Raw genomic sequence first — 57671 nt, 5'->3', positions numbered from 1 at the left:
TCTGGCCTATTACTGGATATTCCACGCGATGGGCGGGCAGACTCCGGGAAAGTTCGCGCTAGGCATCCGGGTGTGCCGCGCGGACGGACGCCCGATCGGTTGGGGTGCAAGCCTACTCCGTTATATCGTCTACTGGCTGGGCAGCAAGGTGCTTTATCTTGGAAGCCTTTGGGGAATGTTCAGGCCGGACGTTGCGACGTGGCACGACCTCGCCGCGGGTACGCGCGTCTATCGAATCAAGACGCCGGAACCGGCGCAACATCCTCCGCAAACCGGGCGATGACGAACGAAGCGCGTATGAAAACGCCGCGGCGAAGTCCAATGGAAGCGTGGTATAATTCCGCGCTTTTAACACTCCCGGAGCATCGAATTGCACGATAATCTCGCCGTCGTTGTGCTTGCTGGCGGGCTATCCACCCGCTTCAAGTCCGATACGCCGAAACTGCTTCACAAACTCGCCGGAAAACCCATACTGGGATGGGTGCTGGATGCCGCGCGCGTACTCAATCCCTTGCAAATTATTGTCGTTTACGGCCCTCACAACGAATTCCTGAAGGAGCATTTTCAAGGGGTGGACTGGGCGCTGCAGGAGCACCCGAGAGGCACCGCGGATGCGCTGCTTTCCTCGAAATCCGTGCTTGACCCGCGGGTAAAGGAAATTTTGTTGATATCAGGCGATACGCCATTTATCAGGCCGGAGACGCTGCTCGATGCCGTTGAAATGTTCGAGGGCGTCGCCAAGGATGTCAAAGCGGTCGTGCTGGCTGCAATCATAGGCGATCCCACCGGATACGGCCGTATAGTGCGATCCGGAAACCGCGTCGACAGGATTATCGAGGAAAAGGACGCGAAACCGAGCGAGCGGGAGAACCGCGAGGTCAACAGCGGGATTTACGTACTGGCGCTCAACGGAATCTGGAGCGAGCTTTCGGGCGTCAGCACCGAGAACGCCAAGGGCGAAATGTATCTCACCGACGTTATTTCCACCCGCAAGGCGCTGATATGCCCGGTGCAGGATTCTTGGGAGATCGCGGGGATCAACACGCGCGCGGATCTGGCGGCGGCGGAAGCCGAAGCCCAACGCCGGATAATTTCCCGGCATTTGTTGGATGGAGTCAGCTTTATACGCCCCGAAACCTGCTATGTCGAGGCCGCGGTGACAATCGCACCCGACACCGTGATTATGCCGGGCACATGCCTGCTTGGAAACACGACCATCGGCGCGGGATGCAAAATCGGTCCAGACAGCTACATAGACCGCTCGTCCATCGGCGACGGGTGCGAAATTCTTAAGAGCACAGTCAACCGGGCAAGTGTTGGTAATAGAGTAAAAATCGGTCCATTCTGCAACGTACGGCCGGAAACAGTGCTTGAGGACGATGTCAAGCTGGGCGACTTTGTTGAAATCAAAAAGGCCCGTGTCGGCAGGGGCTCCAAGATTCCGCATCTTTCATACGTCGGCGACGCGGTAATCGGCGAAAGGGTGAATATTGGGGCTGGAACAATTACCTGCAATTACGACGGTGTGAACAAGCATCAGACGACTATCGAGGATGACGTATTCGTGGGCTCGAATTCCACCATCATCGCCCCTCGCATTATCCGAAAGGGCGGGTACGTTGCGGCTGGAAGCGTTATTACAGAGGACGTTCCGCCGGATGACCTCGCCGTCGGGCGCGGCCGCCAGGTGAATAAATCCGGTTACGCGAGACGGTTGCGTGAAAGCATGGCAAGGAGCAGGGAAAAGGCGGCCAAAGCCGGCGCAATCCCTGATTCCGGAGAAAAGGGGGAAGAAGCTGATGGTTCGTAAAAGCAAAGGACTTGACAACGGCCCCGTTTTTTCCGTTCGCGAGATGAAGATTATTGCCGGCAATTCAAACCTTCCGCTCGCCAGAAAGATAGCCAAGAAGCTTGGTGTTGAGCTGGGAAAGGTCAAGGTGGGACGCTTCTCCGACGGCGAAATCCAAGTGAAAATAGACGAAAGCATGCGAGGTCTGGACGTTTTCGTAATCCAGTCCACCTGCAACCCGGTCAACGACAATCTTATGGAGCTGCTGATTATTATGGACGCGTTGCGCAGAGCCAGCGCGCGTCGCGTCTACCCGGTTATTCCTTATTACGGCTACTCGCGCCAGGACAAAAAAGTCCAGCCGCGCGAGCCGATAACCGCGCGCCTTGTTGCAAACTTGATCGAATCCTGCGAAGCGAGCCGCGTTTTGTGCATGGATTTGCATTCGAACTCAATCCAGGGATTTTTCAATCTTCCGGTGGACAATCTGACCGCGATCAACAATTTGGTAGGCGCGATGCACCAGCATGGTTTGGTCCACAGCGACATGATCGTTGTATCTCCGGATGTCGGGGGCGTGCAGCGCGCGAACGAAGTTACAAACAAGATCGAACGCTTCTATGGATTGAAAGTGCCTCTGGCCATTATCGCCAAGCGCCGTCCCGAGCCGAACGTGAGCGAAGTTCTTGAGGTCATCGGAGACGTTAAGGGCAAAACGGCGGTCATCTTTGACGATATGATCGACACGGCGGGCAGCGTCACAAACGGGGCGGAGGAGTTGACCCGCCGCGGCGCAAAGGAAGTCCACGTTTACGCTACGCACGGGCTGATGAGCGGAAACGCGTATTCCAGGCTTGACGCCAGTCCGATAAAAAAAGTGGTCGTCACGGACACGATCCCGCTGCACCGCCGCTCGAACAAGGTGGAAGTGGTGTCAACCGCCGGCATATTCGCCAGAGCGATCAAGAACTGTTTCGAAGACCAGTCCATCAGCCAGATTTTTCATGAAAACCTGGTTGACTAGTTCGAATTTCGTTTCTTGCAATTGATACGCTTTAGCAAGCGATTGCGGTGCAGGAGTTCGCTTGCCGGAGAGCCGCCGTCTTGCTATAATCCGACGGCTTTCAGCCGAATAACGGAGCTTGCGTGCTTCTCGATTTCGTTCCAATCCTGATTTACTTCGTGATTATGGTCGGCCTTGCGCTGATCATAATCGGCCTTTCGCACCTTCTTTCCCCTCGCGGCCGCGGCAAGGCGGCGGTATTCGAGGAACCGTACGAGTGCGGCTTGCCAAGCGAAGGAGCGGGGCCGGAGCGGTACCCGATCAAGTTTTATCTCGTTTCAATCCTCTTCGTCCTGTTCGACGTCGAGGCGGTGTTCCTCTGGCCGTGGGCGATTTCGTTCCAAAGCTATCGTGCAAGCGGCTTCACCGCGTTCTGGTATATCGAGATGGTGGTTTTTCTGGCGATTTTGCTCGTCGGATACCTGTACTTGATCGGCAAGGGAGCATTCGACTGGAAGTAAACCGCGGATTCGTCATTGGCGCGCCGCGGAGGCAGCATGTCCGGGCGGCATGCGTCCGCCCGTGTAAAAAGTTTCACAAGCGCGGCGCCGCAAGGCGCAGTGCGGAGATACATAAATGGCACTGGAAGACATACTCGGAAGCAGCGTCGTCTTCACAACCGTGAAGAAGATGATGAACTGGGCGCGGGCCAATTCGCTGTGGCCGATGGGTTTCGGTCTCGCGTGCTGCGCGATCGAAATGATGAGCACAAGCGCGTCCAATTTCGACATTAGCCGGTTCGGAAGCGAAGTATTCCGCTCAAGTCCACGGCAGGCGGATTTGCTTATCGTGCCCGGCAGGCTTTCCTGGAAGATGGCGCCTATAATCCGGCACCTTTACGACCAGATGCCCGAGCCGAAATGGGTGATCTCGATGGGAGCGTGCGCATCCAGCGGCGGCGTTTTTCAGACGTACACGATCGTCCACGGTGTGGACAACATAATTCCCGTGGATATTTACGTGCCGGGCTGCCCGCCGCGTCCGGAGATGCTTCTTGACGGGTTGATGAAACTTCAAAAGAAAATCGTCAACCCGGACTATGAAATCAAGATCAAGAACCGCGGCGTGCCCGATCCCGAAATGGTTGCGCTCAGGGAGGGCAAAGAATAGTGTCCGGCAATCGCAGCGGAATGAAGCCGAGTGAACAGGTCAAATGGGGCAGGCCCAACCGCCGCGGCGAGCTTGGCGCGGAGGTCGTCGTCAGGAATTACGAGGACGAGTCCAAAGCCGCGGCGGAAAATACGCTCGCGAGGCTGAAGGCGGCGCACGGCTCCGCGATAAAAGATGTTCGCCAATTTAGAAACGAAATCCGCGTGGAGGTTGCACCGGAAGCGCTGCGTGAAGTGCTTTTGTTTTTGCGCGACGAGCAAGAACTTGAGTTTAAATACCTGTCGCAGATTGCCGGCGCGGAGTGGCACAAAAACGAGCAGACGCACGAGCGGTTCTTTTACGTCAGCTACGATCTTTACTCTTTCCGGCTAAAAACGCGGTTTTACGTTTACCTCGTGCTGCCGGAAGACGATCCCTCCGCGCCGAGTGTTGCGGATTTGTTTTCGACTGCGGAATGGCACGAGCGCGAGGTTTTCGACCTTTTCGGCGTAGATTTTTTGGGGCATCCGGATTTGCGTCGGATTCTCCTTCCGCCGCATTACGACGGCCATCCGCTACGCAAAAGTTATCCCGCCCACGGAAAGGACGTCTGGGAACTCGGCAGGCATGTGGTGCCTTCGAATTACGACGAAATCATCGGGACGATTCACTGACCCGAATCTTCAATGAACAATTTCGAAGCGAAAGTTGCGATGGAAGGCGGAGAAGCCCTGGGGCAGGGAGATGTCGCGCGCACCGAAAAGCGCGTGCGCCTCAACATGGGGCCGCAGCATCCATCCACGCATGGCGTGCTCCGGCTCGCGTTGGAACTCGACGGCGAGCAGATCGTCGCTTGCAAGCCGGACATAGGATTCCTTCATACGGGAATCGAGAAGATTTCGGAAACGCGCAACTGGACGCAGAACATCACGCACTATCCGCGTCTCGACTACTTGTCGCCGATGAACAACGAAATGTGTTACTGCATGGCGGTCGAAAAGCTGCTCCAAATACAAGTTCCCCGCCGCGCGCAGTACATCCGCGTCCTGATGAGCGAGCTGACCCGAATAATAAGCCATCTTGTTTGGCTGGGAACGCACGCGATCGACATAGGCGCGATGAGCGTATTTTTGTATTGCTTCATCGAGCGGGAAAAGATACTCAAGTTCTACGAGGCCGTCGGCGGTCAAAGGATGATGACGTCCTATATGCGCATCGGCGGCGTAGTGTACGACCTTCCCGATGGATTCGAGGACGAAGTCGGGAAGTTTCTCAATGAATTCCCCGCGAGAATCAAGCTGTACGAAAGCCTGCTCACCAAAAATCCGATTTGGATTCGCCGAACGAAGGGCGTCGCCGCGATGAGCGCGGAAGACAGCATTGCGCACGGACTATCCGGGCCGCTTCTGCGCGCCGCGGGAGTGGACTGGGATATCAGGCGGGACAATCCGTACCTGGTGTATCCGGAGCTCGATTTCGACATTCCCATCGGGGAAAACGGAGATATTTACGACCGTTATCTCGTCAGAATGGAAGAGATGAAGCAAAGCGTGCGGATATGCGAGCAATGCCTTCGTGAGCTGAAGAAGATGGGGAAAGGCGAAGGTGAGCTGGATCACATGGCGCGTCATCCCAAATACACGCCGCCCCCCAGGCACAAGGTTCAGGATTCGATCGAGGAGCTTATCCATCATTTCAAGTACTGGACCGAGGGCATTCATCCACCGATCGGCGAGGCATATGCGAACATCGAAGCATCCAAGGGAGAGCTTGGTTTCTGGGTGATTTCTGATGGAACCGCGCATCCCTGGCGCGTCAAGATCCGCCCGCCGTCGTTCGTCAATCTCTCCGCGATCGAGGATATGGTGCGCGGTCAACTTATCGCTGACGTCGTCGCCGCCATAGGCAGCTTGGACATCGTTTTGGGGGAGATTGACAGGTGATTTCGTTCTTGCTTTTACATCAGGAGCTTAGTTGATGGCTGTCGCCGTGACCAAAATTCCAGCGGAGCTCAAGTCGAAGTTCGACGAGCTGGAGTCGCGCGGGAAATACCCCAAGCGGCTTTCAATGCTCGTTCCGGCGCTTCACATAGCCCAAGAGCATTACGGCTGGATAAGCGGCGATGCGGTAGCCGCGGTCGCGGAATTTTTGGGCGTCCCGGAGAATTACGTAAAAGGCTGCGCCAGCTTTTACTCCATGTTTTTCATGGACAAGCCCGGAAAGTACGTTATTCAGGTCTGCCACAACGCTACTTGCCAACTGCTCGGCGCCGAGGACATCATTGCCCACCTGGAAGAAAAACTTGGTGTTGAAACAGGGAAGACGACGCCAGACGGGAAATTCACGGTGCTTGCGGTCGAATGTCTGGCGGCTTGCGGGCGCGGCCCGGTGATCCAGATCAACAACCGCGAATACCACGAGAACATGAATATCAGAAAAGTCGACGAGCTTTTGGAGACGCTGAAGTAGATATGGCCGAAGAAACCAGAGTCGTGATGCAGGACATAGACGTGCCGGGAATGGCGTCCCTGGATGTCTTTGTCAAGCGCGGCGGATACTTGGCGCTCAAGAAAGCGCTCAAGATGACGCCCGACGAGGTTATTGCGGAAGTCAAGAAATCGGGACTGCGCGGCAAGGGAGGCGCGGGATTTTCCGCAGGCCAGAAGTGGAGCTTTATTCCTAAAACGCCGGGCCCCAAGTATCTATGCGTGAACGCGGACGAAAGCGAGCCGGGCACATTTAAAGACCAAATGATTCTTGAGTTTGTGCCGCACAGGATGATCGAGGGCGCGGTCATCGCGGGCTACGCGTTCGGTGCGACGCACATTTTCATTTACATCCGCGGCGAGTTTTGGAAGGAAATCAACATTGTCCAAAAAGCGGTTGACGAGGCATACGCCGCCGGATATCTCGGCAAGGGAGTCTGCGGGAGCGATTATTCCGTCGAATGCACGGTGCATCCGGGCGCCGGAGCGTACATCTGCGGCGAGGAGACATCGCTTCTGGAATCGCTCGAAGGCAGACGCGGCGAGCCGAAGATGAAGCCGCCATTCCCCGCTATCAGAGGGTTGTACGACCGCCCGACGATAATCAACAACGTCGAAACCCTCGCGACGGTTCCGGCCATAATCGAGAGGGGCGCGGACTGGCATTTGTCGCTCGGCACGAAGGAAAGCCCCGGAATAAAGATGTTCTCGGTTTCCGGCCACGTCAACAAGCCGGGGGTGTACGAAATTGCATACGGAACGAACCAGCTCGATTTCATCGAGACGCTTTGCGGAGGAGTGAGCGGAGGGAAGCTCAAGGCGATTATCCCCGGCGGCTCCAGCGTTCCGGTCATGCCCGCGGCCAACTGCGACTGCCCGCTTTCGTACGAGGGGCTGCACGCCGCCGGTTCCATGCTCGGCAGCGCGGGGATGATCGTGATGAACGAGCACACCTGCATGGTGAAAATGCTCGAAGTCATTTCCAGGTTTTACGCTCATGAATCCTGCGGCAAGTGCACGGTTTGCCGCGAAGGGACGCACTGGATGACGATGATCCTCCGGCGCATCCTTCGAGGCGAAGGAAAGATGGAAGATTTGGACACGCTGAAGGAAGCCGCGGACGGAATCGAGATGAAATCGTTCTGCCCGCTGGGCGACGCGGCGGCGTGGCCGGTGCAGAGCTTCCTAAAGCATTTCCGACACGAGTTCGTGGATTACATCGAAGGCCGGAAAAAGATGCTGCCCAAGTACAAGCCGGTCGGCACCATCGGCCACGAGAAACTTCCTGCGAGGGCGTATTGAACAAATCCGCCGCGTTTGTTTAAAACGCGGCACAGATTGGATATGAGCGAAAACGGAAAAAAGATGGTGACGCTGAAGATAGACGGGAAGACGATTACCGTCCCCGAAGGCACGTTCATCACTAGCGCGGCCGCGGCGAACGGAATCGACATCCCCGTTTTCTGCGGCCATCCCAAGATGCACCCCTGGGCGGGATGCAGGATATGCCTTGTAGAAGTAGGCCTTCCGCGGACGATTGAGCGTGACGGCCAAAAGATAACGGAAATTGCCAAACTTCCGAAGCTTCAGGCGGCATGTGCGATGCCTGTATCGGAAGGGATGGAGGTTTACACGGACACTCCCGCCGCGGAGCGCAACCGCAGGCAGGTGCTTGAATTCCTGCTTCTGAATCACCCGCTGGAGTGCCCAGTCTGCGACAAGGGCGGCGAGTGCCCGCTTCAGGACATCACCTACAAATACGGCCTGTCCGAATCACGGATGGTGGAGCCGAAGCGCGTCCTGCCGGACGCGGACGTGAACGAGTTTGTCCGGCTCAACTACAAACGATGCATCCACTGCAAGCGGTGCGTGCGGTTCCACGAGGAAGTCGCGGGCGACCATTTGATGGAATTCGGAAGGCGCGGCTGGGAAACTTTCATTCAGCCCGCGCCCGGAATCAAAAGCAAGTTTTCAGGCAACCAAGTGGAGTTTTGCCCGGTAGGAGCGCTGCTGTCGAAGCCGTCGCGCTTCAAGGGCAGGCCTTGGGAGCTGGAGCACACGCCGTCGGTTTGCACAGGCTGCGCGGTGGGATGCAATATTGAAATCCACCATCGCTTTGGCGAAGTGCACAGGCTCTGGAGCAGGGACAATCCCGAGGTGGACTGGGGCTGGCTGTGCGACAAGGGCAGATTCGTATACGAGCAGCTTTACCATCCGGAGCGGATATCGCGTCCGCTGATAAAGAACGAAGCCGGCGAGTTCGTTCCAGCAAGCTGGGGCGAAGCGATGAAGCTGGTGGCCGAAAACTTGAAAAAAACAGTCGAGCTTTACGGCAAGGAAAGCATATCGGGAATCGCGGGTTCGCGGTTGACCAACGAGACGTATTCGATTTTCCGCAGGCTGCTCGCTTCGCACATCGGGACGCCGAATTACCACTTCGGGCCTTTTATACCCGGAGTCGCAAAGAGTCCAACAAAGTTCCTTGAGGAAGTCCTGTTCCGGTCGGAGCCGTGGGAAAAGGCGACCGCAAGCGACGTGATTCTTGCGTGGGGCGTGGATCTGCTGGAAGAAGCGCCCGTGCTTGGCTTGAAAGTCGAGCGCGACCTGCAGCTTGGAAAGTGCAGGTTGATCGCGGCAAACAGCCACGCGACCGAAGGCGAGCGTTTTGCGGAGGAAGTGTTTCATTTCCCAATCAGAAAGCAGTCCGACGCGCTGAAGCATTTGATTAACGGAATCGCGGACGCAAGCGCGGCGCCACCGGAGCTAAAGCGATTTGTCGAGATTCTTTGCGGAGCGAAGTCGGTTGCGATTCTGTTCGGAAATGAAGTGCTGGGCGCACCGAATGCGGCGGAGCTGATTTCGCTTATCGCGTCGCTTGGCCGCAATTTGGAAATCAAGCTTTTCGGCGAAACCGATCACGCCGACGAAGGCGCAATTACTCCCGCGGTTTCGATTACTCCCATTTTCCGGGACGGCAATTCCATCGGCGCGATTTTGTTCAACCATATGTCCGTCATCGCTATGGAACACGCGGGCGACGAGGCGGGCGCCGCGCCGGGGCTGGACGCGATTCTGTCGGGAATGTCCGCAGGAAAGTCGCATTTCTGCTATGTGATCGGAGCCGATCCGGTCAAGAATTTTCCGGATACCAAGCTGGCGAAAGCCGCGTTCGAGCGTTGCGGATTCGTTGTGGTTCAGGATCAGTTCTTGACCGAGACTGCCAAATGCGCAAACGTTGTTCTGCCCGCGTTGACGGCGCTGGAGCAGGAAGGAACGGTAATTTCGTCCGAAAAGCGGCTTCAGAAGTTGAACGCGCCGGATGTGCGGTTCAAGCTTGCGGACTCGGATTTCGGAATTTTGCGCAAGCTGTTCGGCGAGATGGGGATTCCGTTCCGCGCGGCCACGCCGGAGGAAGCTTTCAAGCTCATTTCGGAGCGTTTCGCATTTCTGGCGGGGATGGATTACGCTTCGATTCCCGCGACAGGCAGCCCGCTGGTTTTCGCCCACTCCGCCGACGGCTCGACTCCCGCGGGGAAAAACGAGTTCGCGAAATTCGGCGGCGTTGCACCGCTAGCTGAATCCGCGGGCGGAGACAATTTGCTCGTGCTTATTCCGAAAGTGTTTCATTTCAACGGCGAGAACCATTCGATGCATTCCGAGCATTTCCGAGTCGCAGTGGGCGAACCGTTCTGCGAGATAAATCCCGCCGATGCTGGGAGATTGGGAATTGCGGACGGAAGCCGCGCCGAGCTTGCAAGCAAGGCGGGCGGCATCGAGCTGTTCGTCAAGGTGACGCAGCGCGTTCCCGCGGGGCATGTCCTTGTATCCGACAGTCTGCCCGGAGTGCGCCTCGCCGATATCTTGACGCTCGGCGAACATACGGTTGTGAATCTTGTTCCGGTCGGCGAAGCGGTCGCCGCGGGGGGAGGGTAGCGGCGAGAAGCCTCGCGCAGCGGAGAAACCATGGAGCTGATGGATTTAGTCTGGGCGGTCGTGAGGATACTGGCGGTGCTGGTGGTTTTGCTCGGATGCATGGCATACCTGACGCTGTTCGAGCGTCGCGTCGTCGGCTTCTTCCAGCTTCGCCCCGGCCCGAACCGCGTCGGCTGGCAAGGTCTGCTCCAGCCGATCGCTGACGGCGTCAAGCTCCTTTTCAAACAGGAAATCGTGCCGCGCGCCGCGGACAGGTTCGTGTATTTCCTCGCGCCCGCGATTTCGTTGATTGCGGCGTTCATGCTTTTTGCTGTAGTCCCTATTCAGCAGAATTTCTTTATCGCGGATGTCAACGTCGCGCTGATATACGTGCTTGCGATGTCGTCGCTCGGCACATACGGAATAATCCTCGCGGGATGGTCGAGCGGCAGCAAATACAGCCTGCTGGGAGGGCTGCGCAGCTGCTCGCAGATGATCAGCTACGAGCTGGCGCTGGGGCTTTCGATCATTCCAGTCGTGCTTTATTCCGGCACGTTCAGTTTGAACGGGATCGTCGAGGCGCAGACAAAATTCTGGCCGAATGTTTTTTCGTCGCCGGTCAACGTTCTCGCGGTTATCTGCATGGTCGCGTCCGGACTCATATTCCTCATAAGCATATTCGCCGAAACGAACCGCGCGCCGTTTGATCTGCCGGAGGCCGAAAACGAGCTTGTCGCCGGCTACCACACCGAGTACAGCTCGATGAAATTCGCTATGTTCTTTCTGGGCGAGTATGTGAACATCATCGCGGCCGGAGCGATGACCGCCACGCTGTTCCTGGGCGGATGGGCGGGGCCGCAGTGGTTCGGGCCGGTCTCCGGACTGGTCTGGTTCTCGGTTAAGACGGTCGCGATTATTTTCTTCTTTGTATGGGTAAGGGCGACTTTGCCTCGGTTCCGGTACGACCAGCTTATGAAGTTCGGCTGGCTGATACTGCTCCCCATCGCGCTCGCGAATGTGATATTCGCCGGGACGCTTATGGTTTTCGGAATCGGGCTTCCGCCCCTGCCTCTTGGATAACGGTGATTTGAAATGAGCGAAAAGAAAGGAGTAGTGCTGAATCCGCTCGAGATCGTAAGGGGTCTCGGGTTGACTCTGCGCGAATTCGGCAAGGGCATCACCGGCGGGCTTGTCACGCTGCAGTATCCGGAAAAGCGGCCGGATTTGGCCCCGCGGTTCCGCGGGATGCATCGCCTGGAGCGCTACCATACCGGCCCCTACAAGGGGCTGGAGCGGTGCGTGGGATGCGCGCTTTGCGAGGCGGCGTGCCCGCCCAAGGCCATCACCGTGGTCGCGGAAGACAATCCTCCCGATCCGGCGGAGTGGAAATCGCCCGGCGAACGTTACGCTAAGGTTTACGATATCGATTACCTGCTTTGCATATTCTGCGGAATGTGCGTTGAAGCTTGTCCCTACGACGCGATTGTGATGAAGCATGAATTCGAACTCGCGGACGATTCGCGCGCGCCCGGAAACAACAAGTTCATCTACACTAAAGAAGACCTTCTGGACCGCGTTTTCGAGGGGCCGAAGGAACCGGAGTTCAAGGTTGGCAAGTTCGATATCTGATTTGTCCGGCGAGGCGGACAGGAGAAGGATTTGAGTTTCGAGCTGATCATTTGGGGCGTACTTGCCGGAGCGGCGGTGATATTGGCCGTTATGATGCTTTGGATGAAAAGCCCCGTTCACGCGGCGCTTTGCCTTATCGGCGTGATGGCGTGCCTCGCGGTGCTTTATTTGATGCTCGGCGCGTTCTTCCTGGGAATGGTGCAGGTGGTCGTTTATGCCGGCGCGGTGATGGTGCTGTTTTTATTCGTCATTATGTTCTTTTACCGCCCGAAGCAGCGCATCGAATACATGAAAGCGCCGCGAGCGACCCAAATCGGCGGCGCAGCTCTTGTCGCGTTTGTTTTCTTCTGTCTGTTAATGTTTGCCTTCGGAAACTTCAGCCTGACGGCATCGCCGTCCGTCTCGGAATGGAAAGGCGGGCTTTCTGCAATTGAATCAAGCCCGCAGTACAACATTCCGCCGGCGGAACTGGACAGGAACAATCCACATCTCATAGGCGAGTTGCTTTTTTCAAGATACCTTTTGCCTTTCGAGCTGACGTCGCTTTTGCTTTTGGCGGCGATGATAGGCGCCGTTGTGCTGGCCAAGCGCAGTCCGGGCGGCAATCCGAAAAATCGGGAGGGCGGCGAAAGTGGCTAACGTCCCGATGTTCTACTTCACCACGCTTGCGGCCGTTCTGTTTTCAATCGGCGCGGCCGGAGTTTTGATCAAGCGCAATCCGCTTGTTATTTTCATGAGCATCGAGTTGATGCTGAACGCGGTCAACCTTTCGTTCATAACTTACAGCCGCTATCTTCATTATTTGGACGGCCAGGTTTACGCGTTTTTGTTGATCACGATCGCGGCCGCGGAAGTCGCGGTCGGACTTGCAATCATCGTTGCGATGTACAGGCACAAAGCTGATGTGGACATCGACGCGGCGGGGAGGATGAAAGGATGATCGAAATGTCCTTTGCTCAAATCGCCGGCCGCGAGAAGGAGGTCCGATTTTAGAAAATGGAACTCCTCAACATAATCGGCCTTGCGGTTTTATTCCCGCTTCTCGGCGCGCTCATCAACGGCTTTTTCGGCCACAAGATGGCCAAGCCCGCAGTGTACGCAACAGCGTGCGGTTCCGTGCTTTTATCGTTCCTTGTCGGTCTTGCCTCGCTGTTCATATTCAACACCGCAAGCGGAATAGTGGACGATCGGTTCGTTTCTACGCTTTTCACGTGGGCCGCCGCGGGCGACCTGAAAATAGACTTCGCGTTTTTGGTGGATCCGCTTTCGCTGGTGATGGTGCTCATCGTCGCGGGTGTAAGCTTCCTCATCCACGTTTACAGCATCGGGTATATGGCGCATGACCGCGATTTCGCGCGGTTCTTCACCTACCTCAACCTGTTTGTGGGGATGATGCTGATCCTGGTGCTCGGCGCGAGCCTGCCGATTATGTTCATCGGATGGGAAGGCGTCGGGCTGTGCAGCTACCTGCTCATCGGATTCTGGTATCACAAGGCCAGCGCCAATATCGCCGGGATGAAAGCGTTCGTCGTCAACCGGATCGGTGATTTCGGCGTTCTCGTCGCGATGTTCCTTCTGTTCGCGAACGACCGGATCGCGACGCTGGATTTCGCGGCGCTATCGCGTGCAATTCAGATTTATGCACAAACCAACTTCAACGATATTTTCCTGATTGCTGTGGCTCTTTTCCTGTTCCTCGGAGTTACGGGAAAGAGCGCGCAGATTCCTTTGTACGTGTGGCTTCCCGATGCGATGGAAGGCCCCACACCGGTCAGCGCGCTGATCCACGCCGCGACGATGGTTACATCCGGCGTGTACCTGCTCGCTAGGATGAATGTGCTTTTCTTCAGCGCGCCTACCGCGATGCTTGTCGTAGCTATTGTCGGATGCCTCACCGCGTTTGTCGCGGCGACGATAGCATTCTCGCAGGTGGACATCAAACGCGTTCTCGCGTACTCGACGGTCAGCCAGTTGGGTTACATGGTTCTCGCTTGCGGCGTCGGCGCATTCTGGGTGGGCATCTTCCACCTGATGACGCATGCGTTCTTCAAGGCGCTTCTCTTCCTCGGCTCCGGTTCCGTCATACATGGAATGAGCGAAGAGCAGGACATACGCCAGATGGGCGGGCTCGCGAAGAAAATGCCGACAACGTATTGGACGTTCTTAATAGCCTCCATGGCGATCGCGGGCGTGCCGTTCCTTTCCGGCTTCTTCTCCAAAGATGAAATCCTTGCGATGACGTATTTCTCCGAAGGTCCGGTTCCCATCGGCAAGTGGCTTTTCGCTGTCGCGCTTCTAACCGCGTTCATGACCGCGTTCTATATGTTCCGCCTTGTAATCCGCACGTTCCTTGGTGAGCCGCAATCGGAAAAGGCGAAACATGCGCATGAATCGCCGCGCGTTATGACCGTGCCGCTGACGATTCTCGCTGTGCTGTCCGTAATAGGGGGATACATCGGGCTTCCTGCGATTATCGGCGAACCGCTTCACGTGCCCAACGTGCTCGAACATTTTCTTGCGCCCGCCGCGCAGACTTTCGAGTACTCGCCGGATGCGATAGGCGAGTCCGGAATTCATGCCGCCGCGGAAATCGTCGAGACGCATTCCGGTGCCGTCGAATCAAGAGGCGCGGCCGCGGGCGAATCGCATGCAACGGAGAATGAAGTTCACTCCGGCGGACACGATCCCGGCACAGCCTGGTTGCTGCTGTTTGCTTCGGTCGCCGCAGGGGGACTTGGCATCTGGTTTGCTTTTCTGTATTTCCGGGCGATCGATTGGTCGAAGCTGCCTGCATTGCGCCGCGGGTTCGAGCGTTTCGGATTCATCGCCTACGGCAGCATTCGCAAGTGGTTCGTGGACGAGATTTACCAATACGCGATCGTCGAACCGGGCAAGATTCTTGCCAACATCGCCTGGGTCTTCGACATGGTGGTCGTGGACGGCATCGTGAACGGCACGGCGGGATTCTTCGCCTTCTGCGGAGAGAGGATTCGCAGCCTGCAAACCGGGGTCGTCCGCGCCTACGCCGCGGCGCTGTTCATAGGCACCGTCGGGTTGCTTGCAATCATAATAATTTCCAGGTTGGTGCTTTAGCCGATGCTAGAACGCCTGGACATTTTGTCTTTAATCGTGTTCCTTCCCGCAATCGGGGCGGTTCTGCTTGCATTCATAAACAAGGACGACGAAAAGCTGCTCAAAGTCACGGCGCTGGTTGTTTCGCTGATCACGTTCGCGCTTTCGCTGGTCGTCTATTTCAATTTCAACCCGCAGACACAGGACAAGCTGGTTCCGGGATACGAGTTCGGCAACAACGTGGCCTGGATGCCCGCGCTCAACATAAGGTACGTCGTGGGCGTGGACGGCATTTCGCTTTACCTTTTGATCCTGACTGCGTTCATTCTTCCCGTATGCATCCTCGGAACCTGGAACCATATTAAATCGAACATCAAGCTGTATTTGCAGATGCTGCTTCTTACGACCACGGGCATCGCAGGCGTTTTCGTGGCGCTGGATTTGATGCTGTTTTTCTTCTTCTGGGAAGTGATGCTGATTCCAATGTACTTCCTCATCGGTATTTGGGGAAGCTCGAACCGGATTTACGCGACTTACAAGTTCGTTATTTACACGATGGCCGGCAGCGCGTTGATGCTGGCCGCGATGATTCTTCTTTATATCCAGTCCGGCCATTACGGCCAGCCCACATTCGTCCTGCCGGAATTGGTCGGGATTCTGCCGCACAATCTCGACGTGCATCTGCAGATGTGGCTGTTCGCGGCGTTCGCAGTTGCGTTCGCCATCAAGGTGCCGTTGTTTCCTTTCCACACCTGGCTGCCCGATGCGCATACGGAAGCGCCGACCGCAGGCAGTATCATCCTGGCCGGCGTCCTGCTCAAGATGGGAACGTACGGATTCATCCGCTTCTGCCTTCCGCTGTTTCCCGAAGCCAGCAAGCAGTTCGCCGAAACGATCGGCGTGCTTGCCGTGATCGGAATAATATACGGCGCGCTCGTCGCCGCGGTGCAGCCGGATTTGAAACGTTTGGTTGCCTACAGTTCCATCGCGCATCTCGGATTTGTGATGCTCGGGCTGTTTTCGTTCAATCACCAGGGGATAGACGGCGCGGTTCTCCAGATGGTCAATCACGGACTTTCCACCGGTGCGTTGTTCCTGTTGGTTGGAATTCTCTACGACAGGCGGCACACCAGGCTGATAAGCGACTTCGGCGGGCTGGCGCGTTCTATGCCGCTCTATTTCGTCGTGTTCCTGATAATAATGCTTTCGAGCGTGGGGCTTCCCGGACTTAACGGCTTTGTGGGTGAGTTTCTGATTCTCGTCGGAGCATTCAAAGCGAATCCGGTTCTCGGCGGCATCGCGACGACCGGCGTGATCTTTGCTGCGGTTTATCTGCTTTATATGTTTCGCCGGGTTTTTTACGGGGAAATAACGAAGCCGGAAAACGAAAGGGTAACCGACTTGAGGACGCCGGAGCTTTTCGCCCTGATCCCGATTGTGCTTTTCTGCTTCCTGATCGGTATTTATTCGACGCCTTTCTTGAAGGATATCGGTACCGGCACCGCTCCATTGATCGAGCGGTTTTCGCGGCCGACCTCGACTGTTCGAACCGGAATAGTCGAAACGCTTGAATTGCCGGCCGCCGCAGGGTACCTGGAAAAAACGCAGGTCGGAGGTGGCGAATGAGCGGCTTGGCTCCGCAGGGCGTCAATTTCGCCGCGTTTTCACCTGTGTCCATTATCACCGCGGGCATCATTTTGACGTTGTTACTACAGTTCGCGGTGAAGGGCAGGGCTAGGATAGTGCTGCCGCTTGCGACTCTGGCGGTGCTGGCGGCCGCGTTCGTCGCGAATTCGCTTATTTGGAATCGCGGGCTTTCAAGCTTTGACGGCTCCTATTCGGCGGACAACTTCACCCTCGCAGCGACGGGTATTTTCCTTGTCGCCACGATTTTGACGGTTCTGGCCATCGCCGCCCGCTATTGCCCGTTTTCGAAATCGCCGGGCAGCGAGGGGCTGTTCGGAAGTTCCGAAGTTTTTCCTCTGATTTTATCGGCGCTGGCGGGCGCGATCGTTATGGCGGCCAGCCGCAATTTGATCTTGACTTTCCTTGCGCTCGAAACGCTTTCGATTCCGCTGTATGTGTTGGCAGGAATAAATTTGGACAGCGCGCACAGCAAGGAAGCGGGTCTCAAGTATTTCCTGACCGGCGCCTTTGCATCCGGCTTTTTCGCGTACGGCATTTCGCTTTTTTACGGCGCGATTGGAGCGCTTGACTATTCCTCGATTTCGGAAAATTCCGCCGCTCTTTCGAACGATTACACGCTTTTTGCGGGGCTCGCACTGGTCGCTGTGGGATTCGGATTCAAGGTTGCGCTGGTGCCGTTCCATGCGTGGATGCCCGACGTTTACCAGGGAAGCCCGACGCTGGTTACCGGATTTATGGCCGGGCTGGTAAAAGCTGCCGGATTCGCAGCTGCAATCAGATTTTTCGCGGAGCCGGCCATAGGCCTGTTTGAAATCTGGGGAATCGCTTTGATGGTGCTGGCGGTCGCCACTATGACGGCCGGAAACCTCTTTGCCTTGAATCAATCGAGCTTAAAGCGGCTTCTTGCTTATTCAAGCGTCGCACATGCAGGATACCTGCTCGTCGCCGTGATTGCGCTTGGCTCGGAGTGGACAGGTGCGGCGCCGCTCGGCGGCGTTTCGGGCGGCGAGGTTGCGGCGCTTTTCTATCTCGCTGGATACGCGGCTTCAGTGATTGGTGCATTCACGACAATCTGGTGGCTAACCCCGCGTGAAAGCGAAGGCGCTTTGCTTGAAATAGAACATGTACGCGGCTTGGCTCGCAGGCACCCCATGTCGGCTTGGATGCTTGCGTTCTTTCTGCTGTCACTGGCGGGCTTCCCGCTGACCGCCGGTTTCTTGGGAAAGTTCTACGTATTTGCTTCTGCTCTTCACGAAGGATTGGTTTGGCTTGTAGTGGTCGGACTGCTTAACGCGGTAGTTTCGGCCTATTATTATTTGAAGGTAATAGTCGCGATGTTCATGCAGGATGCGCAAGGCGACGAATCAGGATTCGTCCCGATTCCAAACGGTTGGATCTATGCGGCCGTATGCATTGCAGCGATACTTGTTCTGTGGCTTGGCGTTGTTCCTCAAAAGGCTTTGGAATTGCTGGCGAACGCGGGGATTTGACGCGGCACAAGATTCGGAGCGATTCCGCCGTTTCGCGAATGCAACCTCGAACTTCCAAAAAAGCGCGGCACGCGCGCGGGGTTTTACCCTCAGCCGCCCGTTGCAATTCCGGTGCTCTCTTCCACGTTGCGCCCGGTCCGGTAATCCATGTAAGACTTGGATTTTTGCTCGCCAAGCAGCTGTTGGTCAATAACCAAGTCAACTCTTTGGCGGAAATTCGGCTTGACCGCAACAATTCTGGGCGTCATCGGATATTCCCCCACCCAGGTGAAGATTCTAACTTCGTATTTGCCTGAATGAACACCCCTGAATACGAATTCGCCGTTCTGGTTCACCATAACGCGCATAGCCGTGTCGTGTTTTTTGCAAGTGAGCTGCACATCGGCGTAAATGAAGGGCATGTTGTAGCTATCCACGACCCTGCCGTATATTTCGCCTTTTCCCCTGAACCAGTCCTTGGTATATCCGATGTATCCCAGAACCGCCAGAATCGCAACGACGAGGATTACCGGACCTAGAAGGCTCCCCGAACTGCCGCCTTTTTGAGGTTCGTAAAACGAGTCGTCTACATGTTTGAAGCTCATCGCGATTGCTTATACATCTGATTGTGAATTTGGTCAAGTTTTGGTAAGCAAATCCATTCCAAGGAGATTACGCAGTATAAGCGGGCGATTTTTTGGCTACCGGCAATGATTTGCAATCCAATCCGTTTTCCGCTATAGTATAGTTTCGCTATTATGGCTACCACAATCGAAAACATCGCTTTGATTGTTTACCTGCTCGTCTGCTGCGGGCTGATTTTTTTGACGCTCGTACAGAACCGGAAAAGCGAAGGCATCGGCGCGGCAATTACCGGCCAGTCCGATACTTCACGAGGCGCGATGGGGCGCGAAGAAAGGCTGTCGCACCTCATACGCCAGGTCAGTTGGGGTTTCCTGATAGGAAGCCTGCTTGTTTCGCTGATTTTGCGCAAGCTTTGGAGCTAGGCGAAATCGGAATCAAGCGCCGGCCAGTCTTGTGATTCAATCAGTCGGAAGGGTAATATGAACCGCGGCGCGCGTTCTATGCCGTGTTAGAATCCGTAAGCCCTACGCCGGCCTGGTGATCTGCGGTTTGATCGGCAAAGTTGACTCTTGTTTGCGTTCTGTCGGCAATCCGGACAATTCCGGAGCCTTCGACGCGTTTTCAATCCGCAAAGATTTTCCAATTTTAAACCGTACCGTTCGAGGGGGAAAGCCGCTTGTCTATCTGGACAGCGCCGCGAGAAGCCAGATGCCGCTGGAGGTCATCGAGGCCGTTCGCCAGTTCGAGCTCGAACACAGCGCCAATGTTCACCGGGGCATCCATCAACTCTCGGATGAAGCAACTGACGCATATGAGGAGGCCAGGTGCACCGCGGCGAAGTTTCTTGGCGTCACGGATCCGAATGAAATAGTTTTTACACGCAATGCCACCGAAGGCCTGAATCTTGTGGCTTATTCGTACGGACTTCACAACCTCTCCGAAGGAGATGAAATTGTCATTTCGGAGATGGAACATCACTCCAACCTCGTACCATGGCTGCAACTGGCCAAACACAAGAAGCTCCGGATCCGGTTCATCAAGCTAACCAAGTCCGGCGAATTGGATATGGATTCGGCCCGGTCGCTCATCGGACCGCGAACAAAAATCGTTTCCATCGTTCATCTGTCAAACGTTTTGGGTGTCACGAACGATGTTTTTACGCTGGCGAACTGGGCTCATGAATTTGGCGCGATTTTTGTCTGCGACGGAAGCCAATCGGCCGCGCATCTCCCCGTCCGCGTTCCGGAAATCGGAGCTGACTTTTTTGTTTTCTCGGGATACAAGGTGCTTGGCCCCACGGGCATCGGCGTGCTTTACGGCAGGATGCCGTTGCTCGAAAACATGGAGCCGTTCCAGACCGGGGGATCGATGATCAATGAAGTCACATTGCAAGGCGCTTCGTGGGCGCCGGTTCCTCAAAAGTTCGAGGCCGGCACGCCCAATATAAGCGGAGCTATCGGTCTAAGCGCGGCGTTGAAGTATTTCGAGCGGATCGGCCGGGAGCGGGCGCACCAATACGAAGAAGAGCTTATCCAATACTGCCTGGATTTATTAAGCGCGATTGATGGTGTCGAGATTTACGGTAGCCTGAAAAACCGCGCATCGGCTGTATCGTTCAATATCAGCGGAATACATCCGCATGACACCGCTTCAATATTGGATTCCGAGGGTATCGCGGTGCGTGCGGGCCACCATTGCGCCCAGCCGCTTCACGCCGCCCTGGGCATAGATTCAAGCGCGAGAGCCAGCTTCCTTTTCTACAACATCAAAGAAGATGTAGACAAACTTGCGGAAGCTGTGATGACGGCCAAGGAGATGTTTGCACTTTGACAGCGGAGCGGGGAGATTATGTCGCTTAGAAATCTTTACACCGAAGTAATACTGGATCACTACAAAAAGCCCCGCAACAAACGCGAGATCGCAAATCCGACACATCATGCCAAGGGGCACAATCCGCTTTGCGGGGATAAGTTGGATCTATACATCCGCGTTGACGGCGACACAATCTCCGACATCGGTTTCACGGGCGTGGGTTGCGCGATTCACACTGCCAGCACATCCATGCTCACGGAGAAGGTCAAAGGGAAGAAACTTTCCGAAGTGCGCGGGGTGATCGCCGCGTTTATTGAAATGCTGGTCGGAAACAAGGCTGCTGCTACCGAGCTGCTCGGTGAACTTGTCGTTCTTGAAGGTGTAAAGGATTTGCACGCCAGGGTCAAATGCGCGACTCTTTCGTGGCATACGCTTGACCTTGCGCTTTTCGGCGGAGAGGCCGGAGCTGCGGAGTCGTCCGAAGGCCTTGACATGGCGCAGTAGCTTGTTTAATCCCGACTTGCTTTTCAGAATTCTCCCCGGATTTTTTTCGCGGTTGCTTCCAGAATTTCCGAATCGCAATTTTGCGGTTCCCAGTTGATCGGCTCCTCTCCCTCGTAGCGCGGGATGAAGTGCAAATGAGCGTGCATCACAATCTGTCCGGCGCGCTTGCCTATGTTGGACGAAATGTTTAATGCGTCCGCCCCAGTGCCTTTTTTGACAAGAGCGCCGAATTTGACTGCAGTTTTACCGAGCGCGCAGGCGCAAGTATCCGATAGCTCTAGCAGGTTCGCGGCGTGTTCTTTGGGCAACAATAACGAATGGCCGACATCCATCGGGAAAATGTCCAGGAATCCGATGAAAAGCTCATCTTCGTAAATCTTGTGGCAAGGAATCTCGCCGGCGGCGATTTTGCAGAAAATGCAATCGGGATTGTAGCTCATGATTCACCTCCAAACGAAAGAATTTTATCACCGCAATCTTTTTTGCCCGATGGCAAAGTTCGTGATAGCATAAAAGTTCTTGGCCGGTGGAGTTTTATCGTTTTTTTCGGAGCGATACAGGCGTCTTATAAACGCCGAGCTTACGCGACTTACCGATGCGTGGTACGGCGTTTCCGCGCTTCAGGACGCCGTGCGCCATTCCTTATGGGGGGGAAAGCGTACACGTCCGCTATTGGCGCTTATGAGCGCGCACGCGGTAGATCCCGCTGCCGATTTGGATGCATTTGTGACTATGGCGTGTGCGGTCGAGCTTGTACACATTTTCACGCTTGTGCATGACGATTTGCCCGGAATGGACGATGCAAAGATGCGTCATGGCCACGACTGCACGCATGTGAAATACGGAAACGGCGTGGCGATACTTGCGGGCGACGCCCTGCTGAACCAGGCGCTCGCGTTGCCGCTCGCCGCGCCGCCTGCGTCGTTAACAGCGGAAAGGCGGCTCGCCATAATAGGGCATCTGACTCATGCGTGCGCGATAGTGGTTGAAGGTCAGGTAATTGATTTATCGCTGGAAGGTAAAGGTGTGGAGATAGACGAATTGGAACACCTGCACCTATCAAAAACCGGCGCGCTGTTGAGGGCTGCGTGCCTTTTGGGCGTTGAGCTTGCCGGCGGTGACAGCAGCGACAAGGAAAAGCTTGGCAATTACGCGCTCAATTTGGGTCTTGCCTATCAAATCAAAGACGATCTTCTGAGCGCGAACGGGAGCGAGGATGTAGTAGGCAAAACGCTTTCGACCGATGCTCAAGCGATGAAGGCAACGTATCCGAGGTTGCTTGGTGTCGAGGAATCGCGCCGCAAGCTGGAAAAACACACGGCGGATGCAATCGCATCCATATCCGATTACGGCGCCCGCTCATCGCTGTTGGTCGAGTTGGCGAATTGGGGACTTGAGCGTACAAACTGAGGAGATTGGATTGACATACCTTGAATCGGTAAACTCGCCCGCGGATTTGAAGCTGCTATCGATAAAAGAGCTTGAGGTTTACGCGGACGAAATGAGGTCGTTCATAATTCACAGTGTCAGCCGCTCGGGCGGACACTTGGCACCGTCTCTTGGTGCAGTCGAATTAATCACGGCTCTTCATTACGTTTTCGATTCGCCGCGCGACAGAATCGTCTACGACACAGGCCACCAGGCGTATGCACACAAGATCATCTGCGGGCGTAGGGACTCATTTCACACTCTCAGACAGTTCGGAGGAATAAGCGGATTCATCAATCCCGACGAAAGCGAGCATGACTTTTTCGAAGTCGGACACGCGTCGACTTCAATCGCGGCGGCGATGGGATTCGCCCGCGGTGATCTGCTTCAAGGCGACGACAGGCATACTGTCGCCGTTATAGGCGACGGAGCTTTGACCGGCGGGCTCGCTTTGACCGGCATGAACAACAGCGAAGCGGGAACCAAAAAGCTGCTTATCATTTTAAACGACAACGGAATGAGCATCGCGCCCAACGTCGGTAAGGTCAGCCGCACCCTTTCACTCTTGCGCCAGCGCACAGACGTCCGCTGGATCAACCAGCTTTTGCGCGATGTTTTCAAGAAAATGCCGATCGGCGGCGCGGATCTTGAAAACGCCTGGCTCCGTTTCAAACGCGCGCTTTTATATTTCGTCAGCCCGGCCGCCAGGCGGGCGGTGTTCGAAGCTTGGGGGATGAAATACTTCGGGCCGTACGACGGCCACGACTTACCCGCGCTCGTGCGCAACCTCCGCCAGCTCAAGCGCATCGAAGGCCCGGTGCTGATGCATGTCAGAACCGTGAAAGGCAAAGGTTACAATCCGGCAGAAGACGAGCCCACGGTTTGGCATGGCGTTAGCGAATTCAACAAGGTGAACGGCAAATTCACAAAGAAAAGCTCGGTCAAGGCGTATACCAGAATTTTCGCCGAAACGCTGTGCGATATTGCGGAGGACGACCAGAGGATTGTCGCTATTACCGCCGCGATGAGCCAAGGAACGGGACTTGATCTGTTTCAGAAGCGGTTTCCATCGCGGTTTTTCGATGTCGGGATTGCGGAGGATTTCGCGGTCACTTTCGCCGCGGGACTCGCCAAAAGCGGTATGCGGCCCGTTGCGGCCATTTACTCGACTTTCCTTCAAAGGGCGATGGACCAGCTGATTCACGATGTGGGTATACAAAGCGTTCCGGTCGTGTTCGCAATCGACAGGGCGGGATTGGTGGGCGCGGACGGCGCGACTCACCATGGGTATTTCGACCTTTCATATTTGTCTATGATCCCTAATTTCACCGTGATGGCGCCTGCGGACGAAGACGAATTGCGACATATGATTTTCACCGCGATAAAACATGAACGCGGGCCGATTGCTTTCAGGTATCCACGCGGCAACGCCCTGGGCGTTCCCCTTTCGGATAAGCTCCTTGAGCTTCCAATCGGCAGCTGGTGCGTCGCGCGCGAAGGCGACGCCGCGGCCGTGCTCGCGATAGGCTCGATGGTTGAGCGCGCGCTTGAAGCGGCCGAGCAGCTTGCCGCGCGCGGCATCGAGCTGGAGGTTGTGAACGCGAGGTTTCTGAAACCGCTGGATTTCGGATACCTTTCGCACCTATCAAGAGCGGGTATTCCGATTATAACCGCGGAAGAAAACGTTCTTAAGGGGGGACTCGGCGAATCTGTTTTGGGCTGGTTCGCCGACAATGCGGATACTGTTCCGCCGATGCTCAGAGTCGCGCTTCCGGACAGGTTCGTCGAACACGGCACCCAGGAGGAATTGCTCCGAAGTCTGGAAATGGACGCGGCGGGTTTGGAGAGCCGGATTGAAGTCTTTTTGCGTGCTCGCGCAAAGATTTCGGTGGCGGTGCCGGCCCAAATCTAGGCAGATTTTTTAATCGCGATTCCCGTATAAGGGTAGGATATCGCGGATGCCGAATCCAGTCGAAAACCGGGAAGGTGTTTCGAGCCGCAAGCTTGCGCGGCGGGCCTTGCTTGTGTGCATTTCGGAAAAGGGGGCGGGCGAACAAAGAAAAAAATGGTCCATGGACGAATTCGCCGAGCTTGCCAGGAGTGCGGGATTCGAAATCGCAGGCATAGTTACTCTCGGAGTCGGAAAGCCACACCCGGCTACATTTGTTGGATCGGGCCAACTGCAAATCGTAAGGGAAGCCTTGGATTCCGGCTGCTTTTTTATTGGGCAATCGGATGAGGAGAATGGAGCCGCGTCCGCAAATTCGCGCAAGGCGCAATTGAATCCGGAATCGGCTTGCGAATGTGAAGTGCAAAATCCGCCGGATGATGCGGCCAGGCCGGAGTTTATACTTGTAAACAAAAGGCTTTCGCCGGTTCACCAGCGCAACTGGCGTTCGGCGCTGAAATTGCCGGTACTCACACGCGCAGACGTGATTTTCGACATTTTCGAACGCAACGCGCAGACTGCCGAAGGAAAGCTGCAGGTGGAACTTGCCCGACTGAAGTACGATTTGCCGCGGATTATGCACATATTCGAGGAGCAATCAAGCGCCGGAGGAGGAATCGGTACGCGCGGCCCAGGCGAAAAACTTCACCTTAAAACAAAGCGCGAGATCGAGGCGCGGATTCGCGTGCTTGAAAAACGCTTAGGAAAGATATCGCGGGATCGCGCATTGCGTCGCGCGCGACGCGCGGAATCCGCGTATCCTGTGGTCAGCCTCGTCGGGTATACGAACGCGGGCAAATCCAGTCTGCTGAATGCGCTGACGGGCAGCTCCGCTGAAGTTGACGATCGGTATTTCGCCACTCTGAATCCGACAGTGCGGCGGCTGGAGCTTGCAAACGGAAGCATTGCCTTGCTTGCCGACACGGTTGGATTCATCGAGGATCTTCCCGGAGAGCTTTTGGCGGCGTTCGAATCCACCTTGGAGGAAATTTCGGCAAGCGACGTACTAATTCACGTAGTAGACTTATCTCGACTGGACGTCCTGGAAACCGTGAACCGAGTCAATGCAATACTTGCATCGCGTGGGCTTGCCGAAAAACCGCGCATTACGCTGCTGAACAAGGGGGATGCGCCTGCTGACAGCGATCTGATTTCGGGGCTGCTGCTTTCAAACGCGCCCGCGATTGTAGTAAGCGCGAAAACACGCCAAGGGCTGAAAGAGGCGTCCGGCCTTATCAGCGATGCTATAGACTGGTGGTTATCGCACCGGGGCGAACGTGAAAGCGCACCTGCAAAGGCAATTTATTAACCGACGGCATGTAATCTCTCTTGTCCGTCTTTTTTCTTGACAGCAACTGATAGTAAAACTACTATTTCATAGGTTCGCGCAAGTACATTCCGGGCGCGAAAGTATCGTTGGCTTCATTGGAGGCCGTATGCCTAAGCGATTGTTTGTGCCGTTGGCGATTGCCGTTCTTTTGCTGTTTGCCGCCCAGTTTGCCTGCAGGAGGGCGGATAACGATTTTACGCTCTACGGCGGACAGAGGATATCGATCACGGATCCCATTCTGCCATCCGCGACGACGATACGCGCGGGTAACGAAGTCACCTTTACACTTTCCGTCAACAATCCCGAATCGGTCGCGGTTACGTACACTTGGAGCGACGGTAACGCGGCAAGCGGCGAATTTTCCGGCCAAGAGGATTCCGCGGCAGGGTCAATCGTCAAATGGACAGCTTTGCAGCCTGGAACCTACGAGATTACCGCCACCGCCACTGATGCGTTCGGCAGGTCGGTACAGGCGACTTTGAGCGTGCAGGTTCGCGAAGTCGGAACGGTGGATGCGGACGTTGTTTCCAAATTGGTGGAAAGCGTGGATTCGTATTTCGATGCTTCTTCGGACTGGTCGTCGGTTGAAGGCGCGTCGTTTACTCCCACCGGCAATCCATCAACCGGAAGCCACGGCGCGATTGGCAACTCGATTGCACCGTTTGAGCTTAAAAGCGTTTACGACGACGATGAGCTTTTGATTTGGGCAAGCTGGCCGGACGAGACCGAAGACGCCGAGGGCGAGGCTTGGACTTACAGTGCGGGAAACTGGACTAAGTCGGGTAATGAGGACCGTTTCTTCATTCAGTTCCCGATAGTTGACGGGCCGGGGCGCGGCGGCAAGACATTCGCCGAGGCCGGTTGCACAACCACCTGCCACCGCACCACTCCCAATCCGGATTCACACGGGGGCGTGACGATTTCCGACACGGTCAGCCCGCTTTCATCCTGCACGATATGCCATGACAAGGCCGCCGGCAACCAGGACGACAATCCCGTTTTCGCCCATATGGTCTTGACGGCGCAAATGAAGTCGAATTGCGCGGTTTGTCATGGAACCGACTGGAAAGATGGAATCGGCACCTTCTACGGCGGTTCGGATATGGCCGCCGCCGAGGGTACAAGTTTCGACATTTGGCAGTGGGGAGCGGCCTCCAGCGCGCATCTTGCGCTAGCGGTCGACGACTATATTCCGGGAGGTCAGTCCCACCACCACGACGGCCAGGCACTGGTGAAGCCCAACGAGCCCGAGGGATTCGCCAGCCACAGCTCGCTGCGGCTTGCTTCCCAGGCCGCCGAGGCCGACCGTCCGTTGTATTTGATCCCGGCCGATGCACAAGGCGCGCCTTTATTCGAATCGGACATTGCGGAGTACCTGGCTTCCGGCACTTTGGCAACCTGGAATCCCGATTCAAATCAATACGAACGTCCGGACGGAAGCCCCTATTCGCCAACCGGCGGTGAAACTTCACCCGGATTTTTCCTGAATGACGCGGTTTCAGCGGAGGATCCGTCGGCTACGGTAAGCGTCACCTCTATGTACGCTGACGGCAGATGGACTGTCGTCTTCCGGCGCAAGCTCGTTTCGGGAGATTCCGGTGGCGCAAGTCCTACTGATCTGGATTTCGATGTATTTTCCGTTGTTCCATTATCCGCAGCATATACCGACAATTCGAGGGTTGAGCACCGTGGATTCGGACCGATCACCCTCGGCTTCGGAGAATAGCCGCCCGGCTTTTTGGCCGTGCGTTTTTGGACTGATTGCAGTTTTGAGCTAAGGAGCAACCAAGTGACTAGGACTCGGCTCTTGACGATGGCGCTTGCTGTGGCCGCGGTTTCCCTTGCGGCCGGACTGGCTGTTGCCAAGGATCCTCCGCCCGACCCGCGCATTCTTCTCGCGGAAGAAGGGGCGGAATATCTTGGCGCGACGCAATGCCTTATGTGCCATTCGGACTACAAGGTAGGTTACCTCGGTACGAAGCACGCGTTGACGCTGGGCAAACCGGATCTTCCCGCCAGCGTCAAAGGCTGCGAGATGTGCCATGGGCCGGGTTCCTTGCATATGGCGAATTTCACGAACGAGTCCGGCGAAAGGAAGATTGTCAATTTCCAGGGCGACACCGTTGAAACATTCTCTTCGGTCTGTCTGGACTGCCACAAGCAGGTCGCCACTCGCTCCGTTTGGGCGGGCAACAGGCATGCGAACCACGGCATCGGCTGTGCGAAGTGCCACGACCCCCATTCCCCTGCTTCGCACGAAAACCAGCTCCGCCAGCCCAAAAACGATCTTTGCGCGTCGTGCCATAAGCAGGTGATGAGCCAGTTCAAATCCGGCATTTCCGCTCATCCAGTCAAGCAGGGCGACTTTTTCTGCGTTGACTGCCACAATCCCCACGGCGACAACCCGTCGCTCTGGCGTGAAGAAACACCCGCGGAAACATGCGGACGCTGCCACGAGTTCGCACGCCAGCCCTACCAGTTCCAGCACGTTAGCGAATACGGCGACGCATCCGGAAGGCAGTGCCTTAACTGCCACAGCCCGCATGCATCCGGCACTTTCAACCTGCTCCGGCGTCCGGGCAGAAGCTTGTGCATCAGCTGTCATGCGGACAAGGTCAACCACAATCCCGGCCCGACCTGTTGGACCGCGGGCTGCCACAGCCAGGTTCACGGATCGAATTCAAGCGCTCTCTTCATCAAATAGGAGCCACCAATGAGCTTGAGATACTTGATTGCGTTGTTGCTTTTTGCTTACGGCGTTTCGTCGGTTGCCGTCGCGCAGGACTCGTCTGCGATGGATGAGGAAAACGCGGCTTTGTTCATGGAAGCTCTAGGTATCCAGGGGCTGCTCGCCCCGGAAATCGGTGCGCGGGATGTAAACGACGGCCAGGAGTTCGCCACGGAAAGAAATACTCGGATGCCTGACGCGCTATCCGGCGACTGGCACCTTTATGCGCCGGGCGGAACCGGTTTTTACTGGTCGTCGGACGGTAGGATTTCGACGGTGAACAACTACCGCGCGGGCGCCGCACTCGGCCTGGATGCCGGAAAAATCTGGGGTTTCATCCGACAGCACGGCCACGCATCGGTCGCGGACGTTTTTGCGGGTTACCAACTTGTAGAATCCGACCACATTTGGTATGGCGGGGGCATAAACGAAATCGCTTCCACGGGTCTTTCGGGCAGCTACTTCAAGCATGATGTCAACCGTGGTTTGTCCGTGCCGGCGCTTCCGGAATACGACGCGGAGCATTTCAAACTCAGCTATATGTCAGATTATTGCGACGGGATCGAATGGAGGGCGGATTACCACTTCGACACCTTCACGAGTGCTCCTCTGGGATTCGACGGCGCCTCCGCCAATGGATTCAAATTCCGGGCGGACTACAGGTTTGACGAGCAGTGGCGCGTCCGCGGCGACTATATGAAGCGATGGCAGGACGCGGCGTCGGGACTTGAAAACGACCTGACCGCGGATGAAGTCAAACTTGGCGTCAAGTACGGCGGCCCCGGCAATCCCTGGTTCGGCGGATTCGATTTGAGAAGCAGCAGATATACCGGCTCGCCCATTCTCAACACACATCTGGATGAAGGACGCAAGTACTCGGCATATTTCGGCTGGAAAAGCGATTCGGTTGTCCGCAAACTGCAAGTCGGCTATGAAGCCGCGGAGTGGGATTTGTCCAGACTGATGCTTGAAGATCCGGGATTCTCTCAAATCAAAACGAGACTTGACCTGACTGCTTCCGACCTTGCGCCGTTTATAAGGCCGGAGGAACCGAAAACCGACAAATGGTACGTTGACGCGGAATTCGGTCTGGGACAGGCCAAACTTACAGGCAAGTACTCAAGACAAACGACCGATGACACGGCGACTTCGGCTACCCCTACCGCGGGCGCGTTGCAGCCGATATTGCCCCAAACCCAGGATTCGTTCCGGGCTTCGCTTTGGGTTCCATTTTCTGACGTCATTGATTTAACGCTCGGCGAATGGTACCGGGAAAGCACTACGGCGGGCGGCGCAAGCGATGTCAGCGAAAACATCGTCACGGCGGATCTAAGCTGGGGAATTTTCCAGAATCATTCGATTTCCATCGGCGGCGAGTTCGCCGAATGGGATCAGGGCTTTGGCGGAACGCAAGGATCGTCAAGCGGCATTTCGCAGGACACATGGCGGTTCGGCTGGGCTGGCGACTTCGGCTCGTTCAAAGCCGATGTTGCGTACTCAAAGACCGAAGCGGACAGCGGAGCGGGCGCAATGTATAACGGCGACTGGAACACCATCTCGTCGAGGCTCAATTTCGACGTTGGCGGATTTCCTGTTACGCTGGGCGCGGAATTCTTCGACTCCAACTTGGATTTCGTTCCGAACTTCAACAGCGAGGGCTTCAGAATCTTTCTTAAAACCGTCTGGGAATTCTAGAGTCCGGTTATAATGGCCGCGGGCGTGCGAACCTATTGACCTGGTTGTGCGTCCGAATGTTCGGCCTATGGAAGATATCCGCGTTCCCACGGCGCTCACAATCGCCGGCAGCGATTCCGGCGGCGGAGCCGGCATCGAAGCCGACCTGCGGACGTTCGCCGCGCTGAAGGTGTTCGGCACGGCCGCACTGACGCTTATCACTGCGCAAAACACCCGCGATGTATTCCACGTGGAGATGCTTCCGCCGTGGCTCGTGGGGAAGCAGATAGACGCCGTGATGTCGGATTTCGCCGTCGGCGCGGCCAAAACGGGTGCACTGGGAACCGCCGAAATAGTGGCCGAGGTAGCCGGAAAGATCAAAGAGCATTCAATCGAAAACCTGGTTGTCGATCCGGTTATGATAAGCAAGCATGGCAGCAGGCTCATAGAGCAGACCGCGGCCGAGGCCTTGATGAAACTGCTTTGTCCGCTGGCGACGATTATTACCCCGAACGCCCACGAAGCGGCGGCCATGCTTGATACGAAAGTGGAAAACCTTGGCGATCCGGGAAAGGCCGCACTCGAATTATGCAGGTTCGGCTCAAAGTACGTGCTGCTCAAGGGCGGGCACTTGAACGGCTCCGACGCAGTGGACTACTTCAGCGACGGCAATAAAGTGCACGAAATACGCGCCCCGCGTGTCGATTCGCCGCACACACATGGAACTGGATGCACGCTTTCCAGCGCGATAGCGGCGTTTCTTGCACGCGGCTTTGAAGTCAAGCGCTCCGTTTGCGAGGCGAAACACTTTGTTTCAACGGCTCTCCGTTTCGCCGTTCCGGTGGGCGGAGGGATAAGCCCTGTGCATCACATGCATGAATATTACCAGTGGGGCGGGGAATAGCCCAAGTACCAAATCCTATGCCATCCGCTTTGCGCAATTCAACTTCGATAAACCAATCCGCCGCGCCTCCCGCCGTGGATATTGACGGCAGGAAGAAGGTGCTGCAAATCGAAGGACTGACGACGCACTTTTTCCTTGAAGAAGGGGTTCTTGAAGCGGTGCGCGGGGTGGACCTCACTTTGTACGAAGGCGAAATGATTGCGCTCGTAGGCGAAAGCGGCTGCGGGAAAAGCGTGACCGCACTCTCCATATTGGGGCTGACGAAGGAATCCCGCGCCAGTGTAGTGGCGGGTTGCGCATGGTATTTCGACGCGGACGGAGCCGCCTGCAACCTGGCATCCCTGGGCGACTCGGCACTTTCCCGGATTAGAGGCAAGGAGATTGCAATGATTTTCCAAGATCCTCTGACTAGCCTCAATCCGGTACTGTCGATAGGCGAGCAGATAACCGAAGTGATGCGCCGGCATATCCGCATATCCGGAAACGAGGCGCGTAATCGTGCGGTGGAGCTTTTAAGCGAAGTCGGCATCGCGGATCCTTCGGGCAAGCTCTCAAGCTATCCGCATGAATTCAGCGGGGGGATGCGGCAGCGCGTCATGATTGCGATGGCGCTTGCGCTCAATCCGAGGCTTTTGATTGCGGACGAACCTACTACCGCACTGGACGTGACCATTCAAGCGCAGATTTTGGAGCTGTTATCCAGGTTGAGGGAGAAATTCAAGACAAGCATCTTGCTCATAACCCACGATTTGGGGGTTGTGGCACAGACCTGCAGCAGGGTGAATGTGATGTACGCCGGGAAAATTGTGGAATCATGTTCCACCGAGGCGTTTTTTTCAGATCCCAGGCATCCGTACAGTCGAGGCCTGCTTGCCAGCCTCCCGCGGCTGGACGAAGCGCGCAGGAGTCTTGAACCGATTAAGGGGCAGCCCCCTGACTTGATCGGAATCGCCGACGGGTGCCCTTTCGCTCCGAGGTGCGCGAAAGTTATGGATGTATGCCGGGTGAAATACCCGGTGCGGCATGAAGACGGCGAACATTCCACGGACTGCTGGCTGTACGATAAGCCGTCGAATCATCGCTGAATGCAGTAATAAATTTTTAAAAATCGTTAAAAGCTGCAAAAAATCCGGCCGGGAAGCCGGATTTCCCGCGCGGCAAAAAGAATAATGCCTATATGAAAGGTATGATATCCGCGGTTCATCCATCATTTCATCCGGAGGTTTGCAATGGACGGTTCAAAATCGCGAAGAAGGTTTTTGGCCTTTTCGCTTGGTGTTTTCGTTGACGCCGCGGCGCGGAAGTTCGGGCTTTATCCATATTGCGCGCCGCGCAAATACGAAGCGCTCGCGGCGGCTACAACCACACTGGACAACCTGAAAGCAGTTTACTCCAGGGAGGAAAACGCGCGTCAAAGGTATCTTGCATTTGCAAAGAAAGCGGACGAAGAGGGCATAGGCAAGCTGGCCAGCCTGTTCAGGGCGGCCGCGAAGTCCAAGGAGTTCCAAGTTCGCAACCACGCCGAGGCGATTGAAAAATGCGGCGGCACTCCGTCCGCAAGCGCGGCCGCGCCGGAAGTCAAATCCATCAGGGAGAACCTGGATGCGGCCATTAAGTTTGCAAAAGACGGGGCCGAAACCCTGTATCCCTCGCTTTTGGGCAAGGCGCGCGACGAAGGAAACAAGGACGCGATGAAAACCTTCAATTACGCGAAGAGCGGCGAGGAGCAGATCCTGAAATTCTTCCTCAAGGCGAAGGAAACGCTCGACCAATGGAAGGGTGGGGGGCGCGAGTTTTTTGTTTGCCCGACATGCAGTTACACGGTGGCCAAGATAGACTTCGCCAAATGTATCGTCTGCTTCACCCTGGGCGAGAAATACATAAAGGTCACCTAGGCAGGGCAAATCCTTTGTTCAGCTCAACACGCAATAGTATTCATGTATTGACTTGCCCGAGCACCTAATCCCGTAACGGAGTGAATAAATGTTTCAAATTCCGCCGATGCAGCCTTGGGATGCGATTCATCCCCTGCTTGTTCATTTGCCGATAGGCGCCCTTGCGGTCGTGCCGGTTTTGATTGTTATGTCGATCGCGTTTAGATCGAATTCCAAGGCGTTCGCGGGCGCCGCGCTGGCAGTGCTCGCTGTCGGAACCGTAGGATTGTACCTTGCGGTTTCAAGCGGCGAGGCCGGAGGAGAGCTTGTGGACCGGACGCCGCAAATCAATGCGGTGCTTGAACATCACGAGGAGCTTGGCGAAGCAACGCGGAATCTTTTCACCGGGCTGCTCGCGCTGTACGCTGTGATCACCGCGGCGTTCACTCTGCCCAGAAAAAAACCGGGACACGCCGCGTTCGTCATTACAAGCGTCGTTTTTCTTGCTCTCTATTCCGCCGGATTCCTTGGCCTTGCAAACACCGGCCACGAAGGGGCGGAACTTGTACACAAGCTTGGTGTTCGCGCGATGATCGTATCCGGGCACGACAAGACCTATGAAATCGACGCCGATGACGATTTGGGGCTTGGGTTGGATCAGCATTAAATATTCCGTGGGGCGTGACTTCGTAATCGGGTAATATACAAATCGTCTATGGGCGGCGTAGTACGAATCATCTCGCTTACCTGGATCGCCGGTGCTTTGGCGATTGCGACGCTTTTCATTTCAGACTATTACAGCTACGACATTGAGCGTTCCGAAGGAATCGCCGGAGTCCGGGAGCGCGCGGCCGCGCTTGACGCCTTGCTGGGCGATTTGCTCCTGATTTCCGCCTCAATCCCTACCGGCGAGGACACCGACGAGGCCGATATAGAGCGTTTCAGACAGCGCATGGTGGAATGGGGCGGACGGAAGTCGGATTACGAGGCAAGGTTGGGCGGAAAGCGGTTTAAGTTCTACTCCGATGCCGACCACGCCATATCCCAGGTGGAATTGTCGCTGGCTAAAGCGAATATGGACGCGAACTCGCTTTCGACGCTGTCCGAAACGATGTTAAGGAATTACGATCAGGCAAGGTACTACCGAAACCAAGCAAGACTCGCGCGCCGGGAAGCCGCCGATGTGTCAGGGCCGTTTTTTATGTTGTACATCGATCCTTTGCTAGAGGCCCAGGGATATGATTCGATGGCCATCGAGTACGAGCGGAACGCGAAGTCCGCAGCAATCGCGATCGGAGAGCGAACCTCGCGGCTTAGGTCGGAGGTGAACCGGCTGCGGAAACTCATCGCCGATGGATTGTCCACTGGAGAATCCCTTGCATCCCGCGGGTATCCCGGGTATCTATCCGACAAAATCGCGCGCTTCAATCTGTCCGCGGAGCTTGAAAAGCTAGTTGATCCGGCCGGTCACCGTCCCCCCTCAAAGCGTCGCAACTCAAACATTCGGCCGTCAGGCCGGTAGTACATGCTTGTCCGGCGCCCGCCGGTACTTCCACCGAAACAAATGGAGTGAGCATTGCAAGTAATCAGAGCGAAAAAAATGGGCTTCTGCCACGGTGTGCAGAAGGCATTTGATACGGTGAACGAGTTGTCCGCTGAGTTCGCATCCAAAACCGCGAACGGTAACGATGACGGGAACGGCCTCTTGATTTTGGGTGACCTTGTTCACAACAAGGAGGTTGTCACCGCGGTCGAGCGCGCGGGCTTGACGACCGTTTACGATACCGCGGGAGTAACCGGCCGGACGGTTGTCATTCGTACGCATGGCGAGCAAAAAGAACGTATCGAGGAGCTTGCCAGCGCCGGGAATGTGCTAGTTGATTGCACCTGCATTATAGTGAAAAAGGTGCGGGAAAAGGCGCTCGCCCTGGAGCAAAGACACCCCGCTGTAGTAATTTGCGGCAAACGCAAGCATCCGGAGATCGTTGGTCTGGTGAGCTGGCTGTCAAATCCGCATGTCGTACTTTCAGCGGAAGATATTGCCGCCCTTCCAAATTACAAAAGCGTCGGCATCGTCAGCCAAACGACGATCGCGTCAGAGCAGTACGAGGAGTGCATCAGGCTGCTTGAGGAAAAATACGGCAAATGGAATCCGGAAGCCGGCACGGGCGCGGAATGGCTGCAGACAATCTGCGCCCATACCAAGCGCAACCAGGAGGCGTCCGTCGAAACGGCTGGGATGGTGGATTTGATGATCGTCGTAGGGGCCAAGCACTCATCCAATTCCAACAAACTCTTCGAAAAGTGCAAGGCGGCCAATCCAAATACGATTTTTGTGCAAGGACTGGCAGATATAGACTTGAGCCGGCTCACGCCCGACTCTGTTGTCGGAATTTCGAGCGGCGCCTCCACGCCAGATTGGATCGTGGACGAAATCGTTCAAGCTCTTGAGTCGCTGCAGCCGGTATCCGCCTGAGAGATGCGGCCGTCCGGTGTTATAATTCCGGCCGTGATCCATCGTTTATACATTGCCATACTCGTTTCGGTATTCCTGGCGGCTTTTATTTGCACAGGTATTTTTGCTCAATCCGATTTTTCTTCTGCCGAGTTTTTTGTCGTAATCAGGAACACGGCGGGAGGGGAAATAACCGCGGTCAATCGGCTTGGCGGGGGCGAAGCCCTGCCGCTGGGAAAGGTGTTGGCGCCCTGCGCGACCATCAGCCAAAACGGATTCACCGCAAGCGGCTGGGGTAAAACGGGTTGCATTACGGGAACCGCTGTCAACGCGATCCATTGCAAGGTCGGGCAAAATCCGGAAACGGGTTTCGGTAAAATTTTTTCGATTTTGCCCGTCGAGTTCGCCAACTTTGATCCGACTAATTACTTGAGCTATTACAACAAAGAGGCGAGCATCTTCACCGACCTGCACGCCGGAGGCGATTTATTCGGAGGAGGATTCGCACCCAAAGTTGGCAGCCCGTTCTTGATTTCCCCCGCGGAAGAGCCGGACGCGAAATTTGCTGAAAAGGTCGTTGTTCCGGAATTTGTAGCCGGATTCGCGAACGCGTCGGGTTTTTTTGCCTGTCCCTTGGACTATACGCCCAAGGTGGGCGACGTGATTGCGATAAAGGTATCGCCATCGGAAGGAAGGAATATCGAGTGGATCGAATTCGAAAATAAATTCGGGGGATTTATCTCCGTCAAGTACGCGGGCGACGAGCCTGTGGTGCTCGGGCAAGTATACAAGCCGGTATTCGGGGTAGGTAGATTCGAAGGGACGGTTTACTGCGGACCGGGACGGATCCGCGCCAATCATCCGGGCGTGATTGACATTTCCACTTCTCCATTGGGCCAAATCGGGGGTATTCAGATTATTCCGCTTGAGCACGCGATGAGCCCCGAACTCAAATACGCTCGGGTTCTTACCCAGTGGATGGTGGTTGGGCCGATTGATCCGAGGCAAAGCCCTGTCTGGGAGGGGCTTTCGCCGTTGTTTTCCGGCGAGATTTATCCGAGTTACATTCCCGTGGAGGACAAGCGCTTCGGCGATTTGGACGTGTTTCTGGGCAGGTTTCAGATTGTTGTCCAAATGAAAGGCGGCGATGGCTGGCAGCTAATGCCGATTCACATCGGAAGGGACGATGAAGCCCTGCTGGGTCTGGAAAAGCTTAAAATCCTGTTCCCGCTATAGCAGGCTATTCCTGGTAATCTTCTTCCGCCGTCACGTTTCCGGTTTCGTCATAGTCGGTTCTGCACTTTACGCGTCTTCGCGAATCGAACTTGTATACGGAGCGCGAAACTACTTTCCCGCTTGAATCGAGCTTTTCGGTTTCCAGCAGGTCACCGTGCTCGTTGTACTTGTCTATCATTTCGAACTGTGGTTCGCCGTTGGCATCAAAGAAGTATGCATGCCTTACGCCTGACAATGGATATTCGTACTCGATTCGTTGAACCAGCTCAAGTCTTTCGCCGTGCTCGGTAACCTTTTGGTGCAGCTCCCACAATAGAAATCCACGCTCGTTTCGCTTCTCTTCAATCACTTCGACAGGCTTACCCGAAGCGTCGAACCTGTGCAGGCTTTTGCGGCCTCCGCCAAGGTCGTTTATGACGGTATGGCCTTTCCTGGCATCTTTGGCGTCGAAGTTGGCGATTCTGATGAGCGCGCCTTCGGGCGAATACTGAAGTTCCTCGCGCGTGGTCAGCGTCCCGTCGGCCCGCAGCCATAGCCTGCGAAGATGCCTTCCCTCGGGATCGACCAGCACCTTGACATAGGATCGCTTGGGCAGCTCGTGTTCCTCATATTCGTAACGCAGGCGGTGAAACCGGACAAAATACTTGGCGCGTTCTCCCGCCGCGTGCATTGATTTGGCTTCGCTGTTGGACATCACGTCCAGATTATAGCCAAAAAAAAAAATCGGTGCATTTTTGAGATTCGTTCACAAGCCGATGGAAGGCATAGGCGGCTTTCACTTTGCCCGCACTTTGGTCATCGTCGACAATAGTCATGGTAGCATTTCCGCAGCATTTCCGCGGCCGTCTTTGGCGGACGCGACCTATGGAGAATGAACATGAACGCAAAAGCCATCACCGAAGCTCTTGGACTGGCGCAAGTCGAATCCGGCGCGTTTTGCGGCGATTGGTTCGGGTCGGGCGACGTCCTTGATGTTTTTACGCCGATAGACGGAAGCAAAATTGGCGGCGTCCTGCAAGCGACGGAGTCGGAATACGAGAGCGTAGTTTCTTCGGCTCAAAGAGCTTTTCTGGACTGGCGAGAGGTTCCTGCGCCTAAGCGCGGCGAGGTCGTCCGGCGTATCGGCAACGCCCTCCGTGAAAAAAAGTCCGAACTAGGCGCGCTTGTCACTCTCGAAATGGGCAAAATCCGCGTCGAAGGCGAGGGCGAAGTTCAAGAGATGATTGACATCTGCGATTTCGCGGTTGGGCTTTCCCGCCAGCTTTACGGTCGTACGATGCACAGCGAGCGCCCCGGACACCGGATGTACGAACAGTGGCACCCGCTCGGAGTGGTCGGCATCGTCAGCGCGTTCAATTTTCCGGTCGCGGTTTGGAGCTGGAACGCGGCGCTTGCCTGGGTTTGCGGCGATGCGTGCTTGTGGAAGCCGAGCAGCAAAACTCCGCTTACGGCCATCGCTTCTACGAAAATCGCCGCGAAGGTCTTTGAAGAATGCGGATACAACCCTGCGCTGGCGTCGCTTGTCATCGGAAGCGGCAAAACTATCGGCGAGAAGTTGATAAACGACCGGAGGATTCCGCTTGTTTCTGCAACCGGCAGCTGTGCGATGGGCTACCGCATCGGCAAGGTCGTCGGCGAACGGCTCGGCCGGACCATACTCGAACTCGGAGGAAACAACGCGATTATTGTCACTCCCAGCGCGGATATGGAGCTCGAGGTGCGGGCCATTCTGTTCGGCGCGGTCGGCACCGCGGGCCAGCGCTGCACTTCGACAAGGAGGATAATCGCACACGAATCCGTGATCGAGTCGCTTTCCGACAGACTGGTGGCCGCATACAAACAGGTGCCTATCGGCAATCCGCTTGAGCCTGGCACTCTGATGGGGCCGCTTGTCGAGCCGAAGGCAGTTGACACGATGATGACCGCCATCGAGAGGGTTAAAAAGTCCGGCGGCGAAATTCTGTATGGAGGCGAGAGGCTTGTGGGAGACAAGTATCCCGGCGGCTGCTACGTGACGCCTTGCATAGCGCGCGCCGAAAATCACTGGGATATCGTCCAGGAGGAAACTTTCGCGCCGATTCTTTATATGATTCAATACAAAACCCTGGATGAGGCGGTCAAGCTCCACAACTCGGTTCCGCAGGGGCTGTCAAGCGCGATATTCACTACGAATCTGCTCGAGGCCGAGCGGTTTTTATCCGCTGCGGGAAGCGACTGCGGAATTGCGAACGTCAACATCGGGACGAGCGGAGCGGAAATCGGCGGCGCGTTCGGCGGCGAGAAGGAAACCGGCGGCGGCAGGGAATCCGGCAGCGACTCCTGGAAGGCGTACATGCGCCGCCAGACGAACACGATAAACTGGAGCAAGGAGTTACCGCTCGCGCAGGGGATTAAGTTCGGGTAGGACGCCGCGAGCCAATCAGCTATTTTGACGTCGGCCTGAATCTCGACGCCGCCCAGACAAGCGGCCGGGGCAGGGTGTTCAGCATATTGACGGCCAACCTGTATCCCCATCCCGGCACGACGATTGTCCGGCCGCGCGGCATTCCGCGCGCATCGCGTCGGCTCACTTCCCTAAGCGACGTCCGGACGACGAAATCCGCATTCAGCCACCATCGCATTGGCACTTGTTTCTTGTCGAATCCCGAAACCGCGTGAAACTCGGTGTGCGTGAAACCGGGACAAAGCGCCTGGACGTACACACCCGTGCCCTTAAGTTCCAACGCCAGCGCCTCGCTGAACGCCGCTTCGTACGCCTTGGTCGCGTGGTAATTGACGGTGCCTGGCGCGGGAACGAACGCAGCGACGGAGCTGACATTGACGATCGCGCCGTGCCTTTTCTCGATCATGCCCGGAAGCACGGCCCTGGCGAGTTTCATTGGCGCCAAAACGTGAGCTATCGTTTGTTTCTCGAGTTGTTCTCCGTCCGCGTAGGTCAGCTTACCCGGCACTCCGAATCCGGCATTGTTCACAAGAATCGAAACGTCGTTGCGGGACTCGATTTCGCTGCAAAGAATTTCGAGTGCCGCGGGATCGGCCAAGTCGCACGGCCGCGCCTTTGCGGCCACTCCGAACTCCGCTTTCAACTCGTCGGCCAGCAGTTGCAGCCTGTCGAGCCTCCTTGCGATGAGCAAAAGGCCGTACCCTTTCGAAACGAGCTGGCGGGCGAATTCCGCGCCGAGACCCGCCGACGCTCCCGTGACAATTGCAATTTGCTTGTTAATCGAGTTCATCGCATTCGCTTATAACACCGCCGCCGTTTGCGCTGCGGAGCCTGCGGCGGCAATTGCGCACTTGCAATCGGCGCCGCGTTAATCTATCATTTGAGGTTCCCGCAAGGGAAAATCCGTATCGGAAGTGAATTGGATGTCAACGCCCAAGCACAGCGGAATGAGTTCGGACCGCTTGATGAACAGAATCAGGAAAAGAGGCCAGACATGGCTCGCCTGGTTCGCCGTAATCTTCGTAATTAGCGTGTTCGCCGGACTCGGCGGTCAGTACGTGTTCAATGTGAACCGAACCGGCGTACCGGGCGCAGCTGCCGCCGGAATGCCGGAGCTCATTGCGGAAATCGGAGACAGCAAGGTCAAATACGACCGCTTCAACGAGTTATACAACAACGCTCAAAAGAATCGTGAAGCGAATCCTTCACAAGGCAAATCGCCGCAGGACGACCTCGACCTAATGAACCAGGTATACAAGGCAGTTCTTGCGGACGAAGCAATCCGGGCGTATGGCAAGCGGCACTCCATCAAGGTCGGCGAGGATGAAGTCCGCAAAGCGATTGAAACCGCCAAGGCGCAGTTCAAAAAGGACTCTTCCGACAGCAAGAAGCCCGATACGATTCTTGGGGAAATCCGTCAAAATCTTGAAAAGGGCGAGGCGGAACACGCTGCGTTTCTTAGATTTTTGGAGGCGCAGGGTTGGGACGAGCAGAAGTTTTACGAAATAACCAGGGACGAGCTGTTGCTGGACAAGGTGAGAAAAAACATCGAGGAGCAGATTTCGGAGCGCAAATCCTCGCTAGTCGAGTTGGTAAAGAAAACCGTGGACGACCAGCTTGAAGGCGGCACGGAATTCGCGGATCTCGCAAGGCTGTTCAGTTACGACTTTTATTCGCGCGATGAGGGTGGCGAAGTGCCGTCGCCTCTCGGCCTCGGATTTTTCAGTGAAAATTTCGACAAGGAAGTTTTCAGTCTTAAGAATCCGGGTGATGTAACGCCTTGGTTCGAGAACGAATATGGATTTGAAAAAGTGCAACTAATCGAGAAGATCGCGCAGACCAAAGACAAGAAGCAGGAAGAAATACTGGACGACCTTAAAAAGGAGTTCCGCCGCATAAACAAAAAGGAAGATTCTTACGAGCCGACCGAAGAAGAGCTTGCCTGGACTTACGAGGCCAAGTATACGAAAGTTAAAATCCGCCATATAACGCTGAACACGCAGGGCACATTCGACAGATATCTTTACGAAAACAGGCTGGCAAAGGCGTTTCCGTTCAGCGTGAAAGATCCTTACATCAAAGGTTACCGCGCCATGCAAGGCGAGCCAAACGTCCAGCCGGAGCAGCCCGAACCCGAAATCGAAGCAAAGCTGCACATTGTTGCGGAGGAATTCGGTATTCTGGAGGAAGGCAAGATTCTGCCCGAAAGAATCAAAGAAGCGATTTCGCTTTTGAAGGAAGGAAAGGGTCCCAAGGCGGCAAGCTGGTACGTGCCGGCGGAAGGCGAGGATGCGGAAAAAGCCGCGGCCGAGCCGTACGTCAGTTCGCCGCCGTCCATCGAGGATGAAAAGGGCCCGCCGCGGTACGAGGAGGCGGTGCTTGCATTCGAGGAAGCGCGTGACGTAGTTTACAAGGAGAGCGCGCAGTCCTATTACTTCGTCGCCTGGTGTTACGACACATGGCGAAAGGACGAGGCGCACAAGTCCGAGCTGAAGAAAACCGCAGAGGAACTTGATGCCTTGATCGAGAAAGGCTACAGGGACGCGATCGCAAAATACGAATATCAGCCCTACTATCATCTGGCATTGGCGGAGTTCCTCTCCGAAAAGGGTGACAAGGAGAACGCGGTCGCCGCCGCCGATCAAGCCCTCAAGTATGCCGGTTACGACACAACCGTTTTGACGACTATTCGCGGCTTGTTCGTGAAGCTCGAAGAAGACCAAAAGGCGGACGAAGTCAAGGCGCGCATCGACCAAGCCCAGAAGAAGCAACGAGAGCTTCAACAAGGCGCCGGCGGCACTTCCATTCCCATCACCATCCCGCCTCCGGAATCGTCGGAAGGCGATGGGAAAACAATCGAGGTCGAAGTTCCTGCGCCAAGCGGGGAGGGCGGCGAATAATGACGGTCGAGGCCGGCCGGGATTGTTTGCTATTGTTTGCTTCCGGGTATTAATTTGAGTCTCCGCCGGACATCCATGCCGCGCCTTGCCGAGGAATTCGATTGGCCGTTGATTTTATTTTTGGTACCGCGGGTGTGCCCATTACGGTGCCTTCGGGCGACAGTCTGAAGGGCATCGCGGAAATACGCGCCCTCGGGCTTGACGCGCTCGAACTTGAATGGGTGCACGGCGTGCGGCTGAAAAAGGAGAAGTGCGCCGAATTCAAGGCGGCCGCCGCAGAAAACGAAGTCGCACTAAGCGTTCACGCGCCTTATTACATCAACCTCGCCGCGAAAGAGCCCGACAAGCTCGAGGCGAGTATCGGCCGCATCATCCAGTCCGCGGAAATGGGAGAGATTGCAGGGGCCACCGATATCGTTTTTCATCCGGCGTTTTTGATGCAGCGGGAGCGCGACGAGGTGGAAAAGCTCACATTCAAGGCATTTTCGGAAGTAATCAAGCAGTACGAAAACAAAAAGCTTAGGGTTACTCTCAGGCCTGAGCTTACGGGCAAGGATGCGGCATACGGCCGGCTCGAAGAAGTGATTCGAATGTCGAAGGAGTTTCCGCATACGCAACCCTGCATAGACTGGTCGCATCTCCACGCGCGCACCGGCGGCAAGTGGAACAGCTACAAGGAATGGTGCAAGGCGCTGGAAATGATCGGAGACGCGCTCGGCGAGGAAAAAGGGCTGCGAGCAATGCACATACACCTCTCCGGCATCGAATACTCGGACAAGGGGGAACGCGAGCATATGCCCATCGAGGAAAGCGATCTCGAGTGGCGCGACCTGTTCAAGGCTCTAAAGACGTTTGGTTGCGCTGGGCGGATTATTTGCGAGTCGCCTCACAAGATAATGCACGAGGACGCTTTGTTATTCAAGCGTACAATGGCCGAGACTAAGGCCGGCCGTAAACAGAAAAATTAGCAGTAGAATGTGAATATCGGCCTTTATTTTCACACGCATCAAGAACGGGGTTTCGAAAATTTGAACTTTGCGGATTGCATTGCGTCTTCGTTTTGCTATAATCGTCCCTCGCAGCCGCCTACTACTCGCGACGGTTACAGCGCGAGCCGGAGGAGTTGATGCACCGTTTCACCGCAGCTTGGCTGCTGGCCGCCTTTGCGGCTTCGGCGATAAGTTTGTTCCCACAGGGAAGCTCCCTGCACGCGCAGGAGCAGGAAGCCGAAGCGCGGATATATTTCACTGTCGCAGATTCAGGAGCAAATGTTCGCTCCGGCCCGTCATCTTCTTATGAAGTCCTGACCGCTTTCGAGCCAGGTGTTCTGGTATACAAGGTTAGAACTGAGAAGTCCTGGATTTTGGTTGCCACCGTCTCCGAGGAAAACAGGATCGAAGGATGGGTATGGAGCAAGCTGCTCGTTCCCTCTTCGGGTCCGAACGGGGATGGTGTCCAAGCCGAGAGTGATGGTCAGCCTGCTGAAGAAGGCGATTCCGGAAAACCGGATACAACGGATAAGCCGGCCGAATCTGAAAACGCAAAGCCATCCGCGGAATCGCCCGCGAATGCGATAGTTGTCAAACAAGGCTCCGAGCCTGCCCCCGCATCGCCCCAAAAACCGGAGAAGGATTCGGGCAAGTTCGATTCGTTTACGACGGCTGCCGTGGAAGGAAGCGACCTGATTGCGCTTATCACGGCTGAAAACGTGAACCTTCGAGCGAAGCCGAATCTGCGCTCGGATGTAATCGGCAGTGTGACCACGGGCGAAAAGGTATACATTGTTGAAGAGCGCAAGCCTTGGTATTTTGTCAGTATTCCGGGGCAGGGCAAACGAGGATGGGTATTCGGCGATTTCGTGAAGCAGCTCGACTACGTCGTGATAACGGGCGACGACGTGAATTTGCGCGAGAAGCCGTCCGAAAGCGCGAAGGTGATCCGCAAGCTGCCGAAAGGCTTAAGATTCGTCAAGAAATCGTGGCTGAATAATTACGTGTTGGTCGCGAGCCCGGATAAAGGATACACAGGCTGGGTGCACCAGCGTTACGTCCGAATAGACAAAGCGCAGGAAGCACCGACGTACGTCGTTTCGGGCGACTCGATCAATTTCAGGAAGGATCCAAGCATAACTGCGGACGTCCTCGACCAGCTTGACGCGGGTGTGAAAGTCAAGGTGCTCGGCCGCGAAGAGAAATGGACGCTCGTAAAATACAACGGCAAAACCGGCTGGATGTACAGCGAGTACCTTAAATCGGAAGCCGACTTTCTCAAGCAGGGCGGACTGCGCGGTGTAAAGCGCAGTTTGGGGGCGGATTTGATCAATCGTGCGCTGTCTCTTAGGGGCACGCCCTACAGATGGAGCGGAGAGTCGCCGGGCGGCTTCGATTGCAGCGGTTTCATTTACTACCTGATTCAGACCGCGACCGGCGTAAACGACCTGCCGCGATCGGCCGCGGATATGTATCGCGACCTCGGTGTTTCGGTGGACAAGGAAGATTTGCGTCCGGGGGATCTGGTCTTCTTTACCACATACAAGGCCGGGGCGAGCCACGTAGGGCTTTACCTCGGCGACGGCGACTTCGTGCACGCGTCCAGCGCACAGGGCGAAGTGACGATTTCGAACATGAGCGAGGGCTATTACAAGGAGCGCTTCATCGGTGCGAAAAGGGTGGGGAAGAAGTAGCTTTGTTTAGTGCAGGCTTGTTTGTCTACCCCGCCTCGACCGCGACCCCCGCAGCGACCGGCTCGAACCTCGCCTGGAAGAATCGCAATTCCGACGGCTCGTAAATCATTTTCAGCCCGCCGATATCCGCGCGGCGCTTGAAGACCTCTATCACGCTTTCAGCGGTGTAGTCCATATGCGACTGCGTGTAGACGCGGCGCGGAATCGTGAGCCGGACGAGTTCCAGCTTCGGCCTGCGGTTCAGGCCGTCTGGCCCGCGGCCGGAAGATACGTTTCCGCGCTCCATCGAGCGCACTCCGCCCTCGAGGTAAATCTCCGCGGCAAGTCTCTGCGCCGGATATAGATCCTGGTCAACGTGCGGCAGAAACCGCTTCGCGTCAACGAACACCGCGTGACTTCCGACCGGCAGGACAATCGGCACGCCCGCTTCGTGGAGCTTAGTCCCCAGGTATCTGGTTTGGCCGATTCTGTATTCAAGATACGCTTCGTCGGTCACTTCCTGAAGCCCGATGGCAAGCGCCTCCATGTCGCGCCCGGCCATTCCGCCGTAGGTGTGCAGCCCTTCGTACACGACCACCAGGTTCATCGCCTGCTCGTAGAAATCCTCATCGTTCATGGCAAGGAATCCGCCGATATTGACCAGGCCGTCCTTCTTTGCGCTCATCGTGCAGCCGTCGGAGTAGGCGCAAAGCTCCCGTATGATTTCCTTGATCGTCTTGCCTTGATAACCCGGCTCGTTGCGCTTGATAAAGAACGCGTTTTCGGCGATGCGGGTCGCGTCAAGCATCACCTTTATCCCGTGCTTCGTGCAAAACTCGTACACTTCCCGCGCGTTTTGCATCGAGTACGGCTGGCCGCCCGCCATATTGACGCTCGTTTCGAAGCTTAAGTACGGAATCCTGTCCGCGCCGACCTTTTCGATCAGCTTCTGCATTTTCTCGATGCTGACGTTGCCTTTCCATGGAAACGTGTTTTGCGGATCGTGCGCCTCGTCCACGATCACGTCCACGAATGTTCCGCCTGCAAGCTCCTGATGCAGCCGGGTCGTCGTGAAGTACATGTTTCCGGGGATGTAATCGCCTTGCTCGATGAGGATCCGGCTCATCAGGTGTTCGGCGCCGCGGCCCTGGTGTGTGGGGACGAGGTATTTGTAGCCCATCACGTCCTGCATGGACGCGACCAGGTTGTAAAAGTTGCGGCTGCCTGCATATGCCTCGTCGCCCAGCATAAGCCCCGCCCATTGTCGGTCGCTCATGGCGGATGTCCCACTGTCCGTGAGCAAATCTATGTAAACGTCCTCGCTCCGAAGCAGGAACGTGTTGTACCCGGCATCCCGAATGGCGCGTTCACGCTCCTCGCGGGTGGTCCGGCGGAGCGGTTCGACCGATTTGATCTTGAACGGCTCTGGAACGTGCCTAATCGCCATCGGATGCCTCCAAAAAGTGATATGTACGAGCCAAGCCCCTTGAAAGCCGCATTATAGCAGGCGGCTTATCATATAGTATCCTGCAAAACGGCGCATTTCATACTGACTGTTGACATATTCTTGTTTTTTCCCAGTAATGACACGCAGCCAGATGGCCCGGCGCGACTTCGGCCAGTTCCGGCTCCTTCTCCTTGCACAGCTCGGTCGCGTACGGGCAGCGCGTATGGAACCTGCATCCGGACGGCGGATTCGCGGCGCTCGGCACTTCGCCCGTCAGAGGGACGCGGTTCATTTTTACTTGCGGATCGGGGATCGGCACCGCGGAAAGCAGCGCGAGCGTATATGGATGCACCGCGCCGCCGTAAATTATGTCGCTCGGCGCGAGCTCCACGATTTTGCCCAGATACATAACGGCCACGCGCCGCGATATCTGGCGCACAACAGCCAAGTCGTGTGCGATGAATAGATAAGTCAGCTCAAGCTCTGCCTGCAGCCGCATAAGCAAGTTGACTACCTGCGCCTGGATCGAAACGTCCAGCGCGGACACCGGCTCGTCGCATACGATGAGCTTGGGCGAGAGCGCGAGAGCCCGCGCGATTCCGATGCGCTGGCGCTGGCCGCCGCTGAACTCGTGCGGATATCGGCCGTAAGCGTCTTTCGGAAGTTCCACGGTTGCGAGCAATTCCCGCGCGCGCTCCGCGCGTTCGCGCGCTGTTCCTACGCGGAATACGTCCAGAGGTTCGCGTACGATTTCACCTACGCGCATCCGCGGGTTGAGACTTCCGTGCGGATCCTGAAAGATAATCTGCATCTCGCGGCGCTTTTCGCGCAGCGCGAGGCCGTCCAGGCCAGTGATCTCCGCGCCGTCAAGCTCTACCTTCCCCGCGGTCGGCTCGATCAGCCGCAGGACAAGCCGCGCTGTCGTGGACTTGCCGCACCCGCTTTCGCCCACCAGCCCGAGAGTTTCGCCGCGGGCTATGTCAAACGATACGCCGTCCACCGCACGCGTCCTGCCGACGGTCTTCTGGCCGAAAATCCCGGCGCGGATGGGAAAATGCTTGACCAGGTTTTCGACGCGGAGCAGGATGCCGTCCTTTGCGGTTGCCGCAGGAATTGAAGTGGCGCTCAAGTCTTTGAAAGTGTATCATGCGACGCCCCGTATCCGCGGGAGCCAAAAGAAAGGAGCAAGCCATGCCGGAGGTTATTGACAAAGACGCACTCAGAAACTTTATATTCGAAAAGTGGTGGGGCGAGAAGCTGTGTCCGATTTGCGGGAAGGAAGAATGGCATTTCGGTGACGCATTCGGTATGTTCCCGTATCGACCTGACGGGGCGTTCGTGCCCGGAGGTGTTTTGCCCGTGGTGCCGCTGGTATGCGGCGAATGTGGATTTACCGCTTTGTTTAATCCCTACATTACAGGATTTCTAAAAGCTTGAATCCGCCTATTTGATTTAAAATCCCGTTATACTTGCATGGGCTAATTCACTTTGTTGATCGCCTTTTTGTCCGCGTTCAGCGCGGCTTCCTTGATTGCCTCGCTCAGCGTCGGGTGAATACGCACCGCGGCCTGGAAGTCTTCAAGGCTCGCCTGGAATTCAAGCGCAAGCGTCGCATCCGCAACGAGATCGCTGGCATGCGGGCCGATTACGTGCACCCCGAGCAAATCGTCGTTTTTCGCGTCCGCGATAACCTTCGCCACCCCCTCGTCTTCGCCCAGCGCCATCGCCTTGCCGCTTGCTTTGAAGCTGAACGTGCCGGTTTTGATTTCGAGTCCTTGGGCCTTCGCCTCCGGCTCGGTCATTCCGACGCCCGCGATTTCGGGACTGGTGAACACCGCGTACGGGATCGCGGCCTTGAAGTGCGCAGGCTTGCCATCGGCCAGATGCTCCGCCAGCGCGACGCCCTCGTGTGACGCCTTGTGCGCCAGCATCATCCCGCCGATCACGTCGCCTATCGCATAGACGCCCGGCGCGGTTGTTTCAAGCCTGTCGTTTACTTTCACGAAACCTTTTTCGGTTTTTTCGATTCCGGCCTTGTCCAAATCGAGTCCTTCGGTAAATGGAACGCGGCCCGTCGAAACCAGAACCTTTTCGACCGTACGATGTTCCTCTTTGCCGTCCTTGCTTTCGAACGTCACTTGAACGCCGCGCGCGCCGCCGTAAACGTTTACGTTTTTGACTTTGTGCTCCAAGTAAAACTCGATTCCCTGCTTCTTGAATTCGCGGTGCGCGATTTTGACTATGTCCGGCTCCAGGCCGGTCAATATCGAAGGCAGGATTTCCACTATAAGCACTTCGCTGCCCAGCCGCTTGTACACGCTCGCCATTTCCATCCCGATATACCCGCCGCCCACTACAAGCAGGCTGCGCGGCACCGACGGAAGCGACAGCACGTCATCCGAAGTAACGACGTTGATGTCGTCCACGCCGAGCGAGGGAATCCGCATCGGCGCGCTTCCGGTTGCAATCACGATTGTGTCCGCGGAATACTTATCCTCCCCGTCCTTGGACTTAATCATAAGCTCATGCGGCCCGATGAACCTTGCTTCACCGATGATCCCGTCAGCGCCGTTTTTGTCCAACAGAACTTTCACGCCGGAAGTCAGCTTTTTGACGACGCCGTCCTTGCGAGCCATCATCCTTTCGAAATCCAGTTTGACCGAATCCAAGTCGATGTTTATTCCGTGATCGGCAAGATGCGCAAGCTCCCAGTAGCGCTTGCTGTCGTCCAGCAATACTTTCGACGGAATGCAGCCGACGTTAAGACATGTTCCGCCCCAGTACTTTTTTTCCACGCAAAGCGTTTTCTTTCCGAGCTGCGCGAAGCGAACTGCACATTCGTATCCGCCCGGCCCGCCGCCGATTACAATCACGTCGTATTTCTTAGGCATACTTCTCCCCTGCGGCTAAACGTTAAGCAGCAAAAGCTCCGGCGTTTCGAGAAGCCGCTGAATTTCGCTCCTGAACTGGATTGCGTAAACTCCGTCGATCAAACGGTGGTCGAACTGAAGCGCTAGGTACATCATGTCGCGGATGACGATCTCGCCGTCGCGCACTACCGGACGCTTCTGGATCGCGTGAATTCCAAGTATCGCCACCTCTGGGTAATTTATGATCGGCGACGAAAGAACCACGCCGTAACCTCCCGCGTTGGTCAGCGTGAAGGTTCCGCCCGAGATGTCTTCCATCGTCAATTTGCGCTCGCGCGCCTTTTGGCCGAGATCCGCTATCTCCCGCGCGATTTCGATTATTGACTTCCTGTCCGCGTGCTTGATGTTCGGAACCACGAGCCCCGCATCGGTATTCACGGCGATTCCGATGTTGTAATAGCGTTTGTAGACGACTTCGCTTTCGGTGATGGAGGCGTTGCAATTCGGGAATTTCTTGAGCGCTTCCACCGCGGCCTTAACGAAGAAAGGCATGAAGGTAAGCTTCACGCCGTACTCTTTGAGCACTTCTTCTTTCGCCGCTTCCCTGAACTTCACCAAATTGGTGCAGTCCATATCGCCCACGTCGAGCGTGTGCGCGGCGGTGTTTTTGCTGCGTTGCATCGCCTGGGCGATCGTCTTGCGGATCGGTGTAAGCGCCTGGCGCTCTTCGGGATAATCCGCCGAGCCGCCCGCAACGAATTTCGGCGCGGGAGCGGTTTTGTATTCGTATGCCGGAGCGGGCGGAACCGAAGCAGCCGCCGCGGCGGCTGTCCGCCTGTAACTCGGATCGGCCAAAAACCTTTCAACGTCGATTTTGCGGATGCGGCCGCCCTCGCCGGTTCCGGGAATTTGGTTGACGTCCAGTTTGTATTCCTCGATCATCCTGCGCACGGCGGGAGACAGCCTGTCCCTGGCTTCCTCGCCGGAGGCCGTTGGAACCGGTGAAGGTGTATGAGCCGGGGCAGGTGATATTTCAGCTTTTTGAGGAGGAGCTGGTGCCGCGGGCGGCTTCGGCGCCTCCGCGGGCTTCGCCGCGGCCTGGCCGAGCATGCTCTCGTCGAACGACTCACCTTCGAGTGTGATTATCCCCAAAAGCTGGTCGACTTCAACCGTAGTCCCTTCCGGAACTAGAATCTTCGCAAGCGTTCCGGTTGCGATACACGGAATATCCAGGTTGATCTTATCCGTCTCTATTTCGAGCAGCGTCACGTCGCGCTCAACCTTGTCGCCCTCGGCGAAGTGCCATTTGCCGACGACGCCTTCGACTACGCTCTCCCCCAGCTGTGGAACTCTGATTTGAACTGCCATAATGCTCTCCTTGGAAAGCGGCTAAACGAAACCGTCTAATATTCGACCAGCTTCTTTGTTTCCTCGTAAATCCGCTCCACGCTGGGGAGGTAGAACTCCTCCATCTTGGGATGGAACGGATGCGGAATATCCAACCCGCACACGCGCACGATCGGGCCGTCGAGATATTCAAACGCCTGCTCCGCGACGATGCTGGCAATCTCGCCGCCGACGCCGCCGGTCTTGGGGGCTTCGTGTACGACCACGACTTTGCCGGTCTTTTTCGCGCTTTCAATGATCGTGTTCTTGTCCATCGGAAGCAGCGTTCGCAGATCTATGACTTCCGCTTCGATTCCTTCGCCTGAAAGCCGCTCGGCAACTTTCAAAACGCGCTGAAGCATCAGGCCGAAAGCGATCATCGTCACGTGCCGTCCTTCGCGCCGCACTTCGGCGGGGCCGATCGGCGTAACGTAATCGTCGTCCGGAATTTCTTCCTTGATTGTGCGGTACAGTTTTTTATGCTCGAAATAAAGCACCGGATTGTTATCGCGAACCGCGGCCTTAAGCAATCCCTTCGCGTCGCGCGGGGTTCCGGGACATACGATTTTGAGTCCCGGTACGTGAACGTACCAGGCTTCAACCGACTGGCTGTGGTACATCCCGCCTCCGACGTCTCCGCCGTATGGAACGCGAATGACGAGCGGACAAGCCCACGTTCCGCCCGTGCGGTAAAAAATCTTCGCCGCCTGGTTTACGATTTGGTCGTGCGCGCCGTGAATGAAGTCCGCGAACTGGATTTCGCTGATCGGACGCATACCCATCAATGCCGCTCCGATGCCCGCGCCCACGATTAAACTTTCCGAAATCGGCGTATCCAGGCAGCGGTAGAATCCGAATTCGTCCTTCAGCCCTTTCGTCGCCTTGAAAACGCCGCCGTAAATCCCGACGTCCTCGCCCATCACGAAAACGCGCTCGTCCCGGCGCATCTCTTCCCGCTGCGCCTCGACAATCGCATCTATGTAAGTTGCCACGTGACCCATTTGTTGCTCCTAGATTTCCTTCGCGACGACTTTGTCGAATTCCGAAAGCGGGTTTACGAAGTCGTCCGGTGCGTAAACATTTTCAAGGCAGACTTCAGCCGGTGATTCCGGGCTGTCTTCGGCGAACTTGACGGCGTCTTCTATCTCGGCTTGAATCTCGGCCTTGATCGCGTTCATTTCATCCGAAGTCATAACTTTGTTTTCAAGCAGGTACGCTTCGAACCTCGGAATCGGATCGAGCGCCATCCAGCGCTTCAACTCATCATCCGGCCTGTAAGTCGCCGGATCGATTTCGCTGTGGCCGTACCAGCGATAGGTGTCGGCCATGATCAGCGTCGGCCCGCCTCCGTTGCGCGCCCGCTCAATAGCCTCTTCGTAAACGCAAAGCATCCAGATTGCGTCGTTTCCGTCCGATACGCGCACGCCCTCGATTCCGTAACCCTCGGCGCGCTGCTCTTGGTTGGGGTTGCCGCTCTGGATTTCCAGCGGCACGCTTTCCGCGTACCAGTTGTTTTGAATCGTGTAAACAAGCGGCAGCCTGTGTATCCCACAGAAGTTGAGGGATTCGTGAAAGTCGCCCTTCGAGGTTGCGCCTTCGCCTGTGAAACAAAAAGCCACGTTTTTGATTCCGCGCATTTTGTACGAAAGCGCAGCCCCGGTCGCCAGCGGAACCTGCGTCGCAAGGCAGGTGCAAGGCGTGATCTGGCGCACGTCGGTCCATCCGAAAAAAACGGGGTGCATGACGCCCCGGTCCTGGCTTGTGGATTTGGTGTAGACTTGCGCGAAGAGGTATTTGGTCGGCACTCCTTTGCCCACCATACAGCCCAGCTCGCGGTGCGATGGTCCTATGAAATCGTCCTTTTCGGCAAGGAACGCCGGAACCGTCGTGGTGCATTCCTGGCCTATCTGGCTGAAGTATGTGCCGTAGTACCTTCCCTGGCGGAACAGCTTTCGCATCCGGTCATCGATATCGCGCGTCAGCCTCATCACGCGGTAAAGCCCGCGCAGCTGCTCTTTGCGTTTCGGCGTGAGCTTGAAGCTGTCGCGGTACGGCCCGCCGAGGGTTGCAGCCTCCACCGGCTCTTTCACCGCAGTATCGCCTGTATCTTTTTTCGCCATATTGACTCCTGAAACTGATGTCTGCGCGTTCACGCGCCCGTCAAATGCCGCCGGCGGTAACGCCCAGCGACTGGCCGAGCCTGCCCGCGATTTCGTCGAGCTGCGGAACCGTATGCACCCGCGCCGGACATTCGTCCGGAATGTCTTTGTGTTCATAGTCGATTCTGCTTCCGATGTCTACGGTCATTTCACTGCCCAGCCCGTAAGTGTGAACGACCTTCGCGACGTAGCAGAATTCGGGCGTGCAGAGGCTTCCGCAATCAACGAGCCCGTTGTCTACGATACCGCCGAAAAAGTCCATTCCCTGCGATTCCAGAAACTGCTTGGCATCCTCGAACGCGTTCATCGGCTCGAGCCCGCCCATCGAAATCACGACGAACGGTTTGCCCTTTAGCATGTTCTTCCACTTCGCGTCTTGGGCGAACAGCTTTTCCCAGTACGCCCAAGCCGCCTTGCCGTCGCGCTGGTATCGAACCGGCGTGGATAGCACAAGCGCGTCCGCCTTCGCGACCTTGTCCAGCAATTCTCCGAGGGAAACCTTGTCTTCCGCGCCGCCGAAGCAGTGCACAAGCTGGCCTTCGTCGGGAAAGTCGATCGCGCCTTCCAAAGTCAATAGCTCGAACGGGGCGGTCGTTCGTATAAGGAAATACTGCAGGATCTTGATGCTCGAATGCTCGAGCTTTTCGCACGCGGCTAAACCGATTATCTTCATTATGCTTGCTCCAACGGCCGGAAACCCCCGGAAGGCCGAACCCGGCCTGCGAGAATCGAAGCAGGAATTATAAGCGACCCCTGCACGGCGGTCAATCCCGGCCGCCAAGAGGTACCCGCATCGACCGGTTATTCATTCATATTATTTCAGCGGCGGGATAGTTATTTTCGAATCAAATTTGCGCGGTTATCAACAGACAGCATTGGCAGCCGATTGCCGTTTAGGGCAATGATAGAATCGCCCCGATTCCGGGTTTGGAGGCATTTCGATGGGGCAGCGAAAGTTTGGGGCAGGCGTGTTGAAGATGGTGAAGGCGGGGCGCGACATCCGCGCTTCGAAACTCGCGGCCGAGGGCGGCAGGCGCGTTGACTGGGCGGCGCGCGATATGCCGGTGCTCGCTTCGATCCGCAAGCGCTTCGCCAGGTCGAAGCCGCTCGCCGGCCAGCGCATCGCGGCCTGCCTGCATGTCACCACCGAAACGGCCAATCTTGCGCTTGCGCTCGCTGCCGGCGGTGCCAGAGTCCGGCTCTGCGCTTCGAATCCGCTTTCCACGCAGGACGAAGTCGCCGCCTGGCTGTCCGCGCAGAAAGGAATCGAGGTCTACGCCATCCGCGGCGAGGACAGGAAAACGTATTACGATCACCTAAGAGCGGCGCTCGAATTCGCTCCGACGATCACGATGGACGACGGCGCGGATTTGGTCACGCTGTTGCACAAGGAATATCGCGAGTTGATTCCGGGCATAATCGGCGGCACAGAAGAAACGACGACGGGCGTAATACGGCTGCGCGCGCTCGCGGACGCGGGAAAACTCGGCTACCCGATAATCGCCGTCAATGACGCGCTGACGAAGCACATGTTCGACAACCGCTACGGTACCGGCCAGAGCACGCTTGATGGCATCCTGCGGGCGACGAACCTGCTTGCCGCGGGCCGCACCGTCGTCGTCGCCGGCTACGGCTGGTGCGGGCGCGGATTCGCGATGCGCGCGCGCGGCCACGGCGCGCATGTGATCGTCACCGAGGTGGATCCGACGAAGGCTCTCGAAGCACATATGGACGGATACGCGGTAATGCCGATGGCGCAGGCCGCGCCGCTTGGCGACCTGTTCGTCACGCTGACCGGCGACATAAACGTAATAGACCGCCGGCACTTTCTTAAGATGAAGGACAACGCGGTCGTCGCGAACAGCGGCCACTTCGACGTGGAAATCAACTTGAAAGCTCTGCAGCAACTCGCCGTGAAGAAGGCGACGCTTCGCCCGAACTGCGACGAATACACGCTCAAAAACGGCAGGCGGATAATCGTCCTTGCGGAGGGCCGCCTGGTCAACCTCTCCGCGGCGGAAGGCCATCCGCCGAGCGTAATGGACATGAGCTTCGCCAACCAGGCGCTCTGCATCGAGTACATCGCAAAGGGAAAGCTGTCGAAAGGGCAGGGCGCGGGCGCGCCGCGCGTCATCCCCGTGCCGCAGGCGATCGACGAGCAAGTGGCGAAGCTCAAGCTTGCCGCGATGAGGATCAAGATAGACGCGCTGACCGACGAGCAGAAGCAATACCTTGCAAGCTACGAGCTGGGGACGTAAACATAAACGTACGGGCGGGGTTTACCCCCGCCCAGATTTTTTGTATTCTGTTCGTGTGTCGACTCGCAAGACACCTCGTACTCTGCCGATTCCTTACGATTCCGGCGGATTGTTTTTCCTGACCGCATGCTGCCGGGATATGCAGCCTTACCTTGATACTCCTTCCGCACGGGACATCGTTGCCGATGAAATCAGATATGTATCAAACGGGAAGCCGGGATGGGTTTATTGTTATGCTGTGTTGCCGGACCACTTCCATCTGTTGGTCCTGCTGCCAAAGCATGTTTCGCCTTGCGACTTAATCAGATTGATCAAAGGAAGAGCTTCGGCAGGCTTAGGGAAACTGGGCCTGCGAAACGTATGGAATAGAAGTTTCCATGACAGAATGATTCGGAATGAAATGGAGATGAAAGAAACAGGGCGGTATATCCTGGATAATCCGGTTCGTAGGGAGCTTGTTTCAAAGCCGCAGGAGTGGCCTTGGTGCGGCATTCTGGATTGGAAAGGTTAGATCATTAAGGTGGGCGTGGGTAAACCCCGCCCGTACGGATTTATGTCTGAACGCAATACACGTTTTGAACCTGTTTCAATCGCGGCCATCATTATCGCGGCCTTATTGCTTGCCATCAGGATTTCCTCCGCGTTTTCTTCCGCGCCTTCGTTCGAACAATCCTTTGAAGGCAAGACCATCTCCGTCCAAATAGGCGACATGTCGGTGCTGTCGCTCGAATACCGCGACTATCCGGGGCCGCTTGCGCATGTCGCGTTCATCAACGTGCACGAGGACGAGACCGCCGCGCTCGCGGCGGGGCGCGCGCTCGCGGAAAAGCACGGCGGGCGCGTCGTCGCGCTCCACTACGGCGGCGGCCGGCGCATTCAATTCGCCTTCCGCGGCGCGATGTACGTCGTCGACGCGAACCGGATTTACACTCCCGCAGGCCGCGCCGCCTCCATGCGGATGATTCCGCTTAACCGGGAGATTGGCGGCGGGCGGACGAATGCCGATGCCGCGGCAACCGGCGCGGGCCGCGCCCAATCCGGCTCGCGCCAATCCTCGATCGAAGATCCCGACGACGTCCTTCCATCCGTTACCGAACAGCAAATCGACAGCGCTGCGCCCGGCGTCACCGATTCCGCCGCGCTTGCCGAGATGCAACGCTTCGCCGACCTTGTGCTGGCGTCGCTCGAAGGCTTCGAAATCGTCGTGGCGCTCCACAACGACAGCGACGGCGGCTGGAGCGTGGATTCCTACCTGGACGAGCCGGACAGCGCCAGCGCCGTATACGTTGCGATGGACACCGACACCGACGACTTTTTCATCGTCACGCAGCGGGCGGACTACGACGCGATAACGGCGCTCCAGATGAGCTGCGTCCTCCAGAACAACGGTGCAAGCCCGGACGACGGCTCGCTGTCGGACTACTTCCGCTCCTCGCCCGTGCGGTACATCAACTGCGAGGCCGAGGACGGCGAGGCGGAAAGGCAGGGGAGGATGCTTGAGGGGTTGATTCCGCAGCTGACTCCTTCAATTCAGCCGGAAACTACAAAATAAAATCCGTACTCAAAAAGCTCGACTTCCTGTTCCGCGTGATGTCCGTCAGCATCGCCTTGTTCGCCTCGGTCGCCTTCGCGGCGACCAGCGTGCGGATCGAGAACGCCCGCAGCGCGTCGCTCACCGACAGCGTCCCCTCCGCAGAGTCCTTGCGCCCGGTGAACGGGAACGTATCCGGCCCGCGCTGGCACTGGCTGTTGATGTTCACCCGGCACACCTGGTTGACTAGGTGGTCCGCTAGCTCCGCGATCCGCCCGCCGTCGCTTCCGAACAGGCTCACCTGCTGGCCGTAGTCGCTCTCCTCGACGTACCGGATCGGCTCCTCGACGTCGTCGAACGCCGCGACCGGAACGACCGGCCCGAACTGCTCTTCTCGCGCCACGCGCATCGTCGCCGTGACCGGATACAGAACCGCCGGCGAAAAGAACGTCCGCTCGATTTTTCCGCCGCCCGCGTTCGCAACCGCCGCGCCGCCCGCCTTCGCATCCTCGACAAGCTCCGCCAGGTATTCCGGCTTGCCCGGCTCCGGCAGCGGGGTAATCCGCGCTCCCTCATCCCATGGCATCCCCGGCTTGAGCGCGTTTACCGCATCGCAAAGTTTCGCGACGAACGCGTCCGCGATGCTTTTGTGCGCGTAAATCATCTTTATCGCGGTGCAGCGCTGGCCGTTGAAGGACAGCGCGCCGAGCACGCATTCGCTGACCGCCAGATCCAAATCCGCATCCGGAAGGACAATCGCCGGGTTTTTCGCGTCGAGGCCGAGTATGCACCGCAGCCGATTCGGCTTCGGATGCGATTTCTGGATCGCGTTCGCCGCGCGGCTCGTCCCGATGAACGCGAGGACGCTCACCTTCCCCGTCGCCATCATCGGCGAAAGTATCTCCCGCCCGCGGCCGTACACGACATTGACTATGCCCGGCGGGAAGGAGTCGCGGAACGCTTCAAGCAGCGCGCCGAACAAAAGCACGCCGTACCGCGGCGGCTTCATCACGGCGGTGTTGCCCATTATCAGCGCCGGAATCAGCGTCGTGAACGTCTCGTTGAGCGGATAATTGAAAGGCCCGGCGCACAGCACCACGCCAAGCGGCGCGCGCCGGATCATCCCGATTATCCCCTGCTCGATCGCGAACCGCGACCCGGCGCGGTCCACCTCTTTGAGCGCGTCAATCGTGTCCCGGATGTAATCCAGAGTGCGATCGAACTCCTTTTCGGAATCCGCAAGCGTCTTGCCGATCTCCCACATCAGCAGCCGCACGACCTCGTCACGCTTCTGCGCCATCCGCGCCGCGAAATCCGCGACATGCGCGATCCGATCCGCGACCGGCATCGTCGGCCACGCGCCGCGGCCGTTTCCATAGGC

At 56.5% G+C, this 57671-nt stretch carries 53 protein-coding genes (1 of these 53 running past the window's edge); 41 read left to right on the top strand and 12 right to left on the bottom strand.

The window, feature by feature from the left end; genetic code table 11:
• From HRF49_04945 to HRF49_04865, 17 genes are all read left to right on the top strand, one after another.
• Nucleotides 1–283, top strand: partial view of an RDD family protein gene (locus tag HRF49_04945; protein ID MEP0813993.1) — the 3' portion only. It extends 359 nt beyond the left edge of the window; 283 of the gene's 642 nt are visible here — the last part of the coding sequence; the start codon falls outside the window, past its left edge; it ends in the stop codon at nucleotides 281–283.
• An 87-nt stretch (nucleotides 284–370) separates the two neighbouring features.
• Complete coding sequence (gene glmU / locus HRF49_04940; protein ID MEP0813992.1) at nucleotides 371–1810, top strand: bifunctional UDP-N-acetylglucosamine diphosphorylase/glucosamine-1-phosphate N-acetyltransferase GlmU; 1440 nt, start codon at nucleotides 371–373, stop codon at nucleotides 1808–1810.
• Nucleotides 1800–2813 carry a ribose-phosphate pyrophosphokinase gene (locus HRF49_04935; protein MEP0813991.1) on the top strand — a complete coding sequence of 338 codons (1014 nt, stop codon included), beginning with the start codon at nucleotides 1800–1802 and terminating at the stop codon, nucleotides 2811–2813. The genes glmU and HRF49_04935 overlap by 11 nt, the downstream gene beginning before the upstream one ends.
• 122 nt (nucleotides 2814–2935) lie before the next feature.
• Nucleotides 2936–3313: an NADH-quinone oxidoreductase subunit A gene (gene ndhC, locus HRF49_04930; GenBank protein MEP0813990.1), complete on the top strand. Its 378-nt coding sequence runs from the start codon at nucleotides 2936–2938 to the stop codon at nucleotides 3311–3313.
• 115 nt (nucleotides 3314–3428) lie between these two features.
• Nucleotides 3429–3962, top strand: a complete 534-nt coding sequence (locus HRF49_04925; GenBank protein ID MEP0813989.1) for an NADH-quinone oxidoreductase subunit B — start codon at nucleotides 3429–3431, stop codon at nucleotides 3960–3962.
• Complete coding sequence (locus tag HRF49_04920; GenBank protein MEP0813988.1) at nucleotides 3962–4615, top strand: NADH-quinone oxidoreductase subunit C; 654 nt, start codon at nucleotides 3962–3964, stop codon at nucleotides 4613–4615. Before HRF49_04925 ends, HRF49_04920 begins: the two co-directional genes overlap by 1 nt.
• A 39-nt stretch (nucleotides 4616–4654) precedes the next feature.
• Nucleotides 4655–5884 (top strand): NADH-quinone oxidoreductase subunit D, encoded by a 1230-nt coding sequence (locus HRF49_04915; GenBank protein MEP0813987.1) that lies wholly within the window; start codon nucleotides 4655–4657, stop codon nucleotides 5882–5884.
• A 34-nt stretch (nucleotides 5885–5918) separates the two neighbouring features.
• The gene (locus HRF49_04910) at nucleotides 5919–6410 is read left to right on the top strand and encodes an NAD(P)H-dependent oxidoreductase subunit E (GenBank protein ID MEP0813986.1); all 492 of its coding nucleotides are present in this window, start codon (nucleotides 5919–5921) and stop codon (nucleotides 6408–6410) included.
• A 2-nt stretch (nucleotides 6411–6412) separates the two neighbouring features.
• A complete protein-coding gene (gene nuoF, locus HRF49_04905; GenBank protein ID MEP0813985.1) occupies nucleotides 6413–7729 on the top strand; it encodes an NADH-quinone oxidoreductase subunit NuoF in 1317 nt (438 codons plus the stop codon).
• A 42-nt stretch (nucleotides 7730–7771) separates the two neighbouring features.
• Nucleotides 7772–10360: an NADH-quinone oxidoreductase subunit NuoG gene (gene nuoG / locus HRF49_04900; GenBank protein MEP0813984.1), complete on the top strand. Its 2589-nt coding sequence runs from the start codon at nucleotides 7772–7774 to the stop codon at nucleotides 10358–10360.
• Nucleotides 10361–10390: 30 nt separating this feature from the next.
• A complete protein-coding gene (gene nuoH, locus HRF49_04895) occupies nucleotides 10391–11419 on the top strand; it encodes an NADH-quinone oxidoreductase subunit NuoH (GenBank protein MEP0813983.1) in 1029 nt (342 codons plus the stop codon).
• A gap of 12 nt (nucleotides 11420–11431) precedes the next feature.
• A complete protein-coding gene (locus HRF49_04890) occupies nucleotides 11432–11968 on the top strand; it encodes an NADH-quinone oxidoreductase subunit I (GenBank protein ID MEP0813982.1) in 537 nt (178 codons plus the stop codon).
• Between the two features lie 30 nt (nucleotides 11969–11998).
• Nucleotides 11999–12607, top strand: coding sequence for an NADH-quinone oxidoreductase subunit J (locus HRF49_04885; GenBank protein MEP0813981.1), 609 nt, complete (start codon nucleotides 11999–12001; stop codon nucleotides 12605–12607).
• A 7-nt stretch (nucleotides 12608–12614) separates the two neighbouring features.
• A complete protein-coding gene (nuoK, locus tag HRF49_04880) occupies nucleotides 12615–12908 on the top strand; it encodes an NADH-quinone oxidoreductase subunit NuoK (GenBank protein MEP0813980.1) in 294 nt (97 codons plus the stop codon).
• A gap of 56 nt (nucleotides 12909–12964) precedes the next feature.
• On the top strand, nucleotides 12965–15061 hold the full coding sequence (nuoL, locus tag HRF49_04875; GenBank protein MEP0813979.1) for an NADH-quinone oxidoreductase subunit L: 2097 nt from the start codon (nucleotides 12965–12967) through the stop codon (nucleotides 15059–15061).
• A 3-nt stretch (nucleotides 15062–15064) separates the two neighbouring features.
• Nucleotides 15065–16666, top strand: coding sequence for an NADH-quinone oxidoreductase subunit M (locus tag HRF49_04870; GenBank protein ID MEP0813978.1), 1602 nt, complete (start codon nucleotides 15065–15067; stop codon nucleotides 16664–16666).
• Nucleotides 16663–18177 (top strand): NADH-quinone oxidoreductase subunit N, encoded by a 1515-nt coding sequence (locus HRF49_04865; GenBank protein ID MEP0813977.1) that lies wholly within the window; start codon nucleotides 16663–16665, stop codon nucleotides 18175–18177. Before HRF49_04870 ends, HRF49_04865 begins: the two co-directional genes overlap by 4 nt.
• A gap of 89 nt (nucleotides 18178–18266) precedes the next feature.
• Here HRF49_04865 and HRF49_04860 read toward each other — a convergent pair whose 3' ends face one another.
• Nucleotides 18267–18761 (bottom strand): carboxypeptidase regulatory-like domain-containing protein, encoded by a 495-nt coding sequence (locus tag HRF49_04860; GenBank protein MEP0813976.1) that lies wholly within the window; start codon nucleotides 18759–18761, stop codon nucleotides 18267–18269.
• Between the two features lie 153 nt (nucleotides 18762–18914).
• Between HRF49_04860 and secG the strand changes: the two genes are divergently transcribed.
• The 3 genes from secG to HRF49_04845 all read left to right on the top strand — a co-directional run bounded on the left by secG (nucleotide 18915) and on the right by HRF49_04845 (nucleotide 21057).
• Entirely contained in the window at nucleotides 18915–19163 is a 249-nt protein-coding gene (gene secG / locus HRF49_04855; protein MEP0813975.1) for a preprotein translocase subunit SecG, read from the top strand.
• 202 nt (nucleotides 19164–19365) lie between these two features.
• Nucleotides 19366–20571, top strand: a complete 1206-nt coding sequence (locus tag HRF49_04850; protein MEP0813974.1) for a cysteine desulfurase — start codon at nucleotides 19366–19368, stop codon at nucleotides 20569–20571.
• Nucleotides 20572–20586: 15 nt separating this feature from the next.
• Nucleotides 20587–21057 carry an SUF system NifU family Fe-S cluster assembly protein gene (locus tag HRF49_04845; GenBank protein ID MEP0813973.1) on the top strand — a complete coding sequence of 157 codons (471 nt, stop codon included), beginning with the start codon at nucleotides 20587–20589 and terminating at the stop codon, nucleotides 21055–21057.
• Nucleotides 21058–21080: 23 nt separating this feature from the next.
• Here the strand turns inward: HRF49_04845 and HRF49_04840 are convergent, their stop codons facing one another.
• Nucleotides 21081–21497, bottom strand: a complete 417-nt coding sequence (locus tag HRF49_04840) for an HIT family protein (GenBank protein MEP0813972.1) — start codon at nucleotides 21495–21497, stop codon at nucleotides 21081–21083.
• Between the two features lie 79 nt (nucleotides 21498–21576).
• Here HRF49_04840 and HRF49_04835 point away from each other — a divergent pair, with 79 nt between their 5' ends.
• From HRF49_04835 to HRF49_04775, 13 genes are all read left to right on the top strand, one after another.
• On the top strand, nucleotides 21577–22467 hold the full coding sequence (locus HRF49_04835) for a polyprenyl synthetase family protein (protein MEP0813971.1): 891 nt from the start codon (nucleotides 21577–21579) through the stop codon (nucleotides 22465–22467).
• Complete coding sequence (locus HRF49_04830) at nucleotides 22382–24397, top strand: 1-deoxy-D-xylulose-5-phosphate synthase (GenBank protein MEP0813970.1); 2016 nt, start codon at nucleotides 22382–22384, stop codon at nucleotides 24395–24397. The genes HRF49_04835 and HRF49_04830 overlap by 86 nt, the downstream gene beginning before the upstream one ends.
• A 46-nt stretch (nucleotides 24398–24443) precedes the next feature.
• Nucleotides 24444–25742, top strand: coding sequence for a GTPase HflX (gene hflX / locus HRF49_04825; GenBank protein MEP0813969.1), 1299 nt, complete (start codon nucleotides 24444–24446; stop codon nucleotides 25740–25742).
• Nucleotides 25743–25869: 127 nt separating this feature from the next.
• The gene (locus tag HRF49_04820) at nucleotides 25870–27489 is read left to right on the top strand and encodes a PKD domain-containing protein (protein MEP0813968.1); all 1620 of its coding nucleotides are present in this window, start codon (nucleotides 25870–25872) and stop codon (nucleotides 27487–27489) included.
• A gap of 63 nt (nucleotides 27490–27552) precedes the next feature.
• Entirely contained in the window at nucleotides 27553–28467 is a 915-nt protein-coding gene (locus HRF49_04815; protein ID MEP0813967.1) for a cytochrome c3 family protein, read from the top strand.
• Between the two features lie 9 nt (nucleotides 28468–28476).
• Entirely contained in the window at nucleotides 28477–30186 is a 1710-nt protein-coding gene (locus HRF49_04810; protein MEP0813966.1) for a hypothetical protein, read from the top strand.
• A 67-nt stretch (nucleotides 30187–30253) separates the two neighbouring features.
• A complete protein-coding gene (gene thiD / locus HRF49_04805; protein ID MEP0813965.1) occupies nucleotides 30254–31069 on the top strand; it encodes a bifunctional hydroxymethylpyrimidine kinase/phosphomethylpyrimidine kinase in 816 nt (271 codons plus the stop codon).
• A gap of 17 nt (nucleotides 31070–31086) precedes the next feature.
• On the top strand, nucleotides 31087–32154 hold the full coding sequence (locus HRF49_04800; GenBank protein MEP0813964.1) for an ABC transporter ATP-binding protein: 1068 nt from the start codon (nucleotides 31087–31089) through the stop codon (nucleotides 32152–32154).
• A gap of 144 nt (nucleotides 32155–32298) precedes the next feature.
• Complete coding sequence (locus HRF49_04795; GenBank protein MEP0813963.1) at nucleotides 32299–32964, top strand: rubrerythrin; 666 nt, start codon at nucleotides 32299–32301, stop codon at nucleotides 32962–32964.
• A gap of 88 nt (nucleotides 32965–33052) precedes the next feature.
• The gene (locus tag HRF49_04790; GenBank protein MEP0813962.1) at nucleotides 33053–33610 is read left to right on the top strand and encodes a hypothetical protein; all 558 of its coding nucleotides are present in this window, start codon (nucleotides 33053–33055) and stop codon (nucleotides 33608–33610) included.
• A gap of 48 nt (nucleotides 33611–33658) precedes the next feature.
• Nucleotides 33659–34465 carry a hypothetical protein gene (locus HRF49_04785; protein ID MEP0813961.1) on the top strand — a complete coding sequence of 269 codons (807 nt, stop codon included), beginning with the start codon at nucleotides 33659–33661 and terminating at the stop codon, nucleotides 34463–34465.
• 54 nt (nucleotides 34466–34519) lie between these two features.
• Nucleotides 34520–35419 (top strand): 4-hydroxy-3-methylbut-2-enyl diphosphate reductase, encoded by a 900-nt coding sequence (ispH, locus tag HRF49_04780; protein MEP0813960.1) that lies wholly within the window; start codon nucleotides 34520–34522, stop codon nucleotides 35417–35419.
• 33 nt (nucleotides 35420–35452) lie between these two features.
• On the top strand, nucleotides 35453–36634 hold the full coding sequence (locus HRF49_04775) for a hypothetical protein (GenBank protein MEP0813959.1): 1182 nt from the start codon (nucleotides 35453–35455) through the stop codon (nucleotides 36632–36634).
• Nucleotides 36635–36638: 4 nt separating this feature from the next.
• On the opposite strand, the gene HRF49_04770 is transcribed toward HRF49_04775, so the two are convergent.
• Complete coding sequence (locus tag HRF49_04770) at nucleotides 36639–37328, bottom strand: hypothetical protein (protein MEP0813958.1); 690 nt, start codon at nucleotides 37326–37328, stop codon at nucleotides 36639–36641.
• A gap of 177 nt (nucleotides 37329–37505) precedes the next feature.
• Between HRF49_04770 and HRF49_04765 the strand changes: the two genes are divergently transcribed.
• Complete coding sequence (locus HRF49_04765; GenBank protein ID MEP0813957.1) at nucleotides 37506–39038, top strand: aldehyde dehydrogenase family protein; 1533 nt, start codon at nucleotides 37506–37508, stop codon at nucleotides 39036–39038.
• A 19-nt stretch (nucleotides 39039–39057) separates the two neighbouring features.
• Here HRF49_04765 and HRF49_04760 read toward each other — a convergent pair whose 3' ends face one another.
• Nucleotides 39058–39867 carry an SDR family oxidoreductase gene (locus tag HRF49_04760; protein MEP0813956.1) on the bottom strand — a complete coding sequence of 270 codons (810 nt, stop codon included), beginning with the start codon at nucleotides 39865–39867 and terminating at the stop codon, nucleotides 39058–39060.
• A 175-nt stretch (nucleotides 39868–40042) separates the two neighbouring features.
• Here HRF49_04760 and HRF49_04755 point away from each other — a divergent pair, with 175 nt between their 5' ends.
• The 3 genes from HRF49_04755 to HRF49_04745 all read left to right on the top strand — a co-directional run bounded on the left by HRF49_04755 (nucleotide 40043) and on the right by HRF49_04745 (nucleotide 44660).
• Nucleotides 40043–41977 carry a SurA N-terminal domain-containing protein gene (locus HRF49_04755; GenBank protein ID MEP0813955.1) on the top strand — a complete coding sequence of 645 codons (1935 nt, stop codon included), beginning with the start codon at nucleotides 40043–40045 and terminating at the stop codon, nucleotides 41975–41977.
• A gap of 101 nt (nucleotides 41978–42078) precedes the next feature.
• A complete protein-coding gene (locus tag HRF49_04750) occupies nucleotides 42079–42945 on the top strand; it encodes a TIM barrel protein (protein ID MEP0813954.1) in 867 nt (288 codons plus the stop codon).
• A 158-nt stretch (nucleotides 42946–43103) separates the two neighbouring features.
• Nucleotides 43104–44660 (top strand): SH3 domain-containing protein, encoded by a 1557-nt coding sequence (locus tag HRF49_04745; protein MEP0813953.1) that lies wholly within the window; start codon nucleotides 43104–43106, stop codon nucleotides 44658–44660.
• Nucleotides 44661–44685: 25 nt separating this feature from the next.
• Here HRF49_04745 and HRF49_04740 read toward each other — a convergent pair whose 3' ends face one another.
• Both HRF49_04740 and HRF49_04735 read right to left on the bottom strand, forming a co-directional pair.
• Nucleotides 44686–46086: a tyrosine phenol-lyase gene (locus HRF49_04740; GenBank protein ID MEP0813952.1), complete on the bottom strand. Its 1401-nt coding sequence runs from the start codon at nucleotides 46084–46086 to the stop codon at nucleotides 44686–44688.
• 97 nt (nucleotides 46087–46183) lie between these two features.
• Nucleotides 46184–47170, bottom strand: coding sequence for an ABC transporter ATP-binding protein (locus tag HRF49_04735; protein ID MEP0813951.1), 987 nt, complete (start codon nucleotides 47168–47170; stop codon nucleotides 46184–46186).
• 107 nt (nucleotides 47171–47277) lie between these two features.
• Between HRF49_04735 and HRF49_04730 the strand changes: the two genes are divergently transcribed.
• Nucleotides 47278–47523, top strand: a complete 246-nt coding sequence (locus HRF49_04730) for a hypothetical protein (protein ID MEP0813950.1) — start codon at nucleotides 47278–47280, stop codon at nucleotides 47521–47523.
• A 41-nt stretch (nucleotides 47524–47564) separates the two neighbouring features.
• Here HRF49_04730 and lpdA read toward each other — a convergent pair whose 3' ends face one another.
• The 5 genes from lpdA to HRF49_04705 are packed head-to-tail and all read right to left on the bottom strand — an operon-like array spanning nucleotide 47565 to nucleotide 53174.
• The gene (gene lpdA / locus HRF49_04725) at nucleotides 47565–48977 is read right to left on the bottom strand and encodes a dihydrolipoyl dehydrogenase (protein MEP0813949.1); all 1413 of its coding nucleotides are present in this window, start codon (nucleotides 48975–48977) and stop codon (nucleotides 47565–47567) included.
• Nucleotides 48978–48992: 15 nt separating this feature from the next.
• Nucleotides 48993–50324 carry a dihydrolipoyllysine-residue succinyltransferase gene (gene sucB, locus HRF49_04720; protein MEP0813948.1) on the bottom strand — a complete coding sequence of 444 codons (1332 nt, stop codon included), beginning with the start codon at nucleotides 50322–50324 and terminating at the stop codon, nucleotides 48993–48995.
• A 35-nt stretch (nucleotides 50325–50359) separates the two neighbouring features.
• The gene (locus HRF49_04715; protein ID MEP0813947.1) at nucleotides 50360–51343 is read right to left on the bottom strand and encodes an alpha-ketoacid dehydrogenase subunit beta; all 984 of its coding nucleotides are present in this window, start codon (nucleotides 51341–51343) and stop codon (nucleotides 50360–50362) included.
• A gap of 9 nt (nucleotides 51344–51352) precedes the next feature.
• Nucleotides 51353–52462, bottom strand: a complete 1110-nt coding sequence (locus tag HRF49_04710; GenBank protein ID MEP0813946.1) for a thiamine pyrophosphate-dependent dehydrogenase E1 component subunit alpha — start codon at nucleotides 52460–52462, stop codon at nucleotides 51353–51355.
• A gap of 40 nt (nucleotides 52463–52502) precedes the next feature.
• Entirely contained in the window at nucleotides 52503–53174 is a 672-nt protein-coding gene (locus tag HRF49_04705) for a hypothetical protein (GenBank protein MEP0813945.1), read from the bottom strand.
• A 304-nt stretch (nucleotides 53175–53478) separates the two neighbouring features.
• Between HRF49_04705 and HRF49_04700 the strand changes: the two genes are divergently transcribed.
• The 3 genes from HRF49_04700 (at nucleotide 53479) to HRF49_04690 (ending at nucleotide 56311) form a co-directional block, all read left to right on the top strand.
• Complete coding sequence (locus HRF49_04700) at nucleotides 53479–54759, top strand: adenosylhomocysteinase (GenBank protein MEP0813944.1); 1281 nt, start codon at nucleotides 53479–53481, stop codon at nucleotides 54757–54759.
• 109 nt (nucleotides 54760–54868) lie between these two features.
• A complete protein-coding gene (locus HRF49_04695) occupies nucleotides 54869–55270 on the top strand; it encodes a transposase (protein MEP0813943.1) in 402 nt (133 codons plus the stop codon).
• Nucleotides 55271–55312: 42 nt separating this feature from the next.
• Nucleotides 55313–56311, top strand: coding sequence for a hypothetical protein (locus HRF49_04690; protein MEP0813942.1), 999 nt, complete (start codon nucleotides 55313–55315; stop codon nucleotides 56309–56311).
• On the opposite strand, the gene HRF49_04685 is transcribed toward HRF49_04690, so the two are convergent.
• Nucleotides 56301–57671 (bottom strand): NADP-dependent glyceraldehyde-3-phosphate dehydrogenase (locus tag HRF49_04685; GenBank protein ID MEP0813941.1); only part of this gene is annotated, 1371 nt, incomplete at its 5' end. The genes HRF49_04690 and HRF49_04685 overlap by 11 nt on opposite strands.

This window comes from bacterium, assembly GCA_039961635.1.
Classification (GTDB): Bacteria; 4484-113; 4484-113; order JAGGVC01; family JAGGVC01; genus JABRWB01.
The sequence above is the reverse complement of the archived record's forward strand: the minus strand, read 5'-3'. Positions and strand labels throughout refer to the sequence as shown.

Coding starts and splice junctions, on each gene's coding strand:
- HRF49_04935 (MEP0813991.1), top strand. CDS start 1,800: ATGGTTCGTAAAAGCAAAGGACTTGACAACGGCCCCGTTTTTTCCGTT.
- HRF49_04925 (MEP0813989.1), top strand. CDS start 3,429: ATGGCACTGGAAGACATACTCGGAAGCAGCGTCGTCTTCACAACCGTG.
- HRF49_04915 (MEP0813987.1), top strand. CDS start 4,655: ATGGAAGGCGGAGAAGCCCTGGGGCAGGGAGATGTCGCGCGCACCGAA.
- HRF49_04910 (MEP0813986.1), top strand. CDS start 5,919: ATGGCTGTCGCCGTGACCAAAATTCCAGCGGAGCTCAAGTCGAAGTTC.
- nuoF (MEP0813985.1), top strand. CDS start 6,413: ATGGCCGAAGAAACCAGAGTCGTGATGCAGGACATAGACGTGCCGGGA.
- nuoG (MEP0813984.1), top strand. CDS start 7,772: ATGAGCGAAAACGGAAAAAAGATGGTGACGCTGAAGATAGACGGGAAG.
- nuoH (MEP0813983.1), top strand. CDS start 10,391: ATGGAGCTGATGGATTTAGTCTGGGCGGTCGTGAGGATACTGGCGGTG.
- HRF49_04890 (MEP0813982.1), top strand. CDS start 11,432: ATGAGCGAAAAGAAAGGAGTAGTGCTGAATCCGCTCGAGATCGTAAGG.
- nuoK (MEP0813980.1), top strand. CDS start 12,615: ATGTTCTACTTCACCACGCTTGCGGCCGTTCTGTTTTCAATCGGCGCG.
- nuoL (MEP0813979.1), top strand. CDS start 12,965: ATGGAACTCCTCAACATAATCGGCCTTGCGGTTTTATTCCCGCTTCTC.
- HRF49_04870 (MEP0813978.1), top strand. CDS start 15,065: ATGCTAGAACGCCTGGACATTTTGTCTTTAATCGTGTTCCTTCCCGCA.
- HRF49_04865 (MEP0813977.1), top strand. CDS start 16,663: ATGAGCGGCTTGGCTCCGCAGGGCGTCAATTTCGCCGCGTTTTCACCT.
- HRF49_04860 (MEP0813976.1), bottom strand. CDS start 18,761: ATGAGCTTCAAACATGTAGACGACTCGTTTTACGAACCTCAAAAAGGC.
- secG (MEP0813975.1), top strand. CDS start 18,915: ATGGCTACCACAATCGAAAACATCGCTTTGATTGTTTACCTGCTCGTC.
- HRF49_04840 (MEP0813972.1), bottom strand. CDS start 21,497: ATGAGCTACAATCCCGATTGCATTTTCTGCAAAATCGCCGCCGGCGAG.
- HRF49_04830 (MEP0813970.1), top strand. CDS start 22,382: ATGCAATCGCATCCATATCCGATTACGGCGCCCGCTCATCGCTGTTGG.
- hflX (MEP0813969.1), top strand. CDS start 24,444: ATGCCGAATCCAGTCGAAAACCGGGAAGGTGTTTCGAGCCGCAAGCTT.
- HRF49_04820 (MEP0813968.1), top strand. CDS start 25,870: ATGCCTAAGCGATTGTTTGTGCCGTTGGCGATTGCCGTTCTTTTGCTG.
- HRF49_04810 (MEP0813966.1), top strand. CDS start 28,477: ATGAGCTTGAGATACTTGATTGCGTTGTTGCTTTTTGCTTACGGCGTT.
- thiD (MEP0813965.1), top strand. CDS start 30,254: ATGGAAGATATCCGCGTTCCCACGGCGCTCACAATCGCCGGCAGCGAT.
- HRF49_04800 (MEP0813964.1), top strand. CDS start 31,087: ATGCCATCCGCTTTGCGCAATTCAACTTCGATAAACCAATCCGCCGCG.
- HRF49_04795 (MEP0813963.1), top strand. CDS start 32,299: ATGGACGGTTCAAAATCGCGAAGAAGGTTTTTGGCCTTTTCGCTTGGT.
- HRF49_04790 (MEP0813962.1), top strand. CDS start 33,053: ATGTTTCAAATTCCGCCGATGCAGCCTTGGGATGCGATTCATCCCCTG.
- HRF49_04785 (MEP0813961.1), top strand. CDS start 33,659: ATGGGCGGCGTAGTACGAATCATCTCGCTTACCTGGATCGCCGGTGCT.
- HRF49_04770 (MEP0813958.1), bottom strand. CDS start 37,328: ATGTCCAACAGCGAAGCCAAATCAATGCACGCGGCGGGAGAACGCGCC.
- HRF49_04765 (MEP0813957.1), top strand. CDS start 37,506: ATGAACATGAACGCAAAAGCCATCACCGAAGCTCTTGGACTGGCGCAA.
- HRF49_04760 (MEP0813956.1), bottom strand. CDS start 39,867: ATGAACTCGATTAACAAGCAAATTGCAATTGTCACGGGAGCGTCGGCG.
- HRF49_04755 (MEP0813955.1), top strand. CDS start 40,043: ATGAACAGAATCAGGAAAAGAGGCCAGACATGGCTCGCCTGGTTCGCC.
- HRF49_04745 (MEP0813953.1), top strand. CDS start 43,104: ATGCACCGTTTCACCGCAGCTTGGCTGCTGGCCGCCTTTGCGGCTTCG.
- HRF49_04740 (MEP0813952.1), bottom strand. CDS start 46,086: ATGGCGATTAGGCACGTTCCAGAGCCGTTCAAGATCAAATCGGTCGAA.
- HRF49_04730 (MEP0813950.1), top strand. CDS start 47,278: ATGCCGGAGGTTATTGACAAAGACGCACTCAGAAACTTTATATTCGAA.
- lpdA (MEP0813949.1), bottom strand. CDS start 48,977: ATGCCTAAGAAATACGACGTGATTGTAATCGGCGGCGGGCCGGGCGGA.
- sucB (MEP0813948.1), bottom strand. CDS start 50,324: ATGGCAGTTCAAATCAGAGTTCCACAGCTGGGGGAGAGCGTAGTCGAA.
- HRF49_04715 (MEP0813947.1), bottom strand. CDS start 51,343: ATGGGTCACGTGGCAACTTACATAGATGCGATTGTCGAGGCGCAGCGG.
- HRF49_04710 (MEP0813946.1), bottom strand. CDS start 52,462: ATGGCGAAAAAAGATACAGGCGATACTGCGGTGAAAGAGCCGGTGGAG.
- HRF49_04705 (MEP0813945.1), bottom strand. CDS start 53,174: ATGAAGATAATCGGTTTAGCCGCGTGCGAAAAGCTCGAGCATTCGAGC.
- HRF49_04700 (MEP0813944.1), top strand. CDS start 53,479: ATGGTGAAGGCGGGGCGCGACATCCGCGCTTCGAAACTCGCGGCCGAG.
- HRF49_04690 (MEP0813942.1), top strand. CDS start 55,313: ATGTCTGAACGCAATACACGTTTTGAACCTGTTTCAATCGCGGCCATC.